Annotated in this window: 42 protein-coding genes and 1 tRNA gene (2 of these 43 only partly in view); 9 read left to right on the top strand and 34 right to left on the bottom strand. The window is 46.4% G+C overall.

The window, feature by feature from the left end; all coding sequences use genetic code 11:
- The 6 genes from hisS to ndk all read right to left on the bottom strand — a co-directional run.
- Positions 1-521 carry the start of a histidine--tRNA ligase gene (gene hisS / locus MARGE09_RS11960; RefSeq protein ID WP_236982197.1) on the bottom strand. The gene continues 757 nt to the left of window position 1, outside the view, so 521 of the gene's 1,278 nt are visible here — the first part of the coding sequence; its start codon is at positions 519-521; its stop codon lies beyond the left edge, outside the window.
- Between the two features lie 75 nt (positions 522-596).
- Positions 597-1,709, bottom strand: a complete 1,113-nt coding sequence (gene ispG / locus MARGE09_RS11955) for a flavodoxin-dependent (E)-4-hydroxy-3-methylbut-2-enyl-diphosphate synthase (protein ID WP_236982195.1) — start codon at positions 1,707-1,709, stop codon at positions 597-599.
- Between the two features lie 26 nt (positions 1,710-1,735).
- Positions 1,736-2,701, bottom strand: a complete 966-nt coding sequence (locus tag MARGE09_RS11950; protein WP_236982193.1) for a RodZ domain-containing protein — start codon at positions 2,699-2,701, stop codon at positions 1,736-1,738.
- 34 nt (positions 2,702-2,735) lie between these two features.
- Entirely contained in the window at positions 2,736-3,497 is a 762-nt protein-coding gene (gene pilW, locus MARGE09_RS11945) for a type IV pilus biogenesis/stability protein PilW (protein ID WP_236982191.1), read from the bottom strand.
- A 31-nt stretch (positions 3,498-3,528) separates the two neighbouring features.
- Positions 3,529-4,689, bottom strand: coding sequence for a dual-specificity RNA methyltransferase RlmN (gene rlmN, locus MARGE09_RS11940; protein ID WP_236982189.1), 1,161 nt, complete (start codon positions 4,687-4,689; stop codon positions 3,529-3,531).
- A 14-nt stretch (positions 4,690-4,703) separates the two neighbouring features.
- On the bottom strand, positions 4,704-5,129 hold the full coding sequence (gene ndk / locus MARGE09_RS11935) for a nucleoside-diphosphate kinase (protein ID WP_236982187.1): 426 nt from the start codon (positions 5,127-5,129) through the stop codon (positions 4,704-4,706).
- 299 nt (positions 5,130-5,428) lie between these two features.
- On the opposite strand from ndk, the gene MARGE09_RS11930 reads away from it, so the two are divergent.
- Entirely contained in the window at positions 5,429-6,124 is a 696-nt protein-coding gene (locus tag MARGE09_RS11930; RefSeq protein WP_236982185.1) for a hypothetical protein, read from the top strand.
- Positions 6,125-6,201: 77 nt separating this feature from the next.
- On the opposite strand, the gene MARGE09_RS11925 is transcribed toward MARGE09_RS11930, so the two are convergent.
- From MARGE09_RS11925 to MARGE09_RS11875, 11 genes are all read right to left on the bottom strand, one after another.
- Complete coding sequence (locus MARGE09_RS11925) at positions 6,202-8,067, bottom strand: SurA N-terminal domain-containing protein (RefSeq protein ID WP_236982183.1); 1,866 nt, start codon at positions 8,065-8,067, stop codon at positions 6,202-6,204.
- Positions 8,068-8,215: 148 nt separating this feature from the next.
- Entirely contained in the window at positions 8,216-8,488 is a 273-nt protein-coding gene (locus MARGE09_RS11920) for an HU family DNA-binding protein (RefSeq protein WP_236982181.1), read from the bottom strand.
- A gap of 216 nt (positions 8,489-8,704) precedes the next feature.
- Complete coding sequence (lon, locus tag MARGE09_RS11915; protein ID WP_236987361.1) at positions 8,705-11,128, bottom strand: endopeptidase La; 2,424 nt, start codon at positions 11,126-11,128, stop codon at positions 8,705-8,707.
- Between the two features lie 122 nt (positions 11,129-11,250).
- Positions 11,251-12,537 carry an ATP-dependent Clp protease ATP-binding subunit ClpX gene (gene clpX / locus MARGE09_RS11910; protein ID WP_236982179.1) on the bottom strand — a complete coding sequence of 429 codons (1,287 nt, stop codon included), beginning with the start codon at positions 12,535-12,537 and terminating at the stop codon, positions 11,251-11,253.
- 118 nt (positions 12,538-12,655) lie between these two features.
- Complete coding sequence (gene clpP, locus MARGE09_RS11905; RefSeq protein ID WP_236982177.1) at positions 12,656-13,300, bottom strand: ATP-dependent Clp endopeptidase proteolytic subunit ClpP; 645 nt, start codon at positions 13,298-13,300, stop codon at positions 12,656-12,658.
- A 173-nt stretch (positions 13,301-13,473) separates the two neighbouring features.
- On the bottom strand, positions 13,474-14,793 hold the full coding sequence (tig, locus tag MARGE09_RS11900) for a trigger factor (protein ID WP_236982175.1): 1,320 nt from the start codon (positions 14,791-14,793) through the stop codon (positions 13,474-13,476).
- A gap of 58 nt (positions 14,794-14,851) precedes the next feature.
- Positions 14,852-14,936: transfer RNA gene (locus MARGE09_RS11895), tRNA-Leu, on the bottom strand.
- 228 nt (positions 14,937-15,164) lie between these two features.
- Positions 15,165-16,343 (bottom strand): acetyl-CoA C-acyltransferase FadA, encoded by a 1,179-nt coding sequence (fadA, locus tag MARGE09_RS11890; protein WP_236982173.1) that lies wholly within the window; start codon positions 16,341-16,343, stop codon positions 15,165-15,167.
- Between the two features lie 14 nt (positions 16,344-16,357).
- Positions 16,358-18,514 (bottom strand): fatty acid oxidation complex subunit alpha FadB, encoded by a 2,157-nt coding sequence (gene fadB / locus MARGE09_RS11885; protein WP_236982171.1) that lies wholly within the window; start codon positions 18,512-18,514, stop codon positions 16,358-16,360.
- Positions 18,515-18,753: 239 nt separating this feature from the next.
- Positions 18,754-19,338 carry an XRE family transcriptional regulator gene (locus tag MARGE09_RS11880; RefSeq protein WP_255711637.1) on the bottom strand — a complete coding sequence of 195 codons (585 nt, stop codon included), beginning with the start codon at positions 19,336-19,338 and terminating at the stop codon, positions 18,754-18,756.
- A gap of 6 nt (positions 19,339-19,344) precedes the next feature.
- Complete coding sequence (locus MARGE09_RS11875; protein WP_275068719.1) at positions 19,345-21,270, bottom strand: beta-ketoacyl synthase; 1,926 nt, start codon at positions 21,268-21,270, stop codon at positions 19,345-19,347.
- Between the two features lie 135 nt (positions 21,271-21,405).
- Between MARGE09_RS11875 and MARGE09_RS11870 the strand changes: the two genes are divergently transcribed.
- The 6 genes from MARGE09_RS11870 to MARGE09_RS11845 all read left to right on the top strand — a co-directional run bounded on the left by MARGE09_RS11870 (position 21,406) and on the right by MARGE09_RS11845 (position 29,495).
- Positions 21,406-22,404: a GlxA family transcriptional regulator gene (locus MARGE09_RS11870; RefSeq protein ID WP_236982166.1), complete on the top strand. Its 999-nt coding sequence runs from the start codon at positions 21,406-21,408 to the stop codon at positions 22,402-22,404.
- Positions 22,405-22,634: 230 nt separating this feature from the next.
- Positions 22,635-24,554, top strand: coding sequence for a biosynthetic arginine decarboxylase (speA, locus tag MARGE09_RS11865; RefSeq protein ID WP_236982165.1), 1,920 nt, complete (start codon positions 22,635-22,637; stop codon positions 24,552-24,554).
- Between the two features lie 44 nt (positions 24,555-24,598).
- Complete coding sequence (locus tag MARGE09_RS11860; protein WP_236982164.1) at positions 24,599-25,798, top strand: saccharopine dehydrogenase family protein; 1,200 nt, start codon at positions 24,599-24,601, stop codon at positions 25,796-25,798.
- 64 nt (positions 25,799-25,862) lie between these two features.
- Complete coding sequence (gene nspC / locus MARGE09_RS11855; protein ID WP_236982163.1) at positions 25,863-27,026, top strand: carboxynorspermidine decarboxylase; 1,164 nt, start codon at positions 25,863-25,865, stop codon at positions 27,024-27,026.
- A gap of 57 nt (positions 27,027-27,083) precedes the next feature.
- Positions 27,084-28,811 (top strand): hypothetical protein, encoded by a 1,728-nt coding sequence (locus MARGE09_RS11850; RefSeq protein WP_236982162.1) that lies wholly within the window; start codon positions 27,084-27,086, stop codon positions 28,809-28,811.
- A gap of 45 nt (positions 28,812-28,856) precedes the next feature.
- Entirely contained in the window at positions 28,857-29,495 is a 639-nt protein-coding gene (locus tag MARGE09_RS11845; protein ID WP_236982160.1) for a GGDEF domain-containing protein, read from the top strand.
- 32 nt (positions 29,496-29,527) lie between these two features.
- Here the strand turns inward: MARGE09_RS11845 and MARGE09_RS11840 are convergent, their stop codons facing one another.
- The 3 genes from MARGE09_RS11840 to MARGE09_RS11830 all read right to left on the bottom strand — a co-directional run bounded on the left by MARGE09_RS11840 (position 29,528) and on the right by MARGE09_RS11830 (position 32,957).
- Entirely contained in the window at positions 29,528-31,108 is a 1,581-nt protein-coding gene (locus MARGE09_RS11840; RefSeq protein ID WP_236982158.1) for a protein adenylyltransferase SelO, read from the bottom strand.
- Positions 31,109-31,204: 96 nt separating this feature from the next.
- Positions 31,205-31,582 carry a flagellar export chaperone FliS gene (gene fliS / locus MARGE09_RS11835; protein WP_236982156.1) on the bottom strand — a complete coding sequence of 126 codons (378 nt, stop codon included), beginning with the start codon at positions 31,580-31,582 and terminating at the stop codon, positions 31,205-31,207.
- A gap of 91 nt (positions 31,583-31,673) precedes the next feature.
- Positions 31,674-32,957: a hypothetical protein gene (locus MARGE09_RS11830; protein ID WP_236982154.1), complete on the bottom strand. Its 1,284-nt coding sequence runs from the start codon at positions 32,955-32,957 to the stop codon at positions 31,674-31,676.
- A 496-nt stretch (positions 32,958-33,453) separates the two neighbouring features.
- Here MARGE09_RS11830 and MARGE09_RS11825 point away from each other — a divergent pair, with 496 nt between their 5' ends.
- Positions 33,454-35,433: an acyltransferase family protein gene (locus tag MARGE09_RS11825; RefSeq protein WP_236982152.1), complete on the top strand. Its 1,980-nt coding sequence runs from the start codon at positions 33,454-33,456 to the stop codon at positions 35,431-35,433.
- Between the two features lie 71 nt (positions 35,434-35,504).
- Here the strand turns inward: MARGE09_RS11825 and MARGE09_RS11820 are convergent, their stop codons facing one another.
- Together MARGE09_RS11820 and MARGE09_RS11815 are read right to left on the bottom strand one after the other, a co-directional pair.
- On the bottom strand, positions 35,505-36,578 hold the full coding sequence (locus tag MARGE09_RS11820) for a GNAT family N-acetyltransferase (protein WP_236982150.1): 1,074 nt from the start codon (positions 36,576-36,578) through the stop codon (positions 35,505-35,507).
- A gap of 1 nt (position 36,579) precedes the next feature.
- The gene (locus tag MARGE09_RS11815) at positions 36,580-39,144 is read right to left on the bottom strand and encodes an amino acid adenylation domain-containing protein (RefSeq protein ID WP_236982148.1); all 2,565 of its coding nucleotides are present in this window, start codon (positions 39,142-39,144) and stop codon (positions 36,580-36,582) included.
- Positions 39,145-39,285: 141 nt separating this feature from the next.
- On the opposite strand from MARGE09_RS11815, the gene MARGE09_RS11810 reads away from it, so the two are divergent.
- Entirely contained in the window at positions 39,286-40,050 is a 765-nt protein-coding gene (locus MARGE09_RS11810) for a WecB/TagA/CpsF family glycosyltransferase (protein WP_236982146.1), read from the top strand.
- A gap of 208 nt (positions 40,051-40,258) precedes the next feature.
- Here the strand turns inward: MARGE09_RS11810 and MARGE09_RS11805 are convergent, their stop codons facing one another.
- From MARGE09_RS11805 to MARGE09_RS11750, 12 genes are all read right to left on the bottom strand, one after another.
- Complete coding sequence (locus MARGE09_RS11805) at positions 40,259-41,611, bottom strand: oligosaccharide flippase family protein (RefSeq protein ID WP_236982144.1); 1,353 nt, start codon at positions 41,609-41,611, stop codon at positions 40,259-40,261.
- Between the two features lie 321 nt (positions 41,612-41,932).
- Positions 41,933-43,126, bottom strand: coding sequence for a glycosyltransferase family 2 protein (locus tag MARGE09_RS11800; protein WP_236982142.1), 1,194 nt, complete (start codon positions 43,124-43,126; stop codon positions 41,933-41,935).
- A 4-nt stretch (positions 43,127-43,130) separates the two neighbouring features.
- A complete protein-coding gene (locus tag MARGE09_RS11795) occupies positions 43,131-44,324 on the bottom strand; it encodes a glycosyltransferase family 4 protein (RefSeq protein WP_236982140.1) in 1,194 nt (397 codons plus the stop codon).
- A 24-nt stretch (positions 44,325-44,348) separates the two neighbouring features.
- Positions 44,349-45,329, bottom strand: coding sequence for a glycosyltransferase family 2 protein (locus tag MARGE09_RS11790; protein WP_236982138.1), 981 nt, complete (start codon positions 45,327-45,329; stop codon positions 44,349-44,351).
- A 356-nt stretch (positions 45,330-45,685) separates the two neighbouring features.
- Entirely contained in the window at positions 45,686-45,958 is a 273-nt protein-coding gene (gene tnpA, locus MARGE09_RS11785; RefSeq protein ID WP_420828067.1) for an IS200/IS605 family transposase, read from the bottom strand.
- Positions 45,959-46,222: 264 nt separating this feature from the next.
- Positions 46,223-47,743 (bottom strand): XrtA system polysaccharide chain length determinant, encoded by a 1,521-nt coding sequence (locus tag MARGE09_RS11780; RefSeq protein ID WP_236982135.1) that lies wholly within the window; start codon positions 47,741-47,743, stop codon positions 46,223-46,225.
- 36 nt (positions 47,744-47,779) lie between these two features.
- The gene (locus tag MARGE09_RS11775) at positions 47,780-48,514 is read right to left on the bottom strand and encodes a CpsD/CapB family tyrosine-protein kinase (protein WP_236982134.1); all 735 of its coding nucleotides are present in this window, start codon (positions 48,512-48,514) and stop codon (positions 47,780-47,782) included.
- A gap of 21 nt (positions 48,515-48,535) precedes the next feature.
- Positions 48,536-49,141, bottom strand: a complete 606-nt coding sequence (locus MARGE09_RS11770) for an XrtA/PEP-CTERM system exopolysaccharide export protein (RefSeq protein ID WP_236982132.1) — start codon at positions 49,139-49,141, stop codon at positions 48,536-48,538.
- Positions 49,142-49,160: 19 nt separating this feature from the next.
- A complete protein-coding gene (rpe, locus tag MARGE09_RS11765; RefSeq protein ID WP_236982129.1) occupies positions 49,161-49,844 on the bottom strand; it encodes a ribulose-phosphate 3-epimerase in 684 nt (227 codons plus the stop codon).
- A 113-nt stretch (positions 49,845-49,957) separates the two neighbouring features.
- Positions 49,958-51,301: a DUF1552 domain-containing protein gene (locus MARGE09_RS11760; RefSeq protein WP_236982127.1), complete on the bottom strand. Its 1,344-nt coding sequence runs from the start codon at positions 51,299-51,301 to the stop codon at positions 49,958-49,960.
- Positions 51,302-51,308: 7 nt separating this feature from the next.
- Positions 51,309-56,021, bottom strand: coding sequence for a DUF1588 domain-containing protein (locus MARGE09_RS11755; protein WP_236982125.1), 4,713 nt, complete (start codon positions 56,019-56,021; stop codon positions 51,309-51,311).
- A 721-nt stretch (positions 56,022-56,742) separates the two neighbouring features.
- Positions 56,743-57,671, bottom strand: the end of a protein-coding gene (locus MARGE09_RS11750) for a heavy metal translocating P-type ATPase (RefSeq protein WP_236982123.1). 1,462 nt of this gene lie beyond the right edge of the window; the window shows 929 of its 2,391 coding nt (coding positions 1,463-2,391); its start codon lies beyond the right edge, outside the window; it ends in the stop codon at positions 56,743-56,745.

The raw sequence follows: 57,671 nt of genomic DNA, 5'->3' as shown, positions 1-57,671 counted from the left end.
TGACGCGCATCGCTGGCTCCAAGAGTATTAATCTGCAGTACAACCGACTGTTCAAGCCCCAGCTCGCGCCACAGCCTAGCCGTTAAAATCAACAGCTCTGCTTCGATGTCTGGCCCTGCAAAACCAAAGGTTTCTATGCCTATTTGGTGAAATTGACGAAGCCGACCCTTTTGCGGGCGCTCGTAGCGAAACATAGGGCCTTGGTACCACAAACGCTGAGTCTGGTTGTAGAGCAAGCCGTGTTGTTCACAGGCACGCACGCAACTTGCCGTACCTTCTGGACGCATACTTAGACTATCGCCATTGCGATCATCGAAGGTATACATTTCTTTTTCGATGATATCTGTAGCCTCACCAATGCCACGCTTAAAAAGGTCGGTACTTTCGACAATAGGAAATCGAATTTCGCTAAAACCATAGCGTGATAACACGTCGCTAACTGTAGCTTCAACGTACTGCCAAGCTGGTGAATCAGCAGGCAATAAATCATTCATTCCCTTAACAGACTGTATTTTTTTCAAAGATATACCTTAACAACTTATCTTGTCACTGCTCAGCTTAGCCGAGCGGATAAGAAAATATTGATCAATTTTTGATTACGCTTTTGCGATTAAATTCTCTTCTAAAGCCTCTTTTTCAGCAGCTTTTTTACGAATCATAGCTTCTAGGTCATCAACCAAGTTGGCATTTTCCAATTTGGAGTTAGGCTCCCCATCTTTATAAACTAAGTTTCTTGGCGTACCGCCCGCTAAACCTAAATCGGCTTCCTTGGCCTCTCCTGGGCCATTTACAACACAACCAATAATCGCTACATCTAACGGCGTCGTAATATCTTCTAAACGGTTTTCTAGATCATTAACCGTTTTAATCACATCAAAGTTTTGACGAGAGCAACTTGGGCAAGCAATAAAGTTAACGCCCTTAGTTCGAAGCTTAAGGCTTTTAAGGATATCCCACCCAACCTTCACTTCTTCGACGGGATCTGCCGCTAAAGACACACGTAAAGTATCGCCAATACCATCCATTAACAGCATGCCCAAACCTACCGACGACTTAACCGTACCGGCGCGTAAGCCACCAGCTTCGGTAATACCTAAATGCAAAGGTTGGTCGATTTCTTTCGATAATAGACGGTAAGCTTCAACGGCCATAAAAACATCGCTGGCTTTAACGCTTACTTTAAAATTTTCAAAATTCAATTCATGAAGAATATTCACATGCCTAAGCGCCGACTCTACCAAGGCTTGCGGTGTTGGCTCACCATATTTTTTTTGTAAATCTTTTTCCAATGAGCCCGCATTAACACCAATGCGAATTGGAATATTTAAGTCGCGGGCTTTATCAACCACCGCCTGAATGCGCTTTTCACGGCCAATATTACCAGGGTTTATTCTTAAGCAATCCACCCCTAAATCGGCCACCTTAAGTGCGATGCGATAATCAAAATGAATGTCCGCCACTAATGGGACAGTGACTTGCTTTTTGATTTCGCCAAAAGCATCCGCAGCCTCTAGGCTAGGCACCGAAACCCGAACAATATCAGCCCCTGCCGCTTGAATACGCTGAATTTGATCAACCGTTGCAGCAACATCGCAAGTTTCAGTGTTTGTCATACTTTGAACACTGATTGGGGCATCGCCACCAACAGGTACATTTCCTACCATAATTTGCCGGGTTTTACGGCGGACAATAGGGGAATCGCAATGCATAATTAACTCTTTAAATAACGGGCCCGTTAAGGGCCAACTTGAATCCGTAAGACACGGCGTCCGGGGCTAGCAGTTAAGTCTAGGGCGCGCCCATTAACAAAGCCTGTCGCCGCAGCGGCATCACCCAATTTTAGATCAAAAGGCGCTTTACCCAGCAGCTGAATTTCATCACCAGCTTTAGCCAATTTAGCGACTTGCTTACGGCCACTGGCATCAGCTACCTCGACCCAGCAATCAGCCGTAAACACCAATTTTAATACATCGCTCGAAGACGCTTCTGTCTGCAGTTTAAGTGATACTGATTCAGCATTAGCCGATTGCGCTACAGGAGTTTCCGACTTGACGATGTTTTCAGGAGTGTTTTGACTACCGCTGTTTACATCAGGCGCAATAGCCATCGAACTCGCAACCGAGCTAGACGCAGCCTTGATGGGTTCTTGCTCTTTACTCTCTTCAACTGAAGCCACCAAGTCGCGAGACATTAAATTTTCATCGCGCTGTGTTAAAGGCACTTTTTGCTCTAAAGCTTTTACACTACTGAGCGAAGGTGCAAGCTCGGCAGAGTTATTCACAACAATAGCGTCGTCTGCCATTTTTTCTTTTTGCTGCGCAAAAAACCATTGGCCCAAGCCAATAAAAATAATAAGCGCTACAGCAGTTGCCACCCATGGCGGCCAGTTAACGTTTTTACGCGGCGCCACTACCGGGTTATTTTGCTCCTCACTAAGCTTCTTTTGTTTGAAATACGCCTCTACAACAGTAACTAACGGCTTGCCATCAAGGCCTACTTGCTTAGCGTATGTTTTCACATAACCAATAACAAAAGCGGGGGCAGTCCCAGCCGCAGAATAATCATCGCGCTCAATCGCCTCTAAACGGGTTTCAAAAATTCGAGTCGCCTCGGCAATTTGAACTAACGTCTTTCCCTGTTGCTTTCGCGCGGCAGAAAGTTGCTGCCCCGGCGTAAGGCCGCTGGCTTGCGTCAAGGTCACAACAATGCCTCTTTTACAGTCGTAAATAAAAACATTATTGGCTCTCTATAAGGGCTTTGTATTCAAGGTATTCTTTTGAATAACCGAACATATTTTTTAACGCTAGAGCTTGGCTAGATACACGGTCTTGGTTATCAAATATGCGCTCAATACGGATTCCAAGCCATAAGCTTCGTGCAGAAGGCTCTGTCAATTTGTTATAACGGTCGAGATAGCGCTTAGCGGTTGAGTAATCCTGATCTTTAAAAGCTAAATCCGCCAGTTCAATAACAGCCGGCGCCATGGAAGAGCGAAGATTTAAAGCATGCGTAAATGCCGCTTTGGCTCGCACGATATTGTTCAATTCTAACGCGCAGCGGCCAGCAAAATATAGTGAGTATGCGCGCTCAGGGTAAGAGAGGTCTTTAGCAACCTCCTCAAATTGAACCGATGCATCTTCATAGCGACCTTGGCGAGACAAAAACAGACCATAGGTGTAACGGGACGCAGAAATTTCTTTGTTATTCGCATATTTAATGCTTTTTTGAAAGTTTTCTTCGGCCGCCTCTGGCTCGCCATTAAGCTGGTGCACCAAGGCTAGCCCCTGCAAACCACGGGGATTTTTTTTATCAACTTCCAATACATCGAGAAACTGCCGCAACGCCTGATCACGATTGCCAGCATCGAGGTATTTCATCCCTAACTCAATACGAGTATCCATAGCCTTTGCCGGATCCACTTTGGACGTTTTAGTTACGCCAGTGGAAACACAGCCGGACAACAGTAGAATGCTAATAGTTAAACTTATTGCTTTCATCGTTATTGTTACTCGCATGCATCTAATTTTATTAAGGATTCCCACCCACAAAATTCACGACTTCCTCCGATGCAACACCGGTTAAACCATAGCGAGCACTTCTACGGGTAATATCATTGACTTCACCCGCTAGCTGCCCACAAGCCGCATCGATATCGTCACCACGTGTAGTGCGTACCGTGGTGGTATATCCGGCCTCAATTAGAATCGTTTGGAAGCGACGCAACGCGTTGTTACTCACTCGCTTGTAGTTCGATAAATTAAAGGGGTTAAAAGGAATTAAATTAATTTTGACAGGGATATTCTTTAACAGCTCAGCAAGCTCATGGGCGTGCTCGGGCCGATCATTAACATGATCAATTAAAGTGTATTCAATCGTAATTTTACGGCGATTATCAGGCAAGCCGGTAATATAGCGCTCAGCCGAATCGAGCAACGTCGCTATAGGGTATTTTTTGTTGATGGGCACCAGCTCATTGCGTAACGCATCGTTAGGCGCATGCAAAGAAATCGCCAAACATGCATCGGTATGCTCACCCAATTTATCCAGCATCGGCACTACGCCGCTGGTACTTAATGTTACTCGCCTCTTGGACAAACCGTAGCAAAAGTCGTGCATCATTAAATTCATCGCATCGACAGAATTGTCGAAGTTTAATAACGGCTCCCCCATCCCCATCATCACAACATTTGTAATTTTCCGAGGGCCTTTTTCCGTCAGCTGACCAAACGATTTAGCCGCAATCCAAACTTGCCCAATAATTTCGGCACAGGTTAAATCTCGGTTAAAGCCCTGCTTGCCTGTCGCGCAAAAGCTACAGTCTAGGGAGCAACCCACTTGCGACGACACGCATAAAGTACCGCGCTCGCCATCGGGTATAAACACCGTTTCGACAGCGTTATTGCCGCTAACGCTGATTAGGAATTTGCGCGTACCATCAATGCTATCTAACTGCTTAATAAGCTCGGGCGGTCTAACTTCAGCAATTTGCTTCAATTTTTCACGAAGCGCTTTACTGATGTTCGTCATCTCATCAAAGTCAGTGACGCCGTACTGATGAATCCACTTCATAACTTGGGTTGCGCGAAACTTCTTTTCCCCGATGCTCTCAAAGAAAGCAACGAGCTTGGCCTCGCTCAGACCAAGTAAATTCACGCATTCCACCGCGGACTCAACAGTACAACTAGACATATAACCTGCTTGCCTTAACGGCTAAAGATTTCACTTTCAGAGAAAAAATAACTGATTTCACGCGCAGCTGATGCGGCTGAATCACTACCGTGCACAGCATTGCGAGAAACTTCCTTAGCAAAATCTGCACGAATAGTGCCCGGCGCTGCATCAGCAGGGTTTGTAGCGCCCATGATGTCACGATTCTGGGCAATAGCGCCCTCACCCTCTAAAACCTGAACCAACACAGGACCGCTAGTCATGAACTCGACTAGCTCGCTAAAGAATGGGCGCTCTTTGTGCTCGGCGTAAAAACCACCAGCTTTCTCTTCCGACAAAAGCATCATTTTTGCTGCAACCACTTTTAGGCCTGCATCTTCAAACCGCGTATATATCTTACCTATAACATTGTCTGCGACTGCATCAGGCTTAATGATGGATAAAGTACGTTCTACTGCCATGGATAACTCCGTTTCTATATCGCCGCGCGAAAGACGGCACAGTTAAAAAATGGCGGAATTATACGGGTTTTTGGCGCAAAGTGCTAAGTTAGGACGCACCAAAGCGTAGCATTCTGAGAATTACACCAAGCCTTACTCAGCCTTTGCTGGCGATTACAAACAAAACCCAACTGTCAATCAGCAATTTTCTGCCCCGCCAACACAAAAATGTCATAAAAACTTAACCTTTGTGTGGTAACCGCCTGTTAATCTTGAATCATCTATCCACTGAAAGCCCAGTAATTACGACAGGTAAGCCCATGAATACAATAAAAACAGCCGTCTTAACCACTCCTTTTCTACTTGCACTCAGCATTGGTGTTTACGCAAAAACGCCACAAACACCAGCCAGCTTTGGCTTTTCAGGCGATGCCATTAAGCAAGCGCTGCCACACGAGCAACTCCCCAGCCCGAGCAATATCGCCATATACTGCCAAAGTGATGTTGCAATCGATGGCAGCAACGATACGCAATGCTTCGAAAAGAGCGGCTTAGCGAAACTCGAAAAAGGGGTTGAAGCTGCCATAGAGAAACAACGCTTCATACCGGCAACCGAAGATGGCGATGCCGTCGCGGTAAGAATGAATTTCCGCGTCATTTACCAGCAAGACGAAGACTCTCAGTCGGTGCTGTTAATACCTAACTTAGGCTCCCTGCAAAGTACGCTAGGGGTTAACTACTCAGAACCGCAGGAAAAACTAGACGCTGGTTGGTTTGACATATTCGCCAAGACCAACAAAAACGCAGAATCCTTCTTTCGGCACGACGCCTCCCCTATTCGCGCCAAAGCCATAGTCAATACTGATGGCACAAGCCGAAGCGTATCAATGATAGATAACACACATCGCCAACAAGAATCAGCCTTAACTAACTCGCTGAGAAAAGCCTCTTTTATCCCCGGCTTTGTCGATGGCAAACCAGCAGAAATGGGGTATTTGGCAATAGTGACGGAATAAAAAAACGACCCACAAAAAAGCCCCGCTTATGACCATAAGCGGGGCTTTTTTTACATCAAAGCAATAAGCTCTAAATATTACTTCAATTTATATTTCGCATCTTCAAACACACGATTTTCAAATGCTTCGACAGAGCCCATCGCTAGCTGGCTACGAAGCTGCTGCTCCATTGCCTCTCGCTGCTCCTTAGGCAGACTATCTACGGCACCGTCTGTCACACCCTCTAGCTGAACAATTGTTAACTCGGACGCACCACTCACAGTAGAAGTCACGGGGCTTCCCTCGGCCGGACGAGGCATAGTGAAGACTTCACGAGACACCGCAAAGTTAACATCTGCACTGCTTCTTTCTACCGCATCATAGAGCTTAAACTCGTAACCCGCAGCTTCAGCAACCGCTTTAGCCTCTTCTCCTTGCTCCAAAGCAGCAACAACACTAGATGCTAAGGCATCTAATTCAGCCGCAGCCTTTTGATCCGACAACTGCTTAAGAATATTCGCTTTGACTTGAGCCAAAGGTTTCAACTTAGCGGGAACCTTCTCCTTCAGACGCACAACGTAAGCTTTATCGCCATCGACTTCGATAACAGGACTGTTCTGCCCCTGCACATAAACGTCCTCAGCAAAAGCTGCGCTCGCCACCGCCGGCGATGCCGCCACACCCACACCGCGGCCTTTTGCAAAAAACGGCGTAGACTTTACAGTTAAGCCCAGCGCTTGCGCTGTTGCCGCTAAATCAGACGCACCAAAAGAAACTTCCTCCAGAGTTTGAATCTGGCTTAAATATTCGCTTGAAGCCTTTTGCTCTTGAAGTAAAGTTAGCAAATTTTCTTTACGAGACTCGAAAGTCGCCGGTTTCGCTTCAACCTTGCTATCTAAACGAATAAAGTGCGTACCCGCATCAGTTTCAACAGCGGAGGAAACCTCACCCTCAGCGAGAGCCATAGCGGCATCTTCAAACTCAGAGGGGAATGCACCTTCAACCAAAGCACCTAACTCACCACCCAAGGCCTTCGAACCTAGATCATCAGAATAAGCCTTAGCCAAATCAGCAAAGGCAACGCCAGATGCCAATTCGCTTTGTATCTTTGCAATCTTATCTTCTGCACCATCCTCATCAGCCACTAAGATATGCGAAACCTTATACTCTGTTTGCGCTGTAAACTCTGCAAGTTCACGCTCAAATTCTTCTCGAAGCTCCGCATCAGAAACAACCTGCTTGGCAGCAAGCGCGCCAACTGAAAGCTCAACATATTCCAATGCAATTTTTTCAGACTCGGTAAATTGCGCTGGGTTATCGTTGTAATAAGAAGCAACCTCTTCGTCCGAAACAACAACCTTGGATTCAACCAAGCTTTTAGGGATAACAATGGTCGAGAAGCTGCGCTTTTGCCCTGCAACAGCAGCCATTGCATCCAGCTCTAGACCCGTAACAAATTCACTATCATTAATACCTTTAAACAGCTGACGCAGCACATAAGCGTTCGCCTCACTTTTGGCTAGCGTGGCTGGAGTGTAGCCGTAAGAAGCAATGTAATTATTTAACAAAGCGCTGTTAAACTCACCGTCACGCGTGAAGGCAGCAGCTAATTCGCCCTTAACAATAGCAGGTGAAACGTTCATACCCGCTTGCGCGGCGGCTTGGTGAAGCGCCTTCTGACGCACCAAGTTCATCAATGCAGGCCCACGTAAGCGATCATCGTTCAGCATGTCGTTACTTTCTTCTAACTGAAACTGCTGACGCAAACGGCTTTTTTGCTGCTCAATGGCTCGCTGCAGCTCCACGCGCCCAACATCTTCACCATTTACAGTGGCAACTTCGCTACCACCAACAGAGTTAACAAATAGAGATTCAACCCCAAATAACACCATGGCAGCAACTGCCAACCCAACAACTATTTTCGCCGTTGGCCCTTTCATGTTCTCACGCAAGCCTTGCAGCATTGTGTACTCCTACAGGTCTTATCAGACCGCATATGAAAAAAGGCGCTGATATTAGCGCCTTTTGATATTCTTTTTACTCGACGCTGTAACAACTTTATGAGGTAGTTAACAATAAAGTTGTTACACACCCGGCAAGCGGGATCAGCAATTAATTAACGGCGTCTTTAAGCGCCTTACCAGGCTTGAATGTTGGTATTTTGGCAGCCGCGATCTCAATTGGCTGTCCAGTTTGTGGGTTGCGGCCAGTGCGCGCTGCACGATCTTTCACAAGGAAAGTACCGAAACCTACCAAAGCTACCTGATCACCCTCTTTTAATGCATTGGTGATTGAGTCAGTAACTGCGTCTAGCGCACGACCAGCAGCAGCTTTTGAAATGTCTGCAGAAGCAGCAATGGCGTCAACCAATTCAGATTTATTCACGAAACGAACCCCTCTTTATTATTCGATGCAAGTGTTTTTTAAAATAGTTCCAGCGCACCAACGCCCGTGAAACTTAAGGTTTACGGGCTTTGCGCAAGCGACGGACTGCGATTTATACCAACTGCACTGGAGCCGGTCAAGAAAACCCAGCAACTATTAGCACTCAATTAGCACGCAGACTCATATTTGTTCACCAAACGATCAAAAAAGACCATTTTAGTGAGTACTCAAACTCCCCTTCTCCGCCTGAGGCTCAAATGCTGCCGCCTCCAACACCGCGTACTCCTCGTCTGAATAAGGCTTCGGAGAGTCCTGCAACGCAACCTCAAATACCTCATCAATCCATTTAACAGGCTTAATGACAAGATCGGCTTTGATGTTATCTGGGATTTCCCGTAGATCCCCTTCATTGTCCTTAGGGATCAAAACAGTTTTTATACCACCGCGATGCGCCGCCAGCAGTTTTTCTTTCAGGCCGCCAATCTTCAGCACTTCACCTCGCAGTGTAATCTCTCCCGTCATGGCGACATCGGCACGCACAGGAATGTTGGTATACACAGAGACTAAAGCTGTGCACATCGCAATACCGGCGGACGGGCCATCCTTCGGAGTAGCACCCTCTGGAGCATGAATATGCACATCATGCTTATCAAAATGGTCTGGCGCTATCCCCAAAACTTTCGAGCGCGAGCGAACAACCGTTATCGCAGCCTGAATAGACTCCTGCATAACATCGCCCAAAGAGCCTGTTTTAACCATACGCCCCTTACCTTTAACGGCGGAAGCCTCAATGGTAAGCAACTCACCACCCACTTGAGTCCAAGCCAACCCTGTTACCTGCCCAACTTGATTTTCGTCCTCTGCGCGACCAAAGTCTGCTTTTTTAACTCCAAGCAACTCTTCTAAGTCATCCGCATCCACACAAGTATGAGCATTTTTTTCTTCGCTTCGTATGTGCTTAGTTACAACCTTGCGGCATAGCTTAGCCATTTCACGATCCAAGCCACGCACACCTGCTTCGCGAGTATAGAAGCGTATCACATCGCGCACAGCGGCCTCGGTCACCTCAAACTCACCAACTTTAAGACCATTAGCCTTGATTTGCTTTGGAATGAGATAGCGCTGAGCGATGTTTAGCTTCTCGTCCTCGGTGTAGCCGGGGATTCGAATCACCTCCATGCGATCCAGCAAAGGGCCCGGAATATTCATAGTATTAGATGTGCACACAAACATGACATCAGAAAGATCGTAATCGACTTCTAGGTAATGATCATTAAACGAATTGTTTTGCTCTGGATCTAAAACCTCAAGTAATGCGCTGGCAGGGTCTCCGCGATGATCCATACCCATCTTGTCGATTTCATCCAGCAAGAACAACGGGTTTTTAACTTCCACTTTAGACATCTTTTGGACGAGCTTACCCGGCATGGAGCCAATATAAGTGCGCCTATGGCCGCGAATTTCAGCCTCATCCCGAACGCCACCGAGCGCCATGCGAACAAATTTTCGATTAGTGGCTCGCGCGATAGATTCACCTAGTGACGTTTTACCCACACCAGGTGGACCAACCAAACACAGCACAGGACCCTTAATTTTTCGAACCCGCTTTTGCACCGCAAGGTATTCAAGGATTCGGTCTTTAACCTCCTCCAAGCCGTAATGATCTGCGTTTAGAATCTCCTCAGCGCGTTTCAGATCATGCTTTACTTTACTGCGCTTAGACCAAGGTACGTTAATCATCCAATCAACATAGGAGCGCACTACAGAAGCTTCTGCCGACATAGGCGACATCATCTTAAGCTTATGCAGTTCGGCACGCGTTTTCTTTTCAGCCTCTTTCGGCATGCCGGCGTCAGTTATTTTTTGCTCCAGCTCTTCATGCTCAGTAGGCTCATCACCTGTTTCACCTAGCTCGCGCTGAATAGCTTTCATCTGCTCATTCAGGTAATACTCTCGCTGGCTTTTCTCCATTTGTTTTTTGACACGCCCACGAATGCGCTTTTCAACTTGGAACAAATCGGCCTCAGCATCCATCAAGCCCACAAGGTGCTCTAAGCGCTTCAAAATACTGAACATTTCCAATATTTCTTGCTTTTGCGGCAACTCTAACGACATATGTGCAGCGATGGTATCTGCCATGCGGCCAGGCTCATCAATACCGTTTAGCGAGGTCATCACCTCTGGCGGTACTTTTTTGCTCATACTTACGTATTCATCAAAACGCTTAAGTAACGATTTTGAATAAACCTCAGCTTCTCGCGGGTCACAATCATCAAGCGGTACAGATTTCACACGAGCAGAAAAGTACTTATCCTCGGCAGTCACTTGGCCAACTTCAGCGCGGCGGCGGCCCTCGACCAACACCTTCACTGTGCCATCGGGCAGGCGCAGCATCTGTAAAACCTGCGAAACCGTCCCGACACTGTACAAGTCTTCTGGCGTAGGCTCGTCAACACCAGATTGCTTCTGTGCCACCAACAAAATTTGCTTATCATCTGACATAGCCTGCTCTAAGGCAGCTATCGACTTCTCTCGTCCTACAAATAGCGGAATCACCATATGCGGGTAAACCACAACATCACGCAACGGCAATAGCGGCAAAGTAATGGTATCTTGACCATCGGCAGAAGTTGTATCCATCATTGACCCTCTAGAATTTCCGCAATATACGGAGTGACCAAGAGGTATAAGTATGGCCTCTTCGCCAAAAAACAACGACAAAAAAGGCCTCGAATGAGGCCTTTTGAAGGTGAAAGCGACTTTTATTCGTCAGGAGCAGCTTTCGAGGGCTTATCAACCTTCTCATAAACCAGTAGAGGCTCAGACTCCCCCTTAATGACAGCCTCATCAACCACAACTTTGGTAACCCCCTCTTCTGAAGGCAACTTGTACATGGTTTCCAGCAAGACCGACTCCATAATAGAGCGCAATCCACGAGCACCGGTCTTTCGCTCCATAGCTTTACCAGCCACAGCCTTTAACGCCTCCTCACGGAAGTCAATATCAACACCCTCCATTTCGAACAGGCGAGAGTACTGCTTAACTAATGAGTTCTTGGGCTCGGCCAGAATGGCCATCAACGCCTCGACATCCAGCTCATCTAAGGTAGCAACAACAGGTAAACGACCAACAAATTCAGGGATTAAACCAAAGCGAACCAAATCTTCAGTCTCTAACCCCTTAAGCGTCTCACCCACATTTTCTTTGGCATCCTTGCTTTTCACTTCAGCGCCAAAACCAATGCCACCCTTCTCAGAGCGATCGCGAATAATGCGATCCAAACCAGCAAAAGCACCACCACAAATAAACAGAATATTAGCAGTATCAACCTGCAAAAACTCTTGCTGAGGATGCTTGCGCCCACCTTGAGGAGGAACAGAAGCTACTGTCCCTTCTATTAACTTAAGCAGCGCCTGCTGAACACCTTCACCTGAAACATCACGCGTGATCGAAGGATTATCTGACTTTCTTGATATCTTATCGATTTCATCAATATAAACGATGCCTTGCTGAGCCTTCTCCACATCGTAATCACACTTCTGCAATAATTTCTGAATGATATTCTCAACATCCTCACCAACATAACCAGCTTCAGTTAATGTCGTTGCATCCGCTATGGTGAAAGGCACATTCAATAAACGAGCAAGAGTTTCTGCCAATAATGTTTTACCACTACCTGTTGGCCCTACAAGCAAAATATTACTTTTGCCTAGCTCAACCTCGCCCTTCTTCTTACCACCTTTGCGCAGGCGCTTGTAATGATTGTAAACCGCAACAGCAAGCACTTTCTTAGCCTGCTTCTGGCCGATCACATAATCATCAAGGGTTGAGGATATCTCTTGAGGTGTAGGCAAAGCATCGGAACTACCTTCAGCTTCGCTTTCCTGCACTTCCTCTCTAATAATATCATTACACAAGTCTACGCACTCATCACAAATGAATACAGAAGGCCCTGCGATTAGTTTACGCACTTCATGCTGACTCTTACCGCAAAAAGAGCAGTACAGCAGCTTACCGTTGTCATCTTGATCTTTGGTGTGGTCGGTCATTAAACCTCTCCGCCAATTATTCTTTTCTTACAATTGGGGCTAAACCTCAAAATGCAAACCAATTTAATTTAATCTGCAAAAGTGGCCCACCCCAGCACCTTAAACATCTGGCACCAAACTATTTTGCCGCCACTGGTTGACGATCCAAAAGAACCTCATCAATCAAACCATAAGCCTTAGATTCTTCGGCACTCATGAAATTATCGCGCTCAGTGTCTCGCGCAATCTCTTCCACGGATTTCCCAGCATGAGAGGCCATAAGCGAATTCAAACGCTCACGAATCTTCAAGATCTCTTGCGCATGAATGTGTATATCACTGGCTTGCCCTTGCGCACCACCAGAAGGCTGGTGAATCATTACCCTCGAATTAGGCAAACAGAAACGCTTGCCCTTTTCCCCGGCCGCAAGCAAAAACGCCCCCATGCTGCAGGCCTGCCCTATACACATGGTGCTCACATTCGGCTTAATAAACTGCATTGTGTCGTATATCGACAAGCCAGCGGTTACAGAGCCGCCAGGAGAGTTAATGTATAGGTGAATATCTTTATCTGGGTTTTCAGCCTCAAGAAATAGAAGCTGAGCGACGACCAGGTTGGCCATATGATCCTCAACCTGCCCAACCAAAAAAATCACTCGCTCTTTTAACAAACGCGAGTAAATATCGTACGAGCGCTCACCGCGCGCAGTTTGCTCAATGACCATTGGCACCAAGGCTGCGCTAGGATTTGAAGACACCACCCCTTGAGTATCAATTATAGACATAGCTTGTTATTTTCCTTGTTTCTGCGACTCGACCCTTTTAGCCAAGTCGGATTTAATTAATGCTTACCTAAGAAGCTTAACCCGAGACTTAAAGATATGCCAGAAAAGAAAAAACCCCACCAAAGCCTACCGAGCCTTAGTGGGGTTTTCGAAAATATCGAGTAGATTAAGAATTAAGCAACAGCGCCTTTTTGCTGACCAATTAACTCTTTATAAGGCACGGTTTTTTCCGTAACGGCGGCGGATTCAACCAACTTCTCAACAACCTGCTCTTCCAAAACCGCAGCTTCAACACCCGCTAATAATTGCTCATTACCAAAATAATAATTCACAACACTCTGCGGATCTTCGTAAGTTGCAGCCAAACCTTCAATCATCGCCTTAACGCGATCCTTATCAGCCTTCAAAGATTCTTTTGTAACAACCTCGGAAACCAACAAACCCAAGTGGGTGCGCTTCTTAGCCTGCTCCTCAAACATACTGTCAGGGAAGATGGTGCTCAAATCGAGTTTTTCACTCAACTGGCCGTACTGCTGCGCCATCTGATTGCGCAATGCGTTAATTTCTGAAGCCACAAGCGCCTTTGGCACCTCCAGCTCATTTGCAGCAACCAGCGCATCAAACACCTGGGTTTTCAAGCTATTCTTAGCAGCTTTATCTTTCTCATTTTCCATATTTTCGCGCACTTCTTTGCGGAACTGCTCTTCACCGCCTTCAGCAACACCGAAAATTTTGAAAAACTCATCATCAACTTCTGGCAATTCCTGCACCTGAACAGCCTTTACAGTTACAGCAAATTCAACTGCCGCACCGCGCAACTCTTCAGCCTGATAATCCTCAGGGAAAGTCAAACTTAAAACACGCTCTTCGCCAGCTTTAACGCCAACTAAACCAGACTCAAAACCCTCAATCATCTGACCAGAACCTAACACCAAGTTTTGATTCTCAGCACTACCACCTTCAAAGGCCTCACCATCTTTAGTGCCCGTAAAATCAATAACAACCTGATCGCCATCAGCAGCGGCTTGCTCAGCATCGATCCACTTAGCCTGACTCTTACGCAAAGTATCAATCATATCTTCGACATCAGCATCAGTGATTTCTGCGCTCAATTTTTCAACCGCAACACCCTCAACACCATTAAGCTCAACATCTGGGTAAACCTCAATAGTCGCAACAAACTCAACATCTTTGCCCGCATCCATTTGCTTAGGCTCAATGCTAGGCTGCCCAGCTGGGCGGAGCTTTTCTTGCGTTACAGCTTCGTAGTAAGAGCGATTAATCGCATCACCAAGCACTTCCTGACGAACGCCTGCGCCAAAGCGTTTTTTCACAACGCTCATGGGTACCTTACCCTGACGAAAGCCATTAATTCTTACGGTCTTTGAAGCCTGCTGTAGACGCTTATTGACTTCTTGATCGACCTGCGCAGCAGGGATGCCAACCGTCAAACGACGCTCTAAACCGGACGTTGTCTCAACAGAAACTTGCATGATATGCCTCATTACCAAAAACTGGGGAAATTATGTGAAATGCGAGCTTAATAAATCATGGTGCGGTCGGAGAGACTTGAACTCTCACGCCTTGCGGCACTGGAACCTAAATCCAGCGCGTCTACCAATTCCGCCACGACCGCCTATGATTTATCACTCGTCTAAGCTAGGAAGTATGCAAGCCAAAAAGGCCTAACCCTTTGATTCTTATAAGAAAAAAGAGCCTTCTGCGTACCCGCCTTAGCGAGGGGTGCAAATAGTGCCATAGCACTTTAAGTGTTTCAACTTTTTTTTACAAAAAACCGCAAAAACCTGAAAATAAATCTGTTGCGCCTGCAAAGCAGGCGCAAAACGTACAACAAACGAGCAATTTAATTAAGGCGCTCAACTACTGTTGTTATACCCTGCCCCAGGCCAATACACATGGTCGACACACCCAATGTTGCCTGCTTGTCTTGCATAACACTTAAAAGCGTACCTGTAATGCGAGTACCAGAACAACCGAATGGATGCCCTAACGCAATTGCACCGCCGTACAAATTCACCTTGCTATCCATAGCATCAAGCAAAGATAAATCTTTCAATACTGGCAAAGCTTGCGCAGCGAAAGCCTCATTAAGCTCAACAATATCGATATCCTCAATTTTTAACCCTAAGTCAGCCAACGCTTTTTGAGTAGAAGGCACTGGGCCATACCCCATGATAGACGGGTCGACACCAACAACCGACATACCAACCACCTTCGCAACAGGGCTCAAGCCCAGCTCTTGGGCTTGTTGATATGACATCACAAGCATCGCCGATGCGCCATCAGTTATTTGCGAAGACGTGCCAGCCGTTACCGTTCCGCCTTTAGGGTTAAATGCCGGCTTGAGTGTCGCCAATACTTGCGCCGTTGTTTCTGGCCTTATTGTTTCATCATTGCGCACAAGCATTGGCGCCCCGACCTCATCCAACCCCTCTAGCGGGATGATCTCGTGCGCAAACTTGCCCGCCTGCGTCGCCGCAGCCGCAAGCTGGTGCGAACGCGCGCCAAAAGCGTCCATCTGCTCCCTTGATATACCATGCAGTAATGACAAGAATTCGGCCGTTATACCCATAGAGCCTGCGGCTTTCGCGACCGACAAGCCCATAAGGGGGTTAGGATCGACCTCTTTATTCATGTCAATATGGCCCATGTGCTCAACGCCACCCACCAAATATACATCGCCGATACCCGCTCGAATATTCGCTACCGCCGTATGTAATGCGGACATTGAAGAACCGCAAAGCCGATTAACCGTTTGCCCTGGCACAGTATGAGGAATGCCCGCACGCAGCATGCTATTACGCGCAACATTAAATCCCTGCTCACCGCGCTGCATAACACAACCCCAGATAACATCATCAATATTTGCAGGGTCAAGCGCCTCATTGCGCCCCAGCAAAGCCTTCATCAATAAGCCGCTCATTTCATCAGCTCGAAGATTTCGGAAGCAACCATTTTTTGAGCGCCCCATAGGCGTTCGCGCATAGTCCACAATTACAGCGTCTCTTGGATTAATTCCCACGTCGAACCCCCTTCTTATAGCTGTGAATAAAAAGCTGTGCCGTCAGCAAGCTTCTTTTGCATGTTTTCTGGTAAGGCATAAAGCGGCCCTAAGCCTTCGTGCGCCTTGGCCATCGCTGCAAAATCAGCAATGCCAATCTCATCAATCCAGCGCAACACCCCCCCCCTAAACGGAGGAAAGCCCAAGCCATACACAAGCGCCATATCGGCTTCAGCAGAAGTTTCAACCACCCCCTCCTGCAAACAGCGCCCAAGCTCCGTAGCCATAGGCACCATCAACCTTGCGATAATTTCCTCATCACTAAACTCACGCAAAGGCGCACAGTGGGGTGCCAATAAATCAAAACTGGTCGCATCCGACTGCTTAACAGGCTTGCCTTTTTTATCTTTGCTGTAAGTATAAAAACCTGAATTGTTTTTTTGCCCATAGCGGCCAGCCTCAAACAAAATATCTGAACACGCTTTAAAGCTTTTAGCTAAACGATCAGGGAAGCCCTCTGCCATAACGGCCTCGGCATGCACTCCGGTATCAATACCAACCACATCCATTAAGTAGGCCGGCCCCATAGGCCACCCCCAACGCTCCATCACTTTATCTACATGCTCAAAGTTAGCGCCATCGCGCAACAGCATTGCAAAGGCGGCAAAATAAGGAAATAACACGCGGTTGACCAAGAAACCAGGGCAATCCCTAACAACAATGGGCTTTTTACCTAACGCTTGCGCATAAGCCACTGTGGTCGCAACTGCGTCATCACTTGTTTTTTCACCGCGAATAACTTCAACAAGAGGCATAGCATGTACAGGATTGAAAAAGTGCATGCCGCAGAAACGCTCTGGCCGTGCCAAACCGCTGGCCAATAAATCTATTGAAATAGTTGAGGTGTTGGAACACAGCACGGCGCTATCGTTTAGCTGCGATTCCGCTTCAGCCAACACAGCCTGTTTAACCTTAGGGTTTTCGACCACCGCCTCAACAACGATATCTACATTATCAAATTGACTATAACTCAACGTCGGCTCGATTCTATTCAGCGTTGCTGCCATATCGGCTGCCGATATACGCCCCCGCTCAAGACGTTTTTCAAGCAGCGCTGCCGCCTCCCCCAAGCCTAAATCGATACCGCTTTGCGCAATATCTTTCATTTTAATGGGGATGTTTTTTACCGCTGATTGATAAGCAATGCCCCCTCCCATAATGCCCGCACCAAGCACAGCAGCACGCTTAACGGAGCTAGTTGCAGATTTCGCCATAGACTTTGCTTTTTTGCCAATAAATTGGTCGCTAAGAAATAAGCCAACTAGCGCTCGCGCAACACTATTTGATGCCAGCTTACAAAATGCTGCCGTCTCTATTTCCAAGGCTGCATCACGAGCAAGCTTAGCCCCTTCCTGCATTGTTTTTATCGCTTTTACAGGCGCTGGGTAATTACGACCCGCCTTGCCCGCAACAAACGCTTTTGAGGATTCAAACGCTAGTAGGGCCTCAGTATCATTCATCGCTAGCGGGCTAGTTTTTTGCTCCCGACGAGAAATGTACGGCAAGTCGCCCGCGAGTATACGGTGCACAACCGCTAAAGCCGCACCTTTCAATTCAGCGGGAGCCACTACACCATCAACAACACCAGCTTTTAATGCGGCCGCCGCTTTGTTTTCTTGTCCGCTAGCAATCCACTCGACCGCGGTATCAACCCCAGCAATACGCGGCAAACGCACCGTGCCGCCCCAGCCGGGTAAAATCCCTAATTTTGTTTCCGGTAGACCTACCTTGGCCTCGGTACTCATTACGCGGTAATCGCAAGCTAAACACAACTCAAAGCCGCCACCCAGCGCATAACCATTAATTGCCACCACTGTTGGCAACTTAAAGTCTTCGATGCGTGAAAAGAGATCGCGCGTTACCGACACCAACTTAAATACAGCATCTGGACCCTGCGCAAAAGCAGGTTCGAATTCCGCAATATCAGCCCCCACAATAAATACCGGTTTAGCACTAGTAATGAGTACCGCTTTTACTTCACTTACAGCTTCTATCACATCCAGTGCTTTCGCCAACTCTACAACTGTTCGCCCATCAAACTTATTTACTGACTCACTTACTGCATCAAATTGCAGCTCTGCGATGCCACCGTCGAGAACAGAAACGTTTACCGCTTCTCCTTGAAAAATCATAGCGACTCCTGCTTTTTAGAGAATGGAGTTGATTGATTACCGCAAATAGAGTCGTTACAAAAAATGAAACTACTTGCGCCACACTGAAATTAACGCGCTAAGCATACCACTTAAGCCACACGATTTACGGGCCTGCTTATCCAGCAAGTATGGTTCACGTTAGCACGCTTTGAAAGTGGCAATTTCGACGTGACCTTATGGTGATTTACTGCGCTTTCTGCAAGCGGGCTCGACGCATGTTATACGGGAGGGGCAGCCATAAATGGCGTTAGCAATAAGACTTCAGAGGCCTGATCTGCCGCGATAAGTGTAAATGGGCGCTCCGACGGCACGCAGGCCGCATCCCCCGCAAGCAAAGAAACCGTATGCCCTACAACAGCTATCGAAACATCTCCAGAAACCACATACACCCGCAGCCACGGCTGGCTAGCGCCGCCCCCTTGCGTATATGAATCACCATGAGATACCGACAGTATGTCGGCATATTCAAGCACCCCGTGAGGCAAAATTTGAACGCGATGAAAAGTTGCGGCTTTATCATCAAAACTGTAAATACCTGCAGTACCGGCAGCTAACGGCAACAGCGGGGCACCGCCTTCAGAGCGCACCAATATCGGGGGGAATGGCTCGCTAAACATTAAGGTCTGCAAATCTATGCCAAAAGCTTCGGCCAGCTTTTGCACAGTTTGTATTGACGGGCTGGTATTTCCCTGCTCTATCTGCGATAACGTTCCGTTTGTAATATCGGCTCGCCTCGCCAGCTCACGCTGCGAAAAGCCCCACATTTTTCGCCACTGCGACAGCCTGTTGGCTAGCTCCCTCACGAAAAGCTACTCGGCCAAATCATCAAAGCTAGCATCGTCACCCAGCTTTACGGGCAATTCAAAACCGGGCACCTTCACTTCACCTTCCCCCCACTCTAAAGCAGCCTCATCAATGAGATGCTCACCAAAGCTATAAATCGCCTTCAAATCGCCTTTTAAGGCAGATTCATCATAAACGGCAGCTGCTGCGCGAGTATTTTCCAGCTTAGCCTGATACGCAGACCAAGCTTCCGAACCATGCCGACGCTGCAACCACTGAGAGACCGTCGCCGGTGCTACAACTGTTGCCGTTGCGTTATTGCCACCAAAACCTTTGGAGTTCAAGAAAGCCACTTGCGCGTTATTCACCCCAAGCTCTTGATCCTCACAAGAAATACCCAAACGGCTGGCAAGAACATCATCCGCCACATGATCAATCGTCTTAATACCCGGCAAAATACCGTGTGCAAAAACACCAAGCGTATTCATCATCTGATCACCACTGGCAGGCCCCAAAGAATGACCAACATACGATTTGACCGCAGCCACAGGCCAGCGATCAATGCCAAAGTGGCGCGCGACCTCATCGAAAATACGAGACTCTGTCACTCGATTTTGCGGCGTACTCGAACCGTGAGCCTGCACAAAACTGCTAGAGCGAATTGCTTTATCGCCCAATAAACGCTGTGCCAAGCCTACAGCACGCGCCATCGTTAAATAGTTACCAGGCCCTGGCGCCGAAATCGATTTTTTATAACCATCAGCATGAACAAACACCCCCGGTACAGCGGCATAAATATCGGCGCCAAGCTCCAATGCCAACGCATCATCCATTAGCAAAACATACTGACCAGACTCAGCAATTGTAAAGCCACAGTTTTCGCCAAACGGACGACTCGCACGGCGATAATCAATTGTCCCGTCAGCCAACACCCCTTCTGGCAAACGCGCAATTTCTGCATCGGTGGCAAGCGCACTCATCGCACTGTAGCCATCAATAACCTCGGGCAGGATAGGCGCTTCAGCACTCCCTACCATTACAACTCGGCGCCGACCAGACTTAATATCTTCGGCGGCTGCATTTAAGTTATACAAAAAAGTGGCGCAAGCGCCGGTAACACCGCCTGTAGAACCAATACTGCCAAGCACATAAGCATTAACAAAGTCTGCGGGCATGGTATTCAAGCCCATCGCCAACTGCTTTGACGTTACTCGCACGCCATGGCCGCGCGCCTGCATCATGCCGCCAAACCCGGTACCATCTAGCTGGCTCATTACACTGGAGCTATATACAGCGACTTCATCCGGGCGCACTGCGGCCACCACTTTCTGCCAGCAGATCCCAAGACTGTTCACCGCATCACTGGCAGCCAATACCGACAGTTGCAGCCCTTTAGGATGATGCAAAGAGCGGTAGTGGCTACCCGGATTGAAGCCAGAAGGTAACTGGCCCGCAGCTTGCACCGGCATAGCGCTAGTATGTAATGCGTGCGCCTGCACAGCAGAAGCAATAGCTAAGGTCACTTCACGACCATTTTCTTCAACAATACTCCACCCCTCGGGTAATACTTCCGGTAGGTCTCGTTTTGCAAGAGTAATAATATTTGGCGTTTCAGCAGAACCTGCTAGCGTGATCTTTTTACCGAAGTTAACCGACTCAACATCAAAATAGCTGCTCTCGATTTTTCGAACTAACGAACCGCGCTCTACCGCTACCTTTAACTTGGCATAATCGTGCACCGGATCGTACTGACCGCCGTCAGCCCAGTGATAATCGCCGTCTCGCCACTTAAGTAGGCCCATCAAGCTCGCCAACGCAAAGCAGTTTTTGCGCTGCTCGACCTCGGTTAGGCTGCCAAAAATAGTACGCTTATACGCGTGATGAAAAGAGCTGCGGCCAGCAGCGTTGAAACCGCCAAAGGCGGTAATTACTGGGAGTCGAGTCACAAACATTACCTAAAAATTCACTAAACGCGCGAAGTGTATGCTTGTAGCTCCTACATCAACAGGTCATAATGGCCACAAATATAACCATTCTAGCCAAACCAGCCACCCCTCTCGACTCTTGCATTAACCGCCAACCGCCTCATGACATCAATAACCTTTGTATTATGCCCAAACATGCTGGCAACTAGCGTGACCTTACCGCTAGAAATGCTGCGTGCAGCATGGGAAATGGCCAAAGTGAAATCGCCTAAGCAGGCTCCGCTAGCCATTAGCTTTCGCAGTGAACAAGGGCTTCCCGTCGAGACCCACACAGGGTTAACCCTCCCTGCTACAGCCTTAGACGAACCGCTTGCCGCAGGTAGCCTTGTGTTTTTACCTGCGCTCTGGCGCAACCCCGTCAACATCATCGAGCAACAAGCAAAAACTAGCGCCTGGCTAAAGGACATTGCGCCACATCACACCATTGCTGCGGTGGGCACTGGTGTATGTTTACTGGCCGAAACAGGCGTGCTCGACCACAAGCCCGCAACAACACACTGGCACTTCTTTAACGCATTCGCTCGCCGTTACCCTAATGTACAACTTAAAAGAGACCTCTTTATTACTCGGCATGAACGCATATTCTGTACGGCAAGCATTAACGCACTAGCTGAGCTAACCGCTTTTTTTATTCAAGAACGGTTTGGCTTACGTATTGCGCAGGCGGTAGAACGCAACTTCTTCCACGAAATAAGGCAGCCTCTCACGCAGGCCGGGCTGAATATTATTAACCCTGCAACCACCAATGAGTTAGTCGCGCTAGCAACGGCAACGCTAGATGAGCAACTGCTCAACGCGATTCAAAATCAATGCCAGCCCGCACTCAATATCAATGCGCTAGCCAGCTCGCTGAGCGTGAGCGTACGCAGCCTTAATCGACACTTCAAAACTGCGCTCAACGTCTCGCCATTGCAGTATGTGCAAAACAAACGCATGGGCATTGCAAAGGACCTGCTAAAAACGAGCAATCTATCCATTGCCGATGTTGCCAACCACGCCGGTTTCCAAGATCCACAGCACTTCAGCCGACTCTTCAAAAAGCTCTACCACATACCGCCAAAACAGTATCGTGAAACAGTGCGCAGCAAGCTATTTACTTAAGCGAAAAAAAGTCTTGTTATTACTGTTTTCCTGTAGCCAACTTTATAGAAATCTGCGATAGTTCGCGCCGATTTCAGTGGTAAACAAACACTCGCCCAAGCACCGCAAAGAACAATAGATCACAGTCGCTTTGGGCACTATTGCTCACTAAGTAATAGCTCAAAAAGTGTCGATAAGGCACTTCCTCACTAACCAGTTCAGCTCGACACACAACACAGGGTTTCCTTGAATTGAATACAAAATCTCGACCGCTTTGGTCTGCCGACGATTCGGCAGAACTTTATGCTATCAATGAGTGGGGCGCAGGTTACTTCGCCATCGATGAAAACGGCGAAGTCGCCGTTTCCAGCACCACAGAAAACAACGTTAAAGTGCAAGCTTCGGTACTCGATATCGTACGCCAATCGCGTGAGCGTGGCCTTGATGCGCCGGTGCTTATCCGCTTTGAAGACTTACTCGCTCAACAGATAAAGCGCCTAAACGAAGCTTTTCGAAAAGCGATTAAAGATAGCAATTACCAAGGCGAATACCGCGGAGTATTCCCTATTAAGGTTAACCAGCAGTGCCATGTTATTGAGGAAATTGCTCAAGTTGGCGCGCCCTACAATCACGGCCTAGAAGCAGGCTCAAAGCCCGAACTTATTATCGCTCTATCGACCCTTGAAAACCGCGACGCTTGTATTGTGTGCAACGGCTACAAAGACCAAGAGTTTATCGACCTGGGCCTGCAAGCATGCAGCATGGGCTATAAAGTCTTTTTCGTAATTGAGACACCCTCTGAATTACCGATAATCTTAGAACGCAGCCGAGCATTGGGCATCAAGCCTATGATAGGCGCCCGCGTTAAGCTTGCATCTATGGTAGGCGGCCACTGGAATGCAACCAGCGGCGACCGCAGTATTTTTGGCCTTTCAACAGCACAATTGATAGAGCTGGTCGATAATTTAAAAGCCGAAGATATGCTAGATTGCTTGCAGCTACTGCATTATCACTTAGGCTCGCAAATACCGAATATTCGCGATATTCGCACCGGCGTGCTCGAAGCCTGCCAAGTGTATATGGACCTAGTGCGCGAAGGCGCCTGTATGGGTTACCTTGACTTAGGTGGCGGCCTTGCCGTTGACTACGATGGCTCAAAATCCAACTACGTGCATTCGCGCAACTATTCGCTTGATGAATACTGCGCCGATATTGTCGACGTTTTAATGTCGACGCTAGACCCGTTCAACATCGCCCACCCAACAATTGTGACCGAATCGGGCCGCGCTACCGTGGCCTATTCGTCGCTATTGGTATTTAACGTTTTAGATGTCGCAACCTACGAACCCGGCACAATTCCAGAGCAAATACCCGCCAGCGAAAACACCATGATTCACAACTTGGTGGACTTAATTAGCAGCGCCAACGAGCGCAACATTCAAGAATGCTACAACGATGCCGTTTTTTATCGCGATGAACTACGTGAGCTTTTTAAGCGTGGGCAAATTAATTTGCGCTCGCGCTCATTAGCTGAAAACCTATTTCTTGCCGTTATGCAGCGCATTCTTGCAATAGCCGATGACATGCCCCGGGGATTAGATGAAGCTGAAAAGCTCAAAGAACAGTTATCCGATATTTATTATTGCAACTTTAGTCTGTTTCAATCGCTACCCGACATGTGGGCCATCGACCAAGTCTTCCCGGTTATGCCCTTGCACAGACTAAACGAAGAGCCGACTAGACAAGCAATTATTGCTGATATCACTTGTGACTGTGACGGCAAAATAGATCGCTTTGCCGACCGCAGAGGTACACGTAAAACCATCGCCTTGCATGAACAAAAAGCCGATGAGGAATACTACATCGGTGCATTTTTAGTTGGCGCCTACCAAGAAACCCTTGGCGACTTACACAACCTTTTTGGTGATACCAACGTTGTGAGCATTCGGTTTAACGACGACGGCAACTATGAATTTATTCATGAAATAGAAGGCGATAGCATTGCTGATGTATTGAGTTACGTGGAGTATGACCCGCGCACAATGCAAGACCGCTTCCGCCGCAACGCCGAGCTTGCTGTTCGCGAAGGGAAAATCACCGCTGCAGAACGCCTTAAAATTATGAATGCTTTTAGCGATAGCATGCGCGGCTACACCTACTACGAGCGCTAACTTCAACCAAACACTAAACACTGAACCGAGCAGAGGTTTATTTTATGAGCAAAGTTTTAATTATTGGCGCCGGTGGCGTGGGCGGTGTTGTTACCCACAAGTGCGCACAACTGGCCGATGTATTTACCGACATTATTTTAGCGAGCCGCACCGAAGCCAAATGCAAAAAAATTGCCGCGCAACTCAAACGCCCTATTCGCACAGCACAAGTGGATGCCGACAATGTCCCAGAGCTAACAGCGCTACTTGAAAAAGAAAAGCCTAGCTTAGTCATTAACGTTGCCCTCCCCTACCAAGATTTACACATAATGGATGCTTGCCTTAATGCCGGCATTCACTACATGGATACAGCAAACTACGAACCACCAGAAGAAGCCAAGTTTGAATATAGCTGGCAATGGGCATATCAAGATAAATTCGAGCAAGCAGGCCTTATGGCCTTGCTTGGTAGCGGCTTTGACCCAGGCGTCACCAATGTTTATACAGCCTATCTTAAAAAACATTATTTTGACGAGATCCACGAGTTAGATATTATTGATTGCAATGCCGGCGACCACGGGCAACCCTTTGCTACTAATTTCAACCCAGAAATCAATATTCGCGAAGTAACGGCGAATGGACGCTACTGGCAAGATGGCCAATGGGTGGAAACCCCACCATTATCCATTAAAGATACCTACGACTTCCCCGAAGGGATCGGGCCCAAGAATATGTACCTGATGTACCATGAAGAGCTTGAATCCATTACCAAGCACTTCCCAGAAATTAAGCGTGCACGCTTCTGGATGACATTCGGCGATGCTTATTTAAAACACCTAGAGGTACTCGAAAATGTAGGCATGACAGGCATAGAGCCCGTCATATATAACGGTGTAGAAATTGTACCCTTACAATTTCTAAAAGCTGTTTTGCCCGATCCCTCGAGCCTTGGGCCACTAACCAAAGGCAGAACATGCATTGGCTGTGTTGCAAAAGGCATTAAAGACGGCAAAGAACGCATTATGTACATTTACAACATTTGCGATCACGAAGCTTGCTACGAAGAAGTTCAATCGCAAGCCATCTCTTACACCACTGGCGTACCCGCCATGATTGGCGCCAAGATGATGCTCGAAGGCAAATGGATGAAGGCCGGCGTGTGGAATATGGAACAATTCGACCCAGACCCCTTTATGGAAGACCTTAACAGCTACGGCCTACCTTGGACGGTTGTTGAGCTTAAAAACACCGGCCTAGCCAGCTAACAAATTACTAAAGCCGCTAACAATAGCGGCTTTTTTCTACCAATATCTTCCGCGGAATATTTGCGTGTCTCATAGCCTCGAAAATTTTGATATACACAGCGTACCCAGCCCTAGCTACATCATCGATGAAGTTCAACTGGAAAAGAACCTACAAATACTTGCCGATGTACAAGCCCGCAGTGGTGCTAAAGTACTTCTAGCGCTCAAAGCTTTTTCAATGTTTGATGTCGCCCCACTTATAATGAAATACCTCTCGGGCACTTGTGCCAGTGGCCCTTACGAAGCACAACTTGGGCGTGAAGAATATGGCGGTGAAGTGCATACCTATGCTGCCGCCTACCGCCCACAAGATATCGAACAAGTATTAGCACTTTCAAATCACGTAGTTTTTAACTCGTTCAACCAGTGGCAGCAATATAAAGCACAAGCTCTGGTAGCCCAAAAAGCAAGACCACAGCTATCCTTTGGTTTACGCATAAACCCAGAGCACTCAGAAGGCGCTACCGCTATTTATGATCCATGCGCCCCTTGTTCACGCATGGGAATCCCGCTTCACCAATTTGAAAACCAAGACCTTTCCGGTATTGACGGCCTGCACTTTCACACCCTGTGCGAGCAGGACTTTGCTCCGCTTTCGCGCACCCTTGATGCAGTAGAATCGCGCTTTGGCCACCTTTTGGCACAAATGAAATGGATTAATTTTGGCGGAGGGCACCACATTACCCGCGATGATTACCAAGTAGACGCGCTAATAGAACGCGTAAAATCATTCAGCAAAGCTTATAACGTTCAGGTGTATTTAGAACCGGGGGAAGCCATCGCATTAAACGCTGGCATTTTTGTTGCTGAGGTACTCGATACTTTTACCAATAATATGGAACTGGCCATACTCGATGCATCGGCAACCTGTCACATGCCTGACGTGTTGGAAATGCCCTATCGCCCCCAAATAACTGGAGCAGGTAACGCTTCAGAAAAACCCTACACCTATCGACTAGGCGGCCCAAGCTGCTTATCGGGTGATGTGATTGGCGATTACAGCTTTGACCAGCCTTTAAAAATCGGAGAGCGTTTGATGTTCGAGGACATGGCCATTTACACCATGGTCAAAAACACAACATTTAACGGCATTCCCCTGCCCGCCATTATTAAGGCCAATAGCCAAACGGGTGAATTCGAAACTGTAAAGACATTCTCTTACCAAGATTTTAAAATGAGGTTATCCTAGCTGCGCAAAACAACAGCTAATTAACTAAAGCACACCCAACAGCAGCAGGTGCGAATAATGCAACAAAACAGCGAAAACGGCTCTTCAAGCACACGTCAGCCATTAGTTTTTCTAGCACTATTCGTTTTGGCACTTGCGCTCCCCACCCTAGCTCAACCTACCGAACAACAAGCAAAACCTACCGCCTCAAATAAAGTGCTCAACCCATCCATGGGGATAGGATTAAAAGGAATTTCGGACTGGTCAACCCAACTACCCTTCATAGATTTAATGAGACAGTCACGCGAATGGAAAGATTGGCGTAATAAGCAGAGCACCAAGCCTATCCACACCGATGAGAACGATTGGATCATGAAGCTTGAGCGAGGACAAACACTTGGAACAGTTTTTTTAACATCCAACGAATCGCCGCTATACCAGCATTATGTGGTTTTTTATGAAGGTGATGGAATCATCGACTACCGCTGGGCCGCAAAAAAAAACACCGAGAAATCTCGTCAAGGAGTTGACTACATCACCGTAAAGAAGGGTGCAGCCTTACTCGAGGTAACACGGGTAAACCCCAAAAAACCCATCACAAATATTTCGATTGTTGCCGTAGAGCACCTGCCACACTGGCAGCAAGGTGAAATATTCAATCCGGATTGGATAAAAAGAATCAGTCAATTTAGAGCACTACGTTACATGGATTGGCTTAGAACAAACAACTCAAAACCCTACACATGGCGACAACGCCCCCAAATGAAACACAGGCGCTGGACTAAGAATGGGGTCCCCCTTGAAGTGATATCACTCTTAAGCAATAAACTCAATAGCATTCCATGGATTAATATTCCGCACTGGGCCGACTCTGTCTTTACTGGAAATATTGCCTCAGTTTTTCATCACCACCTATCCCCAGAACTGCCTATCTACATCGAGCACAGTAACGAAGTGTGGAACTGGAGCTTTAAGCAGTCCCACTATGCCCTCGCTCAAGGGGCAGCTCTATGGGAAAAAGAAGGGAATGCTTTTATGCAGTGGCATGGGATGCGGACAGCTGAAATTTGTAATACATTTAAAAAAGGAGCATTCAAAGACAATCCCGAACGAATTATTTGCACACTCGGCGTTCAAACTGGATGGAGAGGCTTAGCTTCAGCAGCATTAGAATGCCCACTATGGGCAAAGGCTCCCTGCTTTAAACATGGGCTAGATGCGCTGGCGATAACAACATATTTTGACGCAGGGCTAAGCGGGCCAAGCAAAAAAAACATTGACCAAATCAAACCCCTTAAAAACCTAATTAACCACCCCAACAGTATTAACATGGCCTTTCAGCAAATCAATACAGGCTCAGTTATCCCTACGCAACGAAAGCAAAAGGCCTACCGAGGGCTAAAAGAAGCCACTGCAAGCTCAGTTAAATATTGGGCTAATGTAGCAAAGGAATACAATCTTTCTCTTGTTGCCTATGAAGGGGGGCAGCATATAACCGCTAATGGAAAAGCCCTTCAGGACGATAAAGACACCATTGTCTTTCATCAAGCAGTCAACAAAGACCCTAGAATGAAAGATACCTATAGCACCATGCTAGCAGAATGGAAAAACAACGGCGGAGGGCTACATATGCACTTTGTAGACATAAGTAGCTCAAGCAAATGGGGAAGCTGGGGGGCGCTTGAACACGTGAAACAGGAGAGCTCCCCAAAATGGGATGCGCTTATGGAGTTCAATACCGATCATCCTTGCTGGTGGAGTCAATGTCAGCAATTCCCGATAGCCAAAGAAGTCTCACCACAGTAGCTTCTGAAAATTAAAGCTCTAACAGTAATAAATGCAGAGGGAACAATGACTGAAACCATAACCCACACATGCCCCAATGCGGATCAATGCGAAGAAACTAAGCAGCAGGTCGCTTTTCTGAATGCACGCATTAAAAAACTAGAGCAAGAAGTACATCGAGACGAGCTAACAGGGTTACACAATAGGCGGCACTTTAACTACGCAATCAATCAAGAGCTCGAGCGCACCCGAAGAAGCGGGCAGCCCACCAGCTTAATTCTGCTGGATATAGACCACTTTAAACAAGTCAATGATCTTTACGGCCATCCAGTAGGTGACCTCGCCATACAGCATGTAGCAAACGCTGTTATTCATGGACTAAGAAGACTGGACATAGCATGCCGCTATGGCGGTGAAGAATATGCAATCATACTACCTAGCACCGCCGTCAACACAGCTATTGCTGTCGCTGGGAGGCTAAGGCAGCAAATTGTTGATGTCCCACTAATACTACCTGAGGGGCGGCAATTAGCCTTAAGCGCAAGCCTTGGCGTTTCGGCTGCAACAGAGCACAGCCAAGAACTCAGTTCACGCGCCCTCGTAATGCTCGCGGATAAAGCGCTTTACCAAGCTAAAAATAAAGGCCGCAATTGCGTCGTTGCTAATTTACCCTTCCCTGACGTCTCTTTAGACGAAACGGTTTAACCGCAAGATTGCAAGCTAAACCTAAGCACCCCCTAAGTACCGCAAAAGGTTCGATATCCCGCGCCACCATTTAGTGGCGAAGCCGCCAACAAACCACCATCATGCTCTATGCAATAAGGCGTGTTAAGCGCTTTAATCATCTTGTTAAAATACGGAAATACCTGCTCATCCGATTTGGAATCATAAGCTTCTAACGCTTCTGCCAACGCCTTTTCAACCTGATGATTTCTCGGAATAATACTCGGATTCACGTTTAGCATATTCTCAGCAATCTCTCGATCAACTAAGCCCATCAATAATAACGCTTCTTTCCAGCGAACGACCCAATGCCGAACTTCTACAACCTCAAGATCGGAAAATAACGCTTCAAACGGTGTAAAATCACCACTTTTTAAACCAAGACTTAGACACCTGAAGCTCAGCGTGAAATCGGCACTACCGCGCTCCATTAACATCAGTAAATCTTTGACTAAATTCGCACAAAGGTCGGTGGTCGCATCAGGTGCACCTTTAGACAACCCTAGCTTATCCGACATTAATGCATACCAATAGCGATCAAATAACGCGGGGAAATCCGCCAATCTTCGTTCAGCTAGGCTCACAGCGCGATTAATATCATCATCGAATAAATACAGTAAACATTCGGCAAAACGCGCCAAATTCCATTGAATAATCGATCCTTGGCGACCATATGCATAGCGCCCGCCTGTATCAATAGAGCTGAACGATGCACTTTCACTGAAAGCATCAACAAACGCGCATGGTCCATAATCAATGGTCTGCCCACAGATACTGGCATTGTCGGTATTCATAACACCGTGCACAAAGCCAAGACTCATCCATTTGGCCACCAGTTGCGCTTGCGCATCAGCAACACAATCAAACAAGGCCAAATAAGGATTTGAAGCAGATAAGCACTCGGGGTAATGGCGAGTGATGACATGATCTGCCAGAACCTTAACCTCATTGCGCGCCCCTTTGCGCGCAAAATATTCAAAGGTACCTATTCGAATATGACTTGAAGCTATGCGCGTCAAAATTGCACCAGGAAAGGCGCGCTCTCGCCAAACCTGCTCACCTGTTGTAACAGCCGCCAATGCCCTCGTGGTCGGTACACCCAAAGCATGCATGGCCTCACTCATTAAATACTCACGAAGTACAGGGCCTAAGGCTGCGCGCCCATCCCCTCCCCGCGAAAATGGCGTAATACCAGCGCCCTTCAATTGAAGATCAAACCGCTTACCCCTTGGTGATAATACCTCCCCAAGAAGTACCGCTCGACCATCACCGAGCTGTGGATTAAAGCTGCCAAACTGATGCCCGGCATACACCTGCGATATAGGCTTTGCACCCTCTGGCAAAGCATTGCCAGAAAAACAGCTTAAATAGTCTGCACTATAAGGTTTGCCACCTAACTGGTAAGCCAACGCTTCATTAAACACAATAAGACTGGGGCCAGAAACGGCAGTAGGCATAACCGGTCTACTAAAAGCCTCGCCTAGGCGCACAAAAGAGTTATCGAAGTGAAAGCCAAGGGGGTGGTGAATCAAAGACATTGCGATACACGAGAAAATAGAAAAAGAGCTGCTATCGTGAAGCACTTTTTTAGACAAGGCTAGCCAAAAAACAAAAAGAGATGTAAATAACGAGGCGATTCATGCCTCACAAAGGAATGTAAGCCCCCGACGCTCGGGGCTGTAACACAGAGTTTAACCTATTTGCTTCCACGTACTTTGCAAGTCAGATAAAAGCGTAACCACTTCATCCAATAGCTTTTCGTCGTTTTTCAAATGCGCATTGGACAATGCGCGCTGTATATAGATGTAAAGGTTATCAAGATTATGGGCCAATTCACCGCCATCATGCGTATTGAGGCTTTCCCTGAGGCCGCCAATAATACTCACAGCACTGTTAATCTTTTTACCCTTGAGCTCTGCATTACCATACTGCATGGCTCCCTTGGCCTGCACCACACGATCAATTGCCCCCTGATATAACATATCGATTAGCCGGTGGGGCGACGCGATCTCAACATCACTGCGATATTGAACTTTAGCATACGACTTAATTGCGGACTGACTATTCATAAGAGTGACAAGCTCCCTTTCAGCGATGATTCATATCCTTACTATCGACCAATCACCGCAAAGCTTTAGCTGTTTTACCAACCCTTTGCACTTACCGCCGGTAGAGCTGGTAATCAAAAGAAACGCCAATGAACCCTTGATCATAAGAGCCTGTTAATGCTGCCGCTTTACGCTCCTTGCGCTCTACATAAAACATCAACCTGCCATGTTTAAACACTTCACTCCAAGCCAAGCCTGCGCGGGCACTTATTTGGTCGTAATCGTCGGTATCTAGCAAGAAGCTCACATCACGGTATTCATAAGAGAGATCTACACTAAGCGTGCGCCGGGCCTTGTAGGAAAGCTGCACTTGAGCAAAAGACTCTTGCGAATCGAGCTGTGTTTCTCGACGGTAGTCCTCCCGCTCAGCACCGATACCTAAAGCAGTAGTACATCGACCACAAAGTGACGAAAACTTCCACTCTACACTCGCATCGCGTCGCTTATACTGATCATTAACACCTAAGCGGCCATCGGGGCCTGATACATCACCTAAATCGCCATTCTCGGACCCTTGCGAGGTATCTGTTAACCACTGCCTAAACAGCATGGACACTTGGTGCACCGAATTGTCATACTCTAAACTTAGATCGTAATATGGCGCACTATCATCCTCCTCACTGCCAATGCTGTTTTGCCCAACCTGAATGGCATAGTTGAGCTTACGCAGCTCAGTATTCCAAGACAAACTAGCACGGCGGTAATCAAAAGAAGGGTCATCAGTATTGATGTAATCCAAAGTATACCCACTTAGCTCCACACCAAATGTACTCAATGGACTCACTTGCCGACTATACGATAAACCGCCGCCTGCGCGACTGGAGTCATTCTCCGTTGTCGTATCCAGCCGCATTTCAGCCAAATTAGCATAAACTGTAAAACGGTTTGCACCCCGCCGGCCTAGCCTTGCCCCTAAAGTTGCAGACGTAATACGACGGCGATCTAAGTTATCAGGCGTATCCCCCAAAGATAATAGAATAAGCTGCTCTTGAGCACTATGGGCTACTCGTCCAAAAACTCGCCCCCCGTCTTCCCCAAGCTCTAGCTCGGCTGAACCCAAAAACAAGTCGTGATTTTGATCTTTTTGCTTCGAATAACGGCGCACCTCATAAGAAGCATCGGAGATAAAACGCGCGTAACGGCCAATCAACTCACCATCAAGCACCACTGACGCCGTCGATTGGTTTTCCTTAATTTTTAGCTCATTTTCCGACTCATTAGTAGGGTTATCAACGGCCTCTATATCGAGCTCTGCAGTGACAACAAACTCACTGGCGTGGGTAGCACAAGCCAAAACCATGGATAAGCAACACGCACCTACTTGTTTATTAAACATATATATTTTTACCTAGTCTTTCGTTTTACTATATCCGGCGCGGCAAGATAGCATTTTAGAAAACGCAAATTACAGAACTCTACAAGCGTTGTCGATTGTCGAGGTAGTTTACAAAAAATAACTTTTGCTAAAAATTTAGTGCCTCTATATGCAGGAAAAATGGCCTGACTACATAATACAGACCTACATACGAAGTAAATTGGCATTTACCCACTCCAACCTGCACAATCATGGTATAAATCGTGCTTACAACCGTTCACACTATAAAAACCATTACAGCTTAAGCTCTAGCGTTATAAGTTACACTTCAATCCGGCGCGGTAACTAAAGGGTAATTACTTAATATGCCAAAACGCGCAGCCAAACGTCTATAGCGTAATTGCAGCCCAGACATTGGATAATCACAGGCCCTTATTAGCCTATACAACTATTAGCCTACACAACTTTTGCAGCCAACAATACAACCACCAGCATCCCAATTTGGACCATTCTACACATGCAATACCGAAGAGAAATTGATGGGTTAAGAGCTCTCGCCGTCATCCCTGTTATTTTTTTTCACGCGGGCCTATCGTGGCTGAGCGGGGGATTTGTTGGTGTAGATATATTCTTTGTCATTAGCGGTTATTTAATTACAAGCATTATACTAGAACAGCGCGCGCAAGATAACTTTTCCCTACTGACATTTTATGAGAGGCGTGCGCGCCGAATCCTGCCAGCCCTATTCTTAGTCATGCTCTGCTGTTTACCGCTCGCCTGGCTTTGGATGGTGCCATCACAACACAAAGATTTTTCTCAAAGCCTTATTGCAGTCACTTTTTTTATATCAAATTTTTTATTTTGGAAGCAAAGCGGATATTTCTCTGCCGAAGCAGATGAAAAACCGCTACTGCATACTTGGAGCTTAGCGGTTGAAGAGCAATACTATATTTTATTCCCGCTTTTTATCCTTATTGCTTGGCGTTTAGGCCGGCGAAACATTAGTTACCTTATTGCATTTATTGCACTGGCGAGCTTTATTTTTGCTCAGTGGCTTTCTCGCCATATGCCTTCAGCCAGTTTTTACATACTACCAACTCGAGCATGGGAATTATTAGCCGGGTCGCTCGTCGCATTTTTTCTATTTAATCGCGAGCCAATATCCAATAAGCATCTTTCTAGCCTAGGGCTATTTTTGATTTTGGCATCATTTTTTCTCTTACATGAAGACCTGCCCTTCCCCTCATATTTCACACTTATTCCAGTACTAGGTACTTGCCTTATCATCCTGTTTTCAAGCAGCACGTGGGTAGCAAAAGTCTTATCGCTAAAACTATTTGTCGGCATTGGCCTGGTGAGTTACAGCGCATATCTGTGGCATCAACCCTTACTTGCTTTTGCTAGAGTTAAACTGCTCACGCAGCCGCCTATACTTCTAATGATTAGCCTAGCACTATTATCTTTTGTTCTCGCCGCGGTTACATGGAGATGGGTCGAAAGGCCTTTTCGCCGCTCTATTAACGGGAAGTTTCTTATATCAAGGAATACCCTGCTAATGTGCTGCACGCCTTTTATCTTATTATTTATTGGTTTAGGGCTGCTAGGACACAAAAAAGAAGGCCTACCAGAACGTTTTGACATTCCAGCCGAACTCACAAAATCCTTTAGGCGCGGGCTTAACGCATACGAATGCTTTGATCTCCCCACTCCGCATATCTCGGAAAAATGGGGCTGCATTATTGGAAAAAAAGAAACAGCCAAAACCATAGACTTCATGGTATTCGGCGACAGCCACTTACTGGTCACTTATGGTGCATTTAAGCAAGCGGCAGAAAACACCAATACCACAGGTTTTTACGCCGGCATCCGCCAATGCACACCCTTTCTTGGCGTCCATGCACTTCGCCCAGACCAACAAGAAAGAAATTGCTTCCAATTAAATAAGCGGGTCTGGGAATATGTTCGAGACAACAAGATACCGCAGGTTATTCTCGTTGCCAGATGGTCTTATTACACCGTGGGGGGGTATGGCGGAGATCAGTTTTCCTACATTGGCACAACTAAAGATACAACAAAAAATCAGGAAAACTCAATAAAAGCCTTTGAGCGGGGGCTAATAGAGACAATAGAAGCTTACGCAAGCATTGGGACGAAAGTTACCCTGCTTCAACAAGTTCCCCAACAAAAATTTATCCCAGAGGAAATCTACTACAAGGCTTACAATAGCCTTAATGTAGTAACAGCCCTCAATGCCATGTCCGTGCGGAAAACTGAGCATCAAGCAATGCAAGGCTATGTAACAAATCTTTTTCAATTAACCCAAAAGAAATACCCTAACCTTGAAATTGCAGACTTAACAGATACATTTTGTGGAGACAGCTGCTTAGTTGGCACACAAACACAATCGTACTACTACGACAAGGACCACCTTTCCGTCGTTGGTGCGAACCAAATCATCAAGAATATAGAAACGCTGATTGGCATTAAAAAGAACTGAAATGTCTATTATTTACAAACAGAGTACGCCTCTTCCCTTCGAGGCGGGAAATCACGCCTCGGAAAAACTTGCTAGCGTCGTTGCTTCGCAAGAAACCTCTGCACCAACCTAGAATAGATTAAACGTATAATACTTTTGCTCCACCAAGAACCATTATCAGAATAAAATACACCAATATTGACCCCCGAAGGCTTCCAGCGGTCAATCCAACCTACCCCTGTAACGAAGCTAATTCGATTAATTGAACCTTCGCCGGCCAAGTGATTAACTAGTCGTTCAAGAATTAAATAGCCAGGACTAACATCTGAGAATTGCTCATCAAAACCAATTTTCAATAAATGCAGCGTATCTCCAGCGACAATGCCAAATTGGGCGGCAATAGGCTGTTCACCCACCCAAAGCACGTTGATCTGACAGCTTCGAGCTTTACCATATTCAGATAAAAGTGTTTTGTAATACGCCAACTTCTCTGGCTGCTTGATGATGCTTGTACCCTTCTCGCCCTTCCAGCCAGAGTCTTCAACACCTAAGAATATTGAAAATGCAGCCTCTAGAGCTTCAGTATCTCTTGCGCACTCAAGCCTAAGATTACCTAGCTGCTCTGCTTTCCTCGCTTTTTTCAACAACCCTTTAACAAATTTTTTACTATACCCACCCCAAAACTCATCTGCACCTGCAGAAAAATCCAAATATTTAGAACTATGAGAAAGCCGAACAGGCATACCTAAAGCAGCCCCTCGATCCTCACTGATACACTGCCATTTAATCAACGCAAAGAAAGGTAACTCACGGCGCAAAAACTGCGTTATCTCTTGTAGTTTTGGATTAAGATCGATCGTAGTAAAAATATCATTAACGCCCATTTCATTGGGGTAAAATAATTGCAGCAAAGGCACTTCAATTGATCGAATACGCTGACAAACAAGCTCCAAAGGAAGGACTGCAACAAGGCCAGCTGAAGAGTAAATCGCAACGAAAAAAACTTTTTTAGAACTATCGAGCCTTTCAAGTCCAGCTTGATACCAGCCAGGAAAGTGCAAAAAATGTGTCGCCTTTGACGTCGCCAAATCAAACCATTCTTGGTATAAATGGTTAAACCCTTCTAGCCCGGAATAGCACACGCAAGAAATTTTAATGCCAGTCACATCAACGCCTTTGATCTAAATACTCTTTAATATGACAATACACAGAGTCAATTGCCTCCCCCTTCATCATGCCAGTATGATCAGCATCCACACTACAAATCGCCACCTCACCACTAATCAACCCATTCCAATCATAGTCTTCACTAGCTTGAAACCCTAAACCAAAATCGGTGCGCGTCGCTTTTATAAGCAGAACGTCGCCAGAAAACGACCTAGCCTGGCATCTATAGCCATAGGAGATTTGATCAAACATCCGCTCCCTCGCCAGCTCATTAACCTCCAGACTAATGACGTAAGGAGCTATGCTTTGCTTCCCTAACCAACGACAACATCTTTTGTAAGCTCCTCTTAATGAGGCCATCACACCTCTAGTTTTTACTCGAAAGCAGGCATCGATAAGAGTTTTCCTTAGGGTTCTCTGAGCACAACCCGGTAAATAAGCATCGAGCATAATAGTTGCCTTAACCTCGACACCTTTAGCCTCCAATGCTTTCGCTACCTCCACGGATAATATACCGCCAAAAGATAACCCCACTAAAATAACCTCACCAAACTCTCGCTGCCGCAATATTGCATCGACATAAGCCTCAACTAATGCAGGAATTGAAACCTGGATGGTGGCGTCACTATTCGCTGCGCCGATTAAAGCTATCTCTTGCTGCGCAAACATACCGTATACAGGGTTGCTTTCAAATTTAGTCGCTAATTCCAAATAAATATTAACGCCACACAAGCAAAAGATTGGAGTCGCGTCATCACGACCTTTATTTAATTTAACGACGCTCGCAGCTCCTTGAGGACCATTAACCTCATTCAATATAGACCTAACCGTTGGGCGCTCGAATAAATCACTTGGCGCATATGACAATCCAGTGGCCTTACTCATTGCTTCAACAACAGGGAAGGCTAACAGCGAATGCCCCCCTAAATCGAAGAAATCGTCGTCGATCCCAATGCCACCAACGCCTAAGGCGATTTCCCATACAGCAATAACACTTCTATCCCTGTCATCTCGGGCCGCCCCATTAACGTCACTTTCGGCATATACACCCTCATGAAGATAATCAGCACCTTGCAATTGAAGGGCTTTACGATTTATTTTTTGATTATCTGTTTTAGGAAACTCTTTTAAATAAATAAAATGCTGGGGAACCATGTGCGCTGGCAATAATTGACCGCAGTGCTTACGAAGCGCCTGCGAATCGAGTGCTGCCCCCGTGTAGAAGGCCACTAAGCGCTCATCACCAACAGATAGAGTGCAGACAACAACAACAGCACACTCAAGCTCTTTATATTGACCAAGCGCCCCCTCTATATCTCCAGGTTCAATCCGAAAGCCGCGAATCTTTATTTGATTGTCTAGGCGGTTAATATAATGTAAGCAACCCTGCTGATCCGCCTTAACTAAATCACCTGTACGGTAAAGCACGCCATCGGACAAATCTGGCAGGGAAATAAACCTTTCTTGAGTTAACGCCTGTTTCCCCCTATATCCTAAAGTCACACCCTCGCCGCCAATCAGTAGCTCGCCGGATTCACCACGCGGAACCAAATTATTATTCGAATCCACAATAAAAGTGACCGTGTTTTGAATCGGCAACCCTATGCACGGCACGGCATCCGAGTCCGATACCTTATGGCAAGTAGACCACACCGTTGTTTCGGTAGGGCCGTACATATTCCAAACATCATCACCGCAAGCGAGCATCCGCGGTAGTAAATCACTGGGAAAAGCTTCCCCGCCTACTAATATTTTAAGCGGTAACGCAGGGCTCCAATCACCCGAAAGCACCAACCGCCACGTTGCTGGCGTCGCCTGCATAACCGTAATGTAACAATCGTCGATTAAACGCTGAATATCCACCAATGAACGCACTTCTGTAGACGATGCGATAATCACCTGACCACCCGTTAACAGCGGCAGAAATAACTCGAGAACATGAATATCAAAAGAAATCGTTGTTGTGGCCAGCAAGCGGTCTGTTGCTGTCATTCCAGGCTGAACTCGCATAGAGGTTAAAAAGTTAGCGACATTGCCACAAGAAACCATCACCCCTTTGGGCTCCCCCGTAGAGCCAGAAGTGTAAATAAGATAGGCTAGCGTCTGTGTGTCATTAACCCTGCAAGGCAGATCACCAGCATCTGCACCTCCCACAAGATCAAGCAATTTAATACTTGCAACCCCATCAAAGCTTTCGCTGATATCATCACAAACTATCAGTCTGACACAGGAATCCTTGATAATGTATTTCCTGCGATTATAAGGGTAGGATGGATCGACAGGCACGTAAGCCGCTCCTACCGACCAAATACCAAGCAATAAAGGCAATAAATTAACTGTTCTATCTACACTAACAGCAACAAGATCACTCTTTGAAATACCGAACTCAGTTAAACGCTGGGAGATCATGTTAACTCTTAACATTAGCGCTGCGTAGCTCAGCTCACCATCTATAGCCGATAGCGCTTTATTACCCGGGTTCTTATTCGCCCAGTACTCAACAACATCTAAAAAGCTTCGCTCTCCAGATAAATACATTTTTAGTAAGTTTTCGAAACTCGCCATGCGGCTATGCTCACCATTACATCTAAATTCGCGACAGCACGTAGCCCTAGACTTAAAGGGGGGGCATGCCTATTATTATCGTTTGATTTATCGAGCAACCGCCAAGTCGCTCAACGCCCCATTCCTTAGGATTATAACTCCATGAAGTTTGCCCAAAGCACCATACTAAATGTCACTTTCGACAACATCACCCAAGCCGAGCTACTTGAGAACCTTACGCACGGAGTCGTTGTTACTCCCAATATAGACCACTTAATGAAACTCCAAAAGGATAAATCCTTTTACAGCTGTTACCAACAAGCCGACTACACCGTGTGCGATAGCCGGATTATTTTTGCCTTAAGTGGCTTACTATCTCGCCAGAATGCCCTCAAAGCACAAATTACTGGCTCAGACTTCTTTCCTGCATTTTGCAATCACCATAAAGACAACCAATCAACAACCATATTCTTACTTGGCGGAACAGAAACCTCAGTACTACAAGCGCAAGAAAACGTTAACAAGCGAGTCTCAAGAGAAATTGTTGTCGGCGCTTACTCTCCACCTTTTGGCTTTGAAAGCAACGAAGAAGAAAATAACAAAATCATACGCCTTATTAACGAAAGCCAAGCGTCTGTGCTGGCCATTGGTGTAGGTGCCCCTAAGCAAGAGAAGTGGCTATTCGAACACAAAGATGCACTACCCAACATTAAAATTCATCTGGCTATAGGTGCCACAATTGAGTTTGAGGCTGGCAACCTCAAGCGCGCACCTAAATGGATGACGAAGTCAGGAACCGAATGGGTATACCGCATGTTTCAAGAGCCTAAACGACTAATAAGACGCTACCTACTTGAAGACATGCCTTTCTTTCTTCTTATATTGAAACAAAAGATCGGGGTTTACCAAAACCCCTGGGGCAAATAACTCTTTAGTCGCCATGCATCTTGTAAATAGCTATTTATACTCCACAAGGTGCATATCTCTGCCAAGCCGCAATTTAATCCAAGCCCTCACCACCCGTAACAGCAACCACAACAACAAAAGTCATAGAACCTCACAATTAGAAATAACTAAACAGTGACCAGACCAATTCAAACAAGCGACATAAAGCTCGCCCCAAAACAGCTAGAAGTCAGAAACCCCGAAAAACAGCTTCGCCACCTAGATTGATCACCATACTTAGAACACCAAACAACAGAAGGCCTAACAAAGCAAAAAAGTCGACTCCCAAACTAGTTAGCCTCGCACGCTGGGCAAATATTGTAACCACACAGTAAAAAATGATGTTTCCAACACCAACACCAAAGAACATACCCAGAATACCACCAGAATAAAAACCCACCAACATACCTGCAACGCGCACTATCGCAAGCAATAGGTCATATAAGAAATGAATGTTAACTCGCCCCAACGCTAGAAATGCGTTCTTGTAGAGCAATGTTAACGTCAATATAGATTCGCTCAATACCATGATGGCAAGAATGGGACCGGCTAATGCGTAACGTTCGTCATATAGCAGCCCAATTGCAAAGCTGGAGACCATCGAAATGACAAGAAAAAGAGGCAGCGCGCATGCCACAACTCGCAATCGAAAAGCCTTTAGGGTTGGAACAAACTGCTCACTATTTTCACGATTAACTCGAGACAACACAGGAAAAACCAAACGGCTAACAAGCTGCTGAACAAGCTCGCCAGGCATTAGGGAGATTGTCGCAGCAATAGCTATAATGCCGAGTTCTTCAACTGAAACCAAGCCACCTTGGATAGCTCGACTTCCCTGTCCACCAATATAGAAAAGCAATGTCGAAAAAAATATCCATTTGCCAAAACGAAGTAAACTGAGAGCAGAGGCAAAATGAAATTGCAAACGGTGGCGGTGTCCACCGAGAAGAAGGTACCCAGCAATAACTTCAACAACAACTCCTACAACAGTACCAACTGCGAGCGCCCATACGCTTTTATAGGTAAGAGCTAAGGTAATCATTGTAAATATTGAAAAGACCTGGCCCGCCAGCTTTACAGATATTGAGCGCTTGACCTTCATATCTCTCTGAGCCAAGGCCATCCCAATGGTGGCAAAGCCAGATATGGCGCTAATAGAGCCGCAAAAGATCAATAATTTAAATAAATCAGGTTCGCCATAAAAGATTGACAAAGGATATGCTGTAATGCACAGAAGCAGCCAAAGCACAAATCCCCTGACCACTTGAATGGTCCATGCAGTATTTAAAAAATCCTCATCAGCTCCTTCACTCATCTGAACAATTGCAGGTTTAATACCCACATCGCTTAACATAATTAAACCCATGATGAAAACATTGACCAACGCCATCAACCCAAAAGCTTCGGGAAAAAGAAGCCGAGTTAACACAAGACTGGAAGAGAGCTGTAAAATTTTTTGAAACCCAAAACCTAACACGGTCCATACGGCTCCAGATTTTACTGTTTCAGTTGTTTTACTGGAGATCGAACCTCCCTCAGACATAAAAACACCACAACCATTAATCAATATTGAATATTTACAAGCATCATAGATATAGCGAGAAAGGCGAACTTCAAGGTAACCAGAGTTGACAAGTGATTATATAAAAGAATTCAATTAGGTAAGAGAGCGGCGCCAGGTCAACACAACCACATCCCCTTTAGTTACCGCCATCATTTGAGACCACCATATAAGAACTCTTACAATCACCCCGTTACAATCACCTCTAAATAGTAGGGCGAATCCACTCCGAAAATGATTACGATGGTCAGCATCAATTAAACGTCGCGAACATAATACAGCTAGAAATAGCACGCATTAAAATCAATGTTTATCTCGCTGAGTCTTTACCCAAGAAGATTTTTTACCAGAAACCAAGGCAGTATACACGGTTACCTTTCCAGCAATAAACCTTAACGCATAAAACGCATCAGTAATCTTCAAGTATCTTGGACGAGAAAAAACATTAGCAACAAACAAGCTCAGAAGAACAAACAGCTGAGCACCCAATATTATTAAAAATGGCACCCAAGAATTCAGTAGAACAGCGAAAAGGAGAAAAAACAGTAATAAAAGCGAATTAACTGCCAAAAGAAAAACCAGCGGCAGCACACTAAAATCTAGCGCAGTGAATATCAGCTTCGTATTTGCGCGAAAAAGGCCCCTACTAAACAAGCGAGGAAAATAACGCGCAATAACACTCAAATGCCCATGTTCCCAGCGTTTACGCTGTCCATCCGCAACATCCTGAGTCAACGGTAGTAAACTGCGAATAGTAGCTTGGGGGCAAAAAGCAGTTCCGTAGCCTTGAAGCATAAGATCCACCCCGAGTTTCATATCCTCAACTATTTCACCTGACGCCAAACTCACTCGTCGAAGCAAATGAAAAGGAACAGCAAAACCTGACCCAGTGATAGGAACACTGCCGCCCAGAGATGCTAACCCAGCAGGACGAACATGGTTCTTTATATAGATAGCAAACTCTGAAACTTTATGATGCGATTTTGAACCTTCAGGCAAATGAAGCAAATAAGATCCCTGTACAGGAGCTTGCTTTCTTGATGCACATAAAATTAACTGCCTTAAAGAGCCTGCCTCAAAAACACAATCGGCATCCAAGACGACAACCACGTCAACCTCAGCACCCTCCTCCTCTAAAAAGCTCACCCCGTGAGCTAAAGCAAACCCCTTCCCCCTGCATTGCGAATTAGTACGCTCAAGCACTGTAAAATTAAAAGATTTAGCAATTTTTGCTGTACTGTCTGAACAGTTGTCTGCGACGATTACCACTCGGTCATTAGGAGTTAACTCAGCTGTAAGACTCAACAAAGTTTCAGCAATGATGCTCTCTTCGTTATGAGCGGGTATTAATATCACCGAACTAACTTGATCGCCCTCATCAATCAGAGTTTTACCTTTGCTCCGACGGCCCAAAAACACACCAAGCACAATCTCTAAACTAAGAAAGTATGAGGGAACACACAAGATGAGTACAAATGCAATTAGCAATATAGTCACAACCCTACTTACCTTTAAACATGTTTAGCAATTTGACCGCCTCTTTTTTAGAGTCATGTCGCTCCAGCACCGCCGCATAACCTGCACGCCCTTTAGCTTCGCGATCATCCATTGAGCTAGTCAATAGCTCATCTATTGCCTTTACAAGTGCCTCTTCGTCACCGGCAGGTACTAACCAACCATTACTTTGGCTAACCAACTCAGGAATGCCCGCTATATAAGTCGTGATCACAGGCCTCGACCTCGCAAACGACTCCATAATAACGACAGGCAGACCCTCCGCAAAACTGGGAAGAACCATTGCTGTACACTTATCTAGCTCAGAAATTATGCTTTGGGTCGACATCCAGCCTAATATTTTCACATTCGAGAGCAAGCCCTCTTGCTTTATAAATGATTCGAAGTATTGTCGGTAATCTCCATCACCAACCAAATGCAAAGTAATTCTCGGATGTTTTTCCATCAGCGCTTTGATGGCCCGAAGCAAAATAAGCTGCCCTTTTTGCTCACATAAACGCCCAATTGACACTAAACGATATCGGTCTACCTCCTCTAAGGAGGAGGCCAGCATGCCACTATCAATAGCACAATGTATTTCTACAATTTTATCCCAATCGCCAAAGTCAGCCCAACGATAGAGCTGGCTTTTGCAGTAAGATGTAATTGCTGCGACAAATTTAGCCTCGCGAATCTTTGCGGTCAAAGAAAGAGCTATAGGCGCGTCAAACTCTTCAGGCCCGTGAACAGTAAAACTATACTCAGGCCCGCCCATCAAGCGGCACAAGTAGGCTACCGCCGCAGGATTGGTTCCGAAATGCGCGTGAACATGACCCACTCGATGCTTTTTGCAATAATTTAAAAGCCAAGCCGCCTCCAACAAATAAAATAAGTTTTTCACATAGGCTCCACCTGCACGCCGCCCCAGCTGCAAACTAGCAGTTAAAGCCTTAATGAATGAGGGCAATGTAACCAACACGCAGAGTACTATTTTAATTAATGTAAAAACGAATTTCCCATCAAGGAGAAAGTCAGTTTTTAGTTCTTCTGCTTTATCAACCGCATCAACCGGCGGCTCAGGCGGACGCCGAATAGAGACCCTCTTAACCACAGCACCTAGCTCCTCCAAAGCTAAGATTTCGCGCCGAATAAACGTATGGCTTATCTTCGGGTACTGATTAATCAAATAGCAAACATTCATATCATGAGCCTGTTATCACGTTCATTACTTATACTCAATTATCTTCGATTGCACTCTTGCCAATCTCCCCCAGTAGAAGCTCACAACACCAATAAACTCTGGGAATTTTGACGTAAGCATGAACATAGACCAAAGCCAGGGCTTGTCGACACTTTGAGGAGCATTCAGCCCCCCTTTTACAAAAGAAGCTACATAAAGCATCAATAATAAAAGCCCAAGCCAACCAAATACGCACGATAATGAAATTACTATAAGCGGTAATACTCCCCCCCAAAAAGCCGCACGTCTCATTTCTCTAACCCAGTGTCTATGCCGCCCCCTACCGTGCAAAAAAGCACCATTAGCATAAGCAAAACCACACCTGACAGCCCTCATCCACCACTGACCAAAACGATGAATATTTGCATCATGTAAAGTCATCTCTAAGTCCATACGCCGTATAGAATAACCCGCGTCAGACAGACGCAAGCACATATCCGGTTCCTCACCAGCGACTAATGAATCTCTATATCCGCCTACCAATAAAATAGCCTCTACTCTTATAAGAGCGTCTCCACCGCATGAGCGAGCATCTCCAACTGGGGTATTCCACTCAACATCACATATCCAATTATATGGCGAAGCTTCAGGGTAACGCTCTCGCCTTCGCCCACAAGCAATGGCATACCGCTGATTACCGCCCAAGAAACTTTCGGCTTCAGTTAGCCATCCTTGACAAAGTTCGCAATCACCGTCAACAAACTGAATATATTCTATGCTCGGATATTCAGCCAAAAGAGTTCTCCAACCCTCGTTTCGAGCTCTTGCCGCTGTAAATTTGAACGTTAAATCCAAGCTAATGACTGTAACCCCAACCCCCTTAGCAAACTCCAAACTCCCATCCTGCGAACCTGAATCAACATAGACCACGGGCGTTCCACTAGGAATCGACCTCAAACATACTTTTAAGCGCTCACCCTCATTACGACCAATGACCACCACTCCAACTTTACAAATATCGTTCAAAATTAAACCCTACTGCAAATCAATAATTACTTTGCTTTCCAGCCTGGCGAAAGAGCTTGAAATCGACAGCACTAAGAATTGAGTAAAAAACACTCCCCCCTAACGAAGGGGCATGAAACTTATTTAGACAAAGACCAAGGATAAATGGATATAGTTTATAGAGTCAGACCGAATTAGCCACTCCGCTCAGAAATGTACCAGTTAGCTGACCTCTCGCAAAGCGGGAGGTTTAGAGAGTGACGCCCCAAAAGAGCTTAACTAGACGCTCAGGGCGAAAATCACTCTATTTTAGATTCAACTGATCGCGACAAATCTTATTAACTTCTTGATTGCAATATACCCTTTAAATCATTTCTTCATCTAAACCAATAGGTAGAAACATAATAGCCTTTGCGCCAAAATGCTTCGCCATTAAAACTCCTTTTCCGGCCCTTGAATTTTCGAGCGATTGATATTGCACTCTTCCCTTTTATAAAACCAACCACATTAGATACCGCCAATTTAGGCGGAAAACTCAAGCACACACGGACATGACCTGACATCAGGTGCCAGCCCTCAACCACGACACCTTTCTGCCGAGCCAGATCTTGAAACACTTCACCTAAGTGCTTTCGAATAACATCAAACATCAACTTTCGCCATTTTTAGGAATAAACACAACGTGGTACTTACCAATCCCAAACACGTATGGCACAAGCTTTTATAGCCTCGCATAGGTTCCTCCCTTGTCTTTCGATCAAGACTTGAGAGTACCTTTACCGCGGCATACAACCTCTGCAAAGCAGGGGTTTACCAAACTTTATAATAGCTTCACAGCTGAGCAACTCCAGCCTAAAAATATTTAGGCCCCAAGACAGGGCTCAATCGACATAAAGGGGCGTGTCAATTATTTTCTAGTCCACTACCTGCCCAATAATTTGAATATATGCAAGATAACCGTAAAAACCCATCAAGCAAACCACCCACAGACCAAGCAAGATCATATCCTTACGCATCAAACGCACTCCCAAAGGGGTGCTTTGATAAGGAATAGAAGCTAGCAAGCCAACACCTTCCGGCAAAATAGAACGCAGCTGCGAGGACGACCTAATCCTAGGGTCCAAGAACACATAAACAAACACCAACCCTAAAGGAAACCCAGCCGCCAATATAGGTGCCAGCAAAAAGATGACAATTGGATTCAACCCAGATGGAGATAAAGGATAATTAGGGGATTCAATTAACTTGTAATTTTCCCCTTGCCCTTCATTATTCAACGCCACTGTTAATTTTGCGTTTTCCTTCCTTTCAAGCATTTCCTCGTATACGCTTTTGGTAACATCGTAATCTCTTGTTAGATCCAACAATTCTGCTTGCCTGTCCGCAACTTGCCCCGCAAGGCGGTACTCATCCTCTAACTGGCTTTCTAGCGCAGCCAATCGGCGACGCTGAGTTAACACCTGAACCTCAGCCGAAGAGGCCTGCTTTCGAAGCTCTTCATACAGAGGCAATTCCGAAGCCTGTCCTGCAGACTGCAAACCTGCCGCTTCCAAATTAACCCTCAATGCCTCATCTAATTCTGCCAATTGACGCTTTAATGCCATAACATCAGGGTAAGAATCCTGATACGACAACCTTAGGCGGTCCAGTTCATCCTGCAAACTTTTACGGCGCTCCTCCAAGGCGATACTTCTAGAGCGTACTTCAAGATACTGGCCTTCGGTCTTTAATTGTCTGCGCGTTGTTCTTATCGTTTCTTCCGTCTCTTCGATTTCAACCTGTAAATCTTTAATTTCTGCAGTAAGTGAATTAACACGTTTGCGAACATCGCTTTCGGAGGCATCCACACTTTGAGCTTTAAATGCTTTCAGCTTTTGCTCTGCAGACTCGAGCTGCTTTTTATACTCAACGACTTGAGCATTAATAAAGTTATAAGCTTCGAAACTATCCTTTTGCTTTTCTGCAACGCGATCCTCCAAAAAGACTTCAACAATTGCAGTTAAAGATTCATAGGCCCCCGTTGGGCTCGCCGAACCAAAAGAAACAACCGTGTGAGGTCTTCGGCGCGAAACGACAATACCCAAATTGGCACGTAACTGCTTTACTTCATTCTCTAATCTTTGCGGGCTATAACCTGCAGCCTCAGGATATATTCTTAACAAAGCAGCTTCCAATACGCGCTTCGAGCTAATGACATCTCCGACCTTTTCAGTTACATCCAAATCAGTAACTTCAGCAGCGCCCCTCAGTAGTGGCTCAATAACATTAGTCACATCAACAGCAATAACTGACGTTGAGACATATCTCTGAGGCCACTTAGAACCAACAAATAATACAGCCAACAAAATAATGGTAAATAAAACGGCCACACCAAAGCGAAAGCGAATAAGCTCTCTTTTTGCCGCCACAATAAGATCTAAATAATATTGAAACATACCTAAAGAGTACTCCCACTCACTGCAACAACTCGGCTAGCGCTCATTAAATACAACACCAGCTAGATTTTCCTTACCTATTCGCTCTATATGGGCATTTAAAACACTTTCTGTTATTTGGCCCGACGGCACAACAAGCAAGACAAAATCACACAATTCAGAAAGTATTTGAACCTCCGCTTCATAATTAGAAACAGAAGGCGCATCAATAATCACATAACGATCGGAATAACGCGCCTTTAGCTCCGACACAAGCTGTCGCATACGCCCAGAGGCGAGTTTTTCCGTACCACCGTCTTTATTGTTGCCCACGGGGATAGCTCTCATTCTCTTCACCCCCGTCCCGTAAACAATATCCTCACAGCTTACCGATGTATCATCCAAATAATCCGTCAAGCCGACGTCTGCCCCCCCAGGCATATACTGGCCAACAGAAGGAGCATATAAATTACAATCAACCAACACAGACGACTTCGTTTTATCCAAAGCAATAGCGGCCGCAAGGTTTACCGCCACATGAGAGCCACCACCAGGCTCAGCGGAAACAACAAGGCAAGCAAAGTTACCTTCTTCTTTAATAGCCATTAGACGCGTGCGCAGATCGCGAAAAGCTTTTAAAGCTGAGGGCGCTCCCGCTCCAGAATGAATCAACTTAAGATCAGTCAACTCTTGCGCACTAAAAGCCTTGACCTCGGTCATTTGAGATACAGACGATTGCCCTTCACCAGCTATCGCTGCCTTTTGAAACTCAGATTGTATTGGCTTGCTCAAAGCACTCAAACTCCAGTTAACTTAGAATATTCGTTCCGGCACTGTAATAATATCGGCAGGATGAAGCTCATAATTAGTATCTAAGCGCCCCTTTTCTAACATATCACTCAAATAAATTGGGAATACTTCAACTTTATCGCCATATTTACGATAGAGTTTAGCATTGTTTCCGCTCGCAAATTCGGTAAGCCCCCCAGCCAACAAAACCATATCCAGCACTGTCATTCCCTGCTGATGCATAACGCTTAAAGGACTTCCAACAGCTCCTGTCACGCGAACTCTGCGCAAGAAATTAGCGCTAGCTGGATTTCTTACTATCACGGTTACCTGCGGATTGCGTACATAAGCACCGAACTCGTTCGTTAATTCCTTCGACAAATCTTTCGTAGATTTACCAATCGCAACCACGTCACCAACAAGAGGCACGGATACCTTGCCGTCAGGACGAACAGGCACATCAACAGAGAGCTCTGGAGATTTCCACACCTGTACCGAAATTTCGTCGCCAACCCCCATTTGATAATCAGCTCCTGTATTAGTTATAGGAGCAGGCACGATACTTGGTTCGGGGGTAGTAGAGCACCCCGCCAGTAACGACAATAAAAACAACGCCATTAAATGTTTCATATACTTAAACACCAGTTAGTTATTTTGAACATAGCTTAGCTAAAGACGCTTTCATCTGCCCTATTGTCTCCTGATAATCAGCAGCACCGAATATGGCAGAGCCAGCAACAAAAGTATCCGCTCCAGCTTCAGCTATCGCTTGAATATTACTTAACTTTACGCCGCCATCCACCTCTAAACGAGTTTCCAAGCCGCTAGCATCGATCAAGCCCCGAGCAGCTCTAATTTTATCCAGTGTGTACGGAATAAATGATTGCCCGCCGAAGCCAGGGTTAACAGACATCAGCAATAACATATCTAGCTTATGCAATACTTGCTCCACCATGCTAAGAGGCGAACCTGGGTTAAGCACCAAACCACATTTAAGACCGGCTGCACGAATTAACTCTAAAGAACGATCAACATGCTTAGAGGCTTCTGGGTGGAAGGTAATGTAACTTGCGCCAGCATCAATGAATTGCTCAATAAGTGCATCAACAGGCTCAACCATAAGATGAACATCAATTGGCGCCGTTATGCCGTATTTGCGCAATGCGGCGCAAATGGCTGGACCAAAAGTTAAATTGGGCACGTAATGGTTATCCATCACATCAAAATGGATAATATCAGCGCCAGCATCGACAACAGCCTGAACATCGTCACCAAGACGGGCAAGGTCAGCAGAAAGGATTGACGGGGCAATTAAGAATTTTTGGGCGGGCATCACTCATAGCTCTATTAAGATATTCAGCACGCATTGTACTGAAAATCACAAACGAAGCCAGCAAGTGATGAGTTTAGATTAGAGTCTCTCGATTTAAATTTATACACCCCACCCTACAGCACATCACCACGATTTTGCGAAGGCAAACCAAATTCACTTAAGTTCAAGCCCGCCAAGTTGCCTATGTCACGAAATAAATCCGCATTGGTACGACTACTCGCCGTAGTACTCCACCGCAACTGGGGCTGCAGGGCGCCATTGGCATCTTCACGCAGCAAGGCTCTCGCCTCGGTTTTACCCAGCCTTTCTGGCTTTATGACACGCCCTACATTTAAATGGTTACCGCCACCGACCATCAAATGCCCTTTATTAATGAGGTTGTGCTTACCATCACCCACCTCTCCAGTCATCACTATTAATGTGTTATCCAGCAAGCTGCTGCCATCAAAGTCTGTGATCTGATCCAGCGCATTCGCGAAATTTACGATCGATTGTGAAAATTCTCGACGCGTATCCCACCAAGTATCCGTCACCGCATGCGCGTGGGTGTGATGAAAGTCTGTAATACTGTGGATATCGCCAATACCAACAACCCCAGTGGTTGTCAGGCCGTTGGCGAATGCGACTTTCATCATATCAAGGTAATGGTCTAGGTCCTCTAGCCTGCTTTGCCCCTTAACCGGCATTGCACTTAAACGCTCTGAACCGCTATAGCCTGCCGCTGTTTCGTTTTTACTTTCCAAGTGCTCTACGGCTAATAGGTAGCGCTCAAGTTTATCTTTTTCGGCCAGCGGGACTGAATCTAACTGTCGCTGCGCAGGCGCCCGTACAAACTGAAAAACTTTCGACAGCATTTCAGCCTCTTGGCTTTGTACGCTCTCACCGCTTAACTCAGCATCGGTTAAGTTTTTAAATAGGCTGTCGTAAGCAGAAATGGCCGTTGTGTAAAACGGCAAGATTGTCGAGTTGTGATCAAAGCTGAGCGGATGGTATTGCACACCCCAAGAACGGTACCCGGCCGAAAAACGGTACGCTGGCAAGCCGCTTTTTTGTTCCAGCAAATAATCGATAGACGGGGTCACCGATAAGGGCATATGGCCATCAAACGCTGAGCTCGTCACACCATAAGGCACTCCACCGGTTAAAATATCGGCGTAGGACAGGTCATGATTATTGCCCCACTCACCAAGCCCCATGAGGCCATCAACAACGGTACACTGACTTTTAATACTATTAAAAGGGTCTAAGCCGTCTGGAAAGGCAAAATCTTCACCCTCGACCGTCATCGGGCGATTACTCGTCCCCCAACCATGCTGCAAAGCAACAAACAGTACCCTTAGCGGCGCCTCTGAAGTAGCCGCCAAGAGCTGATTGACTTTGGTCATAGGTAACAAACCCACAACACCCAAGCCTTTAATTAAATTGCGGCGGCTAACTGTCTTTTGTGTCTTGTTCATAAATCACCTATTGACCTTGCTTGCGCTTGCCGAAACTTTCGAGCTGAATCAATGTATTTAACAGCGCGCTTACGCTGCCGTCACCTTCACCCAAGTGGTGCTGGTATTTTTCCAGCTCACAGGCGTTGCGCTCGAGATCTTGCCCTAAAAAGTTTTCCAGGAAGCGGCGCGACACACACCCGCTCATTTGCGGTGACGCCATTAAGGCTTCGGAATATTCCGCACTGGTGCTGTACATCAAGACATGCTCGCCCACATTATCGAGCACGCCCGATGCGTCAATTGCAACAACGTCTTTTTCAACCGTGCGATAACGGCCAATAGAATCGAAGTTTTCAAATCCAAAGCCTGCTGGATCGATGACTTGGTGGCAGCTGATACACGCCGCCTGGGCGCTGTGTGTCATTTGCAGTAAGTTGCGCTCTGAGGTTAATAGCACATCAATGCCATCGGGTACGGGAACAGGCATAACATCATCAGGCGGATCGGGTAATTCCTGACACAGTAATTGCTCTAAGGCAAAGACGCCACGCTTCACAATACCGGATTTTGCCAATGTTGAGTGCACGGACAAAAAGGCTGGGTGATTCAATACCCCGCTACGCTCAGTCGCATCCAATGTGGTTTTTGCTAGCGCGGCATGCTCAACATCGGCATTAAAGAGGTAGTCGATATTGCTGTTAAGGTAATAGTCACTCCCCCCAAAGACACCCACCACGCTAGCACCACTGGCAATGTTATCAATTAACATTTGCTCGGCACTGGCTAAAACATCTGCCCTGACGGTTTCGGTAAAGTTAAAGCTGTCATCTTTAGGCCGTGAAAGCACCAAGTCTAATTTGAGGTAATCTTTGTACACTTCCATCATGGCCGCACTGGCGCGATCATCATCAAGCAACCGCGTGACTTGCTGCTGCAGTTCTTGCACAGTCAGTGGTGAGGCTTTATCGGCCAATGCCAACAAGGTATCGTCCGGCGTAGTATTTAATACCGCGTAAGATAATATGCTGACAATTTCGTAGTTCGTGAGTGCTTGCGCATTATTTTCAAGCACCCCAATCTCGCTGCGAAACAGGAAGTTGGCACTCATAAATAATGCATTAATGGCAAACTCTAATTGGCTTTCGTTGTCGGCAATATCTGCCAGTGCCGCGGTGAACTCTGTGACCTCGGCAGTCGACAACGGCCGGCGCCACAAGCGCTTACCGTAAATTTGAACAACATCCAACACGCAGGCATCGTTCGCCGCTTGCGCACACGCCAGCACAGTAGGCTCAGAGGCTAGCGCGGTACTTACCACAGCCTTCGATGTCTCGAGCAAGCGCTCCATATTAAGGTTGTTAACATTTAAGCGGTCGGCGGTGTTATTCATGCCAATCAGCTTAGCGCCATCTTCCATATCAGGCCAAATATCAGCAGCAAAACGATCGCCGAAAATATCGACGATTGAGTTTTTAATTTGCGTTTGCGATAAACGGCGCAGCTTGGGCTCTAATAGCTCATCCTGCAGTTCACAACTCGCCATTTCAGAAAACTCTTTCACTACCGAAGACGCCGCTACAAGGCTGTCGCCGCGGTAAAACTCGACGTGTAAACGCTCAAGATCGTCTAACCCACTAGCGGCAATCGTGACATTGGCCGTACCGTCCACACAAGTCACCGATTCTTCGTGAATCTTGGCGTATTTCCCCTCGTCAGAATACGCATCCATCAAGCCCAAGCGCGCCTGAATCATGCCTTCGGTATGCGAGGAGGCCACAATGTAAACCTGCTTAGGCTCAAAATTGAGTGTTTTGGGGAGGCCCACCGCTGGCGTCTCGCAATCATAGCAGCCGCCTATTTTTAAGGTGTCGTTCTCGTAGGCAACGCGCAAGCGCGCAGGTGTTGGTGTCACCTCGCCTTCAACGGGGTTTGCCACAATACGGCGATAGCCATTCAATACACCTACACCACTATCTTCCGCTAAGCCTTGGCGACCAGACCAATGAATAAACACCATTTGCCCCGACAAATCATCACCATCAGTGACCAATAAGCCCACCTTGGCAAAATCGTGCTCGATACCATTAACAGAAAGGACATCCAAGGTTAAATCTAAGGCGCCGTCTTCAATCGGCATTGCTAGGGCGTTGAAAAAGATATTGCTAGCCCACAAATCAATACCTTCGCCATTAATGATGAACGTACCATCATCCATCTGAACAGCGAGCTCATCCGCCATCATCAAGGTTACTCCATCCTCCCTTGAAGTAACGCCCAAATAATCGGCAATAGGCGTCAGCTCCACTCGCGCGGGATCGCGTAAATGTAACTGAAGAGTCTCATCCACTTCACAGCTTAATCCGAGATTAACGCCTAACTCAGTAAATTCGACATCACTAACAGCGACCGTACCATCAGTAATCGGATCCGGCTCTTTCACGCCAAATGACTTAACCCACGCTACCAAGGTCTCGTAATGATCCCGCGTAAAAGGTGCTGATTGCGCAGCATTATCCAGCGGCATATCAGCATCTTCACCACCATAGAACTTAATGCGGCTTAACAAGAAAGAGTCTTCTGGCGATAGTGGGTCGATGTAACTTTCACCGTTGTTCGCCTGAGCTAAGCGCCAAGCCTCGTCAGAATCATAGTCCGACCAACTCCTGTGAAGCCCAAAGTGGCAACTCGTACAGAAAGCCTCGATGATTTCCAAAGCCGCTGCTGAATCAACGCTAGAACTAGACGATACCGAACTACTTGAAGACTCGACAGCAACGCTACTAGCTGCCAACGAGCTACTTTGTACGGCAACAGAAGAAGACATAACTTCTGAAGAACTAGAGCTAATTGCCAAAGCGCTACTAGAATCCGCAGAAGACGCAATACTGGATGACGCAAGCGAGGCCGAGCTACTAGAACTAACTTCGCTGGCCTCTGAACTGCTTGAAGCTACGGAGCTACTCTGTGTACTTGATGATTGTTCAGCCTCACTACTAACCGCCTCTTCGGCTAGAGTCAGCAGCCAAGCTTTGACTATTTCGTAATCGTCCACGCCAAACGTTGCTGCCTGATCACTTGTGCTAGGGGGCATATCGGAGTCTTCCCCAGCATAAAAGCTCATTCTTGTGAGTAATGGGGATGACAAAATATTTTCAGGCACAATCAAGGGGTTGCCGTCAAAAGTTTTAGCAGACAACCAAGCTGAGTCATCGTAAACAGACCACGCCATGTGCAAACCTAAATGGCAACTCGCACACTGAGCATCTAATACTTCCAACGCTGTAGGCGCAACCGATGAAGAAGACGCTTCTGACGAACTCGATGCCATACTCGAGGAGATACCATCAACGCTGGATGAGGAAAGTACGCTCGAAGATGACGAACTGCTCATAGTCTCAGCCATACTACTAGCGACACTGCTAACCCCCTGATCAGAAGAACTTGACACTGCACTGCTCTGGGAGCTTATTGCCAATGCACTACTTTGCACACTCGCCGAAGATTCACTCACTGTATTTACGGAGCTCGATTGCGCTAAAGAAGCCTCTGAACTTGAACTTACCTCACTTGAGACACTAGCAGCACTAGAGGAAGGCTCCGCCCCACTGCTCGCACTTGACTCCGTGGATAGCGTAAGTAACCAAGCTTTAATCGTATCGTAATCTTCCTGCGTAAAGGTTGCCGCCTGATCGCTGTTTTCAGGAGGCATGTTTGAGGCTTCCCCCTCATAAAAGCTTATTCTCGTAAGCAGTGGCGAGGCGAGAATATCGTCAGTAACAATTAGTTGGCTACCCAATAAGGTTGTAGCTTCTAGCCAAGCAGATTCATCATAATCAGACCATACCGAGTGCAAGCCCATATGGCAGCTTGCGCATTGCTGATCAATAATTTCGATTGCGGTTAATTCTGCAACCTCAGAGGATGCACTGGACGAAGCATCCACGGAAGAAGATGAAGACACTACCGGCAAACTACTGGACGATATTTCAGATACAGAAGAAGCCTCCGGAGCTGTAGAAGAGGCGACTAAGGATGAACTGCTCGACTCGCCAGCCTCACTGCTTGTGGCCACATCCGAGGAATTAGCTAAAGAGCTGGCAGCGACCGGTAAACTTGATGCAACTGCACTCGATACACTTGAGCTACTTACATCTGAAATACTACTAATAACAGAAGCGCTACTTACTGCGGCTGGCAAGCTACTCGAACTTTGAGCCACCGAACTGCTGCTAATAGGAACAAATTCCGCTGCAATATCAGTCACCCAAACGACAAGTTTTTCATAATCCTGAGTGGTGAATTCTTCTGTTAGAGAGAGATTTGAGTTGGATGCCGCATAAAAACGAACCCGCCTAAGGAATAATGAATCCCCGGGGTTAATAGGGTCGATAAGGTGCTCGCCACTTTCAGCCGTGGCAGCCAACCACTGTTGCTCGTCAAAGCTAGACCATTCATCATGTATATCGCTCATATGGCAATTAACACACTGCGCTTCAATAATGGCTTTTGGGCTTTTTTGAACAACGGCGGGCTCACTACTTACCGCTGGCGAGGAGCTACTGATTACAGCCGAGCTGCTAGAGCTCGCTACAAAAACATTACTGGACGAAGTTGCCGCCAACTGCGGGCCACCATTGGAAGGGGTTTCGCGCTCTACCTCACTACCACAGCTCGTCAGCAAAAATAATGATGCGAGAAACGCCGTAGGTTTGAAAATGCAGAAAGGGAACCTATACATATTTACTCCAATAACGCTGCGCAATCACCTAACCGCAAATACTCAACCGGTATCAACAGCTCAATGCACACCGCAAAATTCAAGGATGGTTCAATGTGGAAATTTTTAATCCGAATAACAACATGCTAAGCAAACAACTAAATTGAATTAAAAGCCTTCAGTGCAAACCTTAGCATAATGGGATTTTCAGCAATATATCTCTTGGTTTAGATCCCTGTATTTTGTGAGACAAACCATGCTAAAGAGCCAAACGGCAAGCCAACAAAATAACCTGTGCGCCAACTCGGCCTAACAAGCACTATTGTGGCGCAATTTTTCACAAAAAAAGTGTCGCCAGAAATAATATAAGCGCATCAAAATCATTCAGCCAAAAGGCGATAGAAGGGAGTTTTTAGCTGAATAGGTGTGATCGCGCGCAAGTTTAGCATCCACCCAACAAAGCTGAATACATTTTAACCAACCCCCAAATAGGCATCCACGACTTTTACACTCAAAGTGTGACCTGCGTTGCAGCCAAAAGCGCCCATAATGGATGCCTAACAGAAAAAAGGGTAGGAGCTTGGTTATCACCTACCGAGCCAAATCACAAAAACCTAGATAAGGTGATAAAGACACCAAAAAATAGGTGTTTAACTAAATCTGGCGGATAATGCATAAAACTATGTAGCCACAAAGTCCACGCAGCAATGGTATTGAATATTTGAAGCAATTGCAGGACTTGTTAGGACCTTAAGCGCAAAGCATTAATAACAACCACTAGCGAACTCAAAGACATTCCTATTGCTGCCAACCACGGAGGAATAAAGCCGCAGGCCGCAAGCGGCAAAGCACTCGCATTGTAAATAAGCGCCCAAGCTAAATTCTGCCAAATGATGCGCCTAGTTTTTAATGACAGGCCTAACGCCAACGGTATGGCACACAAATCATTAGCAAGCAAAATGGAGCTAGAGCGCAATTTTGCCAAATCACTAGCCCCTGCCATCGCTATTGAAATAGTTGCTGAAGCAAGTACAGGGACATCGTTAATTCCATCGCCGACCATCAACACTTTCGCCCCCCCCTCCTGCAGCTGCCGAACATAGGCTAGCTTTCCCGAAGGAGACTGCTCAGAAAGCGATTGATTAAACCCTAGCTTTAAACTTAAGGCTGCGACACTTTCAGCCCGATCGCCACTCAAACAATGAACATTGATACCTTGTGCCTGCAATAGCTTCACCGCCTCTACGGCCGAGTCTCTGACATTATCTGTTAAACACAGCCACGCTACTGGCTGCTCATTTTCAGATAACAAAATCCACAAACCCTCGTCAGGGTAAGGTGGTGAATTTGATGGGCAGGCAAATACTGGCTTACCTAGACGATATTCAGACTTATTTATAACTCCGGCAACACCTTGGCCAATGTAACTCTTAGCTTCAGCACATGGCATAAGCGGCAATATGCCATCAAATGCTTTTGCGATTGGGTGGGAGCTAACCTGTTGCAAGCTTGCGCACAAAGATAACACCTTCGACTCAGAAAGCCCTTCGGAAATAATTCGCGTTTCTTTTATTGAAAAACAACCTTGGGTTAGCGTGCCCGTCTTATCAAAAACTACATCCGTAATTTGGGGCAATGCCTCTATCACCTCACCAGACGTAACAAGCAATC

This window comes from Marinagarivorans cellulosilyticus, assembly GCF_021655555.1.
Taxonomy (GTDB): Bacteria; Pseudomonadota; Gammaproteobacteria; order Pseudomonadales; family Cellvibrionaceae; genus Marinagarivorans; species Marinagarivorans cellulosilyticus.
This window is presented reverse-complemented; position numbering and strand designations above follow the sequence as displayed.

Coding starts and splice junctions, on each gene's coding strand:
- ispG (WP_236982195.1), bottom strand. CDS start 1,709: ATGCATTGCGATTCCCCTATTGTCCGCCGTAAAACCCGGCAAATTATG.
- pilW (WP_236982191.1), bottom strand. CDS start 3,497: ATGAAAGCAATAAGTTTAACTATTAGCATTCTACTGTTGTCCGGCTGT.
- rlmN (WP_236982189.1), bottom strand. CDS start 4,689: ATGTCTAGTTGTACTGTTGAGTCCGCGGTGGAATGCGTGAATTTACTT.
- ndk (WP_236982187.1), bottom strand. CDS start 5,129: ATGGCAGTAGAACGTACTTTATCCATCATTAAGCCTGATGCAGTCGCA.
- MARGE09_RS11930 (WP_236982185.1), top strand. CDS start 5,429: ATGAATACAATAAAAACAGCCGTCTTAACCACTCCTTTTCTACTTGCA.
- MARGE09_RS11925 (WP_236982183.1), bottom strand. CDS start 8,067: ATGCTGCAAGGCTTGCGTGAGAACATGAAAGGGCCAACGGCGAAAATA.
- lon (WP_236987361.1), bottom strand. CDS start 11,128: ATGGATACAACTTCTGCCGATGGTCAAGATACCATTACTTTGCCGCTA.
- clpX (WP_236982179.1), bottom strand. CDS start 12,537: ATGACCGACCACACCAAAGATCAAGATGACAACGGTAAGCTGCTGTAC.
- clpP (WP_236982177.1), bottom strand. CDS start 13,300: ATGTCTATAATTGATACTCAAGGGGTGGTGTCTTCAAATCCTAGCGCA.
- tig (WP_236982175.1), bottom strand. CDS start 14,793: ATGCAAGTTTCTGTTGAGACAACGTCCGGTTTAGAGCGTCGTTTGACG.
- fadB (WP_236982171.1), bottom strand. CDS start 18,514: ATGATTTTTCAAGGAGAAGCGGTAAACGTTTCTGTTCTCGACGGTGGC.
- MARGE09_RS11875 (WP_275068719.1), bottom strand. CDS start 21,270: ATGTTTGTGACTCGACTCCCAGTAATTACCGCCTTTGGCGGTTTCAAC.
- MARGE09_RS11870 (WP_236982166.1), top strand. CDS start 21,406: ATGACATCAATAACCTTTGTATTATGCCCAAACATGCTGGCAACTAGC.
- MARGE09_RS11860 (WP_236982164.1), top strand. CDS start 24,599: ATGAGCAAAGTTTTAATTATTGGCGCCGGTGGCGTGGGCGGTGTTGTT.
- MARGE09_RS11850 (WP_236982162.1), top strand. CDS start 27,084: ATGCAACAAAACAGCGAAAACGGCTCTTCAAGCACACGTCAGCCATTA.
- MARGE09_RS11845 (WP_236982160.1), top strand. CDS start 28,857: ATGACTGAAACCATAACCCACACATGCCCCAATGCGGATCAATGCGAA.
- fliS (WP_236982156.1), bottom strand. CDS start 31,582: ATGAATAGTCAGTCCGCAATTAAGTCGTATGCTAAAGTTCAATATCGC.
- MARGE09_RS11830 (WP_236982154.1), bottom strand. CDS start 32,957: ATGTTTAATAAACAAGTAGGTGCGTGTTGCTTATCCATGGTTTTGGCT.
- MARGE09_RS11825 (WP_236982152.1), top strand. CDS start 33,454: ATGCAATACCGAAGAGAAATTGATGGGTTAAGAGCTCTCGCCGTCATC.
- MARGE09_RS11815 (WP_236982148.1), bottom strand. CDS start 39,144: ATGGCGAGTTTCGAAAACTTACTAAAAATGTATTTATCTGGAGAGCGA.
- MARGE09_RS11810 (WP_236982146.1), top strand. CDS start 39,286: ATGAAGTTTGCCCAAAGCACCATACTAAATGTCACTTTCGACAACATC.
- MARGE09_RS11805 (WP_236982144.1), bottom strand. CDS start 41,611: ATGTCTGAGGGAGGTTCGATCTCCAGTAAAACAACTGAAACAGTAAAA.
- MARGE09_RS11795 (WP_236982140.1), bottom strand. CDS start 44,324: ATGAATGTTTGCTATTTGATTAATCAGTACCCGAAGATAAGCCATACG.
- tnpA (WP_420828067.1), bottom strand. CDS start 45,958: ATGTTTGATGTTATTCGAAAGCACTTAGGTGAAGTGTTTCAAGATCTG.
- MARGE09_RS11780 (WP_236982135.1), bottom strand. CDS start 47,743: ATGTTTCAATATTATTTAGATCTTATTGTGGCGGCAAAAAGAGAGCTT.
- MARGE09_RS11770 (WP_236982132.1), bottom strand. CDS start 49,141: ATGAAACATTTAATGGCGTTGTTTTTATTGTCGTTACTGGCGGGGTGC.
- rpe (WP_236982129.1), bottom strand. CDS start 49,844: ATGCCCGCCCAAAAATTCTTAATTGCCCCGTCAATCCTTTCTGCTGAC.
- MARGE09_RS11760 (WP_236982127.1), bottom strand. CDS start 51,301: ATGAACAAGACACAAAAGACAGTTAGCCGCCGCAATTTAATTAAAGGC.
- MARGE09_RS11755 (WP_236982125.1), bottom strand. CDS start 56,021: ATGTATAGGTTCCCTTTCTGCATTTTCAAACCTACGGCGTTTCTCGCA.